This window comes from Bacteroidales bacterium (genome assembly GCA_031275285.1).
Classification (GTDB): domain Bacteria; phylum Bacteroidota; class Bacteroidia; order Bacteroidales; family UBA4181; genus JAIRLS01.
The window spans coordinates 1-44,772 of record JAISOY010000010.1 but is presented as its reverse complement, the minus strand read 5'-3'; the positions used below and the strand labels follow the sequence as shown (position 1 = coordinate 44,772).

At 39.8% G+C, this 44,772-nt stretch carries 38 protein-coding genes; 11 read left to right on the top strand and 27 right to left on the bottom strand.

Features of this window, described 5'->3' with window-relative positions; all coding sequences use genetic code 11:
• Together LBQ60_01125 and LBQ60_01120 are read right to left on the bottom strand one after the other, a co-directional pair.
• A partial coding sequence (locus LBQ60_01125; protein ID MDR2036504.1) for an exo-alpha-sialidase occupies positions 1-788 on the bottom strand: 788 nt, incomplete at its 3' end.
• Positions 785-3,046, bottom strand: a complete 2,262-nt coding sequence (locus tag LBQ60_01120; protein MDR2036503.1) for a sodium/solute symporter — start codon at positions 3,044-3,046, stop codon at positions 785-787. The genes LBQ60_01120 and LBQ60_01125, both read right to left, overlap by 4 nt.
• 496 nt (positions 3,047-3,542) lie before the next feature.
• On the opposite strand from LBQ60_01120, the gene LBQ60_01115 reads away from it, so the two are divergent.
• Entirely contained in the window at positions 3,543-8,972 is a 5,430-nt protein-coding gene (locus LBQ60_01115) for a YDG domain-containing protein (protein MDR2036502.1), read from the top strand.
• 42 nt (positions 8,973-9,014) lie between these two features.
• On the top strand, positions 9,015-10,373 hold the full coding sequence (locus LBQ60_01110) for an OmpA family protein (GenBank protein MDR2036501.1): 1,359 nt from the start codon (positions 9,015-9,017) through the stop codon (positions 10,371-10,373).
• A gap of 447 nt (positions 10,374-10,820) precedes the next feature.
• Here LBQ60_01110 and LBQ60_01105 read toward each other — a convergent pair whose 3' ends face one another.
• Positions 10,821-10,988, bottom strand: a complete 168-nt coding sequence (locus tag LBQ60_01105; GenBank protein MDR2036500.1) for a 4Fe-4S binding protein — start codon at positions 10,986-10,988, stop codon at positions 10,821-10,823.
• A gap of 270 nt (positions 10,989-11,258) precedes the next feature.
• Here LBQ60_01105 and LBQ60_01100 point away from each other — a divergent pair, with 270 nt between their 5' ends.
• The gene (locus LBQ60_01100; protein MDR2036499.1) at positions 11,259-13,859 is read left to right on the top strand and encodes a glycoside hydrolase family 3 C-terminal domain-containing protein; all 2,601 of its coding nucleotides are present in this window, start codon (positions 11,259-11,261) and stop codon (positions 13,857-13,859) included.
• Between the two features lie 30 nt (positions 13,860-13,889).
• The gene (locus LBQ60_01095; protein ID MDR2036498.1) at positions 13,890-14,855 is read left to right on the top strand and encodes an NAD(P)-dependent alcohol dehydrogenase; all 966 of its coding nucleotides are present in this window, start codon (positions 13,890-13,892) and stop codon (positions 14,853-14,855) included.
• 222 nt (positions 14,856-15,077) lie between these two features.
• Here the strand turns inward: LBQ60_01095 and LBQ60_01090 are convergent, their stop codons facing one another.
• The 11 genes from LBQ60_01090 to LBQ60_01040 all read right to left on the bottom strand — a co-directional run bounded on the left by LBQ60_01090 (position 15,078) and on the right by LBQ60_01040 (position 23,070).
• A complete protein-coding gene (locus LBQ60_01090) occupies positions 15,078-16,013 on the bottom strand; it encodes a hypothetical protein (protein MDR2036497.1) in 936 nt (311 codons plus the stop codon).
• A gap of 143 nt (positions 16,014-16,156) precedes the next feature.
• Complete coding sequence (locus LBQ60_01085; GenBank protein MDR2036496.1) at positions 16,157-16,396, bottom strand: hypothetical protein; 240 nt, start codon at positions 16,394-16,396, stop codon at positions 16,157-16,159.
• A 90-nt stretch (positions 16,397-16,486) separates the two neighbouring features.
• Entirely contained in the window at positions 16,487-17,047 is a 561-nt protein-coding gene (locus LBQ60_01080) for a hypothetical protein (GenBank protein ID MDR2036495.1), read from the bottom strand.
• A gap of 134 nt (positions 17,048-17,181) precedes the next feature.
• Positions 17,182-17,814 (bottom strand): hypothetical protein, encoded by a 633-nt coding sequence (locus LBQ60_01075; protein ID MDR2036494.1) that lies wholly within the window; start codon positions 17,812-17,814, stop codon positions 17,182-17,184.
• Between the two features lie 55 nt (positions 17,815-17,869).
• Entirely contained in the window at positions 17,870-18,286 is a 417-nt protein-coding gene (locus LBQ60_01070; protein MDR2036493.1) for a hypothetical protein, read from the bottom strand.
• Positions 18,287-18,502: 216 nt separating this feature from the next.
• Positions 18,503-19,021, bottom strand: a complete 519-nt coding sequence (locus tag LBQ60_01065; GenBank protein ID MDR2036492.1) for a hypothetical protein — start codon at positions 19,019-19,021, stop codon at positions 18,503-18,505.
• Position 19,022: 1 nt separating this feature from the next.
• Positions 19,023-19,958: a hypothetical protein gene (locus tag LBQ60_01060; protein MDR2036491.1), complete on the bottom strand. Its 936-nt coding sequence runs from the start codon at positions 19,956-19,958 to the stop codon at positions 19,023-19,025.
• 18 nt (positions 19,959-19,976) lie between these two features.
• Positions 19,977-20,591 carry a hypothetical protein gene (locus LBQ60_01055; GenBank protein MDR2036490.1) on the bottom strand — a complete coding sequence of 205 codons (615 nt, stop codon included), beginning with the start codon at positions 20,589-20,591 and terminating at the stop codon, positions 19,977-19,979.
• A gap of 250 nt (positions 20,592-20,841) precedes the next feature.
• A complete protein-coding gene (locus LBQ60_01050; protein MDR2036489.1) occupies positions 20,842-21,912 on the bottom strand; it encodes a heterodisulfide reductase subunit B in 1,071 nt (356 codons plus the stop codon).
• A 51-nt stretch (positions 21,913-21,963) separates the two neighbouring features.
• On the bottom strand, positions 21,964-22,656 hold the full coding sequence (locus LBQ60_01045) for a 4Fe-4S dicluster domain-containing protein (GenBank protein MDR2036488.1): 693 nt from the start codon (positions 22,654-22,656) through the stop codon (positions 21,964-21,966).
• A 162-nt stretch (positions 22,657-22,818) separates the two neighbouring features.
• Positions 22,819-23,070, bottom strand: coding sequence for a hypothetical protein (locus LBQ60_01040; GenBank protein ID MDR2036487.1), 252 nt, complete (start codon positions 23,068-23,070; stop codon positions 22,819-22,821).
• 238 nt (positions 23,071-23,308) lie between these two features.
• Between LBQ60_01040 and LBQ60_01035 the strand changes: the two genes are divergently transcribed.
• The gene (locus LBQ60_01035; protein MDR2036486.1) at positions 23,309-23,488 is read left to right on the top strand and encodes a hypothetical protein; all 180 of its coding nucleotides are present in this window, start codon (positions 23,309-23,311) and stop codon (positions 23,486-23,488) included.
• Here LBQ60_01035 and LBQ60_01030 read toward each other — a convergent pair.
• The 6 genes from LBQ60_01030 to LBQ60_01005 form a co-directional block, all read right to left on the bottom strand.
• Positions 23,478-24,446, bottom strand: a complete 969-nt coding sequence (locus LBQ60_01030; protein ID MDR2036485.1) for a DUF5712 family protein — start codon at positions 24,444-24,446, stop codon at positions 23,478-23,480. The genes LBQ60_01035 and LBQ60_01030 overlap by 11 nt on opposite strands.
• A gap of 15 nt (positions 24,447-24,461) precedes the next feature.
• Positions 24,462-25,049: a clindamycin resistance transfer factor BtgA gene (locus LBQ60_01025; protein MDR2036484.1), complete on the bottom strand. Its 588-nt coding sequence runs from the start codon at positions 25,047-25,049 to the stop codon at positions 24,462-24,464.
• Between the two features lie 305 nt (positions 25,050-25,354).
• Positions 25,355-25,702 (bottom strand): helix-turn-helix domain-containing protein, encoded by a 348-nt coding sequence (locus LBQ60_01020; GenBank protein MDR2036483.1) that lies wholly within the window; start codon positions 25,700-25,702, stop codon positions 25,355-25,357.
• A 134-nt stretch (positions 25,703-25,836) separates the two neighbouring features.
• Positions 25,837-26,214 (bottom strand): hypothetical protein, encoded by a 378-nt coding sequence (locus LBQ60_01015; protein MDR2036482.1) that lies wholly within the window; start codon positions 26,212-26,214, stop codon positions 25,837-25,839.
• A gap of 34 nt (positions 26,215-26,248) precedes the next feature.
• A complete protein-coding gene (locus tag LBQ60_01010; protein MDR2036481.1) occupies positions 26,249-26,494 on the bottom strand; it encodes a hypothetical protein in 246 nt (81 codons plus the stop codon).
• A gap of 138 nt (positions 26,495-26,632) precedes the next feature.
• Positions 26,633-27,172 carry a flavodoxin family protein gene (locus LBQ60_01005; protein MDR2036480.1) on the bottom strand — a complete coding sequence of 180 codons (540 nt, stop codon included), beginning with the start codon at positions 27,170-27,172 and terminating at the stop codon, positions 26,633-26,635.
• Between the two features lie 169 nt (positions 27,173-27,341).
• On the opposite strand from LBQ60_01005, the gene LBQ60_01000 reads away from it, so the two are divergent.
• Complete coding sequence (locus LBQ60_01000) at positions 27,342-28,205, top strand: AraC family transcriptional regulator (GenBank protein MDR2036479.1); 864 nt, start codon at positions 27,342-27,344, stop codon at positions 28,203-28,205.
• Between the two features lie 33 nt (positions 28,206-28,238).
• Here LBQ60_01000 and LBQ60_00995 read toward each other — a convergent pair whose 3' ends face one another.
• From LBQ60_00995 to LBQ60_00975, 5 genes are all read right to left on the bottom strand, one after another.
• Entirely contained in the window at positions 28,239-29,474 is a 1,236-nt protein-coding gene (locus LBQ60_00995) for a site-specific integrase (GenBank protein ID MDR2036478.1), read from the bottom strand.
• 258 nt (positions 29,475-29,732) lie between these two features.
• Complete coding sequence (locus LBQ60_00990) at positions 29,733-31,958, bottom strand: hypothetical protein (GenBank protein ID MDR2036477.1); 2,226 nt, start codon at positions 31,956-31,958, stop codon at positions 29,733-29,735.
• A gap of 57 nt (positions 31,959-32,015) precedes the next feature.
• Positions 32,016-34,865: a M60 family metallopeptidase gene (locus tag LBQ60_00985; GenBank protein MDR2036476.1), complete on the bottom strand. Its 2,850-nt coding sequence runs from the start codon at positions 34,863-34,865 to the stop codon at positions 32,016-32,018.
• 49 nt (positions 34,866-34,914) lie between these two features.
• A complete protein-coding gene (locus LBQ60_00980) occupies positions 34,915-36,468 on the bottom strand; it encodes a HEAT repeat domain-containing protein (protein ID MDR2036475.1) in 1,554 nt (517 codons plus the stop codon).
• 33 nt (positions 36,469-36,501) lie between these two features.
• Entirely contained in the window at positions 36,502-38,043 is a 1,542-nt protein-coding gene (locus tag LBQ60_00975) for a hypothetical protein (GenBank protein ID MDR2036474.1), read from the bottom strand.
• Between the two features lie 429 nt (positions 38,044-38,472).
• Between LBQ60_00975 and LBQ60_00970 the strand changes: the two genes are divergently transcribed.
• The 5 genes from LBQ60_00970 (at position 38,473) to LBQ60_00950 (ending at position 43,063) form a co-directional block, all read left to right on the top strand.
• The gene (locus LBQ60_00970; GenBank protein ID MDR2036473.1) at positions 38,473-39,861 is read left to right on the top strand and encodes an MATE family efflux transporter; all 1,389 of its coding nucleotides are present in this window, start codon (positions 38,473-38,475) and stop codon (positions 39,859-39,861) included.
• The gene (locus LBQ60_00965; GenBank protein ID MDR2036472.1) at positions 39,818-40,396 is read left to right on the top strand and encodes a Crp/Fnr family transcriptional regulator; all 579 of its coding nucleotides are present in this window, start codon (positions 39,818-39,820) and stop codon (positions 40,394-40,396) included. The genes LBQ60_00970 and LBQ60_00965 overlap by 44 nt, the downstream gene beginning before the upstream one ends.
• Positions 40,397-40,697: 301 nt before the next feature.
• Positions 40,698-41,312: a hypothetical protein gene (locus LBQ60_00960; GenBank protein ID MDR2036471.1), complete on the top strand. Its 615-nt coding sequence runs from the start codon at positions 40,698-40,700 to the stop codon at positions 41,310-41,312.
• Between the two features lie 71 nt (positions 41,313-41,383).
• Positions 41,384-42,058 (top strand): MarC family protein, encoded by a 675-nt coding sequence (locus tag LBQ60_00955; protein MDR2036470.1) that lies wholly within the window; start codon positions 41,384-41,386, stop codon positions 42,056-42,058.
• 288 nt (positions 42,059-42,346) lie between these two features.
• Entirely contained in the window at positions 42,347-43,063 is a 717-nt protein-coding gene (locus LBQ60_00950) for an SDR family oxidoreductase (protein ID MDR2036469.1), read from the top strand.
• On the opposite strand, the gene LBQ60_00945 is transcribed toward LBQ60_00950, so the two are convergent.
• Positions 43,054-43,629, bottom strand: a complete 576-nt coding sequence (locus LBQ60_00945) for a DUF6125 family protein (GenBank protein MDR2036468.1) — start codon at positions 43,627-43,629, stop codon at positions 43,054-43,056. The genes LBQ60_00950 and LBQ60_00945 overlap by 10 nt on opposite strands.
• A gap of 124 nt (positions 43,630-43,753) precedes the next feature.
• Positions 43,754-44,772, bottom strand: a 1,019-nt coding sequence (locus LBQ60_00940; GenBank protein MDR2036467.1) for an insulinase family protein, incomplete at its 5' end; no start/stop codon positions are given.

The window sequence follows — 44,772 nt, the reverse complement described above, 5'->3', positions numbered from 1 at the left end:
GTTCCAGCAATGAAAATATCTCCGGAATTTTGATCGACAAGAATACAGGCATCACTGATACCATTGAATTTTTCATCCAATCCACCCCATTCTCCGCGATCCAAGACAATCTGCATGGGTTGCCAAGTATTGCCTCCATCGAAGCTTCTGTTCAATCCAATGTCTATATTGCCCTGTAAATCACGCCCTGAATCACGCCGGACATCATAAATGGCCAATAATGTTCCTTTTCGGGAAGTAGCCAACCCGGGGATACGGGAAGTATGGACATTGTCTTCCATATGTTGACGTACAGCCACGCCAACGCGAAGTCCCGGATTTTTCCCTTCGGGAATGATGATTCGGTCTGCATTGGTTTTGACAGAAACACAAGTGGCATTTACCATTCCGGTTAGGTCAACGGATGGTTTCAGTTTCATAGAGACCCACATGACTATGGTATCAGTATCTATCGGAAGCTGGTCTTTAAAAGTTACTTCAGAAGAAGGTAGAACTGTTTGTCCGAATTGTTGTTTGGTTGCAAACGACCCTTTCTTTCCACCAACAAAAAGCGATATGGATTCTATCTGATCTTCTTGTGTCGTCCCGGATAAGGAAAGTTTGATTTCTTCGATTGTATAATTATCGGGTGCTGTTTTAATGAATTGCATTTTTAAAACAGGATTGTATTCTTTCATTGTCAAAACGGGGTATACCGGTTGTTCGGATTCAAAACGAACAGATACTGTTTTGGAACAGGAACTTAAAGAAATAACAATTAATAAAACAGATATTTTTATAGGTGTCATTTAGATGGATGATTTAAGGATTGACCATTCAATTTATTATTGATAATAAAACTGCACAACCAGCCGACAACAAAACTAGTTATCAAACCGATAAAACCGAATAGCAGAAACGATATTTGTGTATGGCTTCTGATCAAAAGCAGTAACAGGATGCTGGCAAATAAGCCGATCATAGCGGAGGTTCCGTTGATCCTTTTCGTACATATTCCCATCAGGAATAATCCACCCAATCCGCTGGTTAACAAGCCGAGAAAAACATTGAACTGGTCCCATAACGATTTAATATCCCAGGTTGCCAGTCCAAGGGCAAAAGTCGTACCTATAAGGCCGACCAATATACCTGAAATACGTGCGATACGCATCCGGGTTTTTTCTTCAAGATGTACACGTATTTGTTGAAAAAAATCTTCTGTGATCGCAGTAGATACGGAATTAATATTAGAAGAGAGTGTTGACATGGCAGCTGAGAATACGGCGGCAATCAATAATCCAGCCAGACCCACAGGTAATTCAGAAACCATGAAATGAGGAAAAATAGCATCCTGGTTCTGCATGGTCATATTCAGGTTTTGCGGGTGGCTTCTATAGAAAGTATATAATCCCGTTCCTATCAGAAAGAAAATGATGGACACCGGAATGCTGAGTATCCCGTTCAGCCAGATACTCCGGGAAGCAGCTTTTTTGTCTTTGGTCGTCATGTAGCGCTGAATAACGGATTGGTCACTGGTATAAGTAATCAGTTGATTGGCCAATCCGCCTAGTATAGTGACCCAAAATACGGGCTGTGTCCAGTTAAAGGAAAAATCAAAGGTGTGGAATTTTCCTGATTCCGAGGCCATTGTGATAAAACCTCCTAATCCGTCTTCTGTTCCGGAAATCATGTATAATAACGCTATCAGTGCGCCAAAAACCAGCACAAACCCTTGGATCACATCACCCCAGATAACCGCCTCAACGCCTCCCATAGTACAATATGCAATAGTAATAAGTCCCATGACCAGAATACAGAAATAGACATTCAGTCCGGTCACGGCATTTAATGCGATGGAAGGAAGAAACAGTACAATAGCAATGCGTGTGATCATGAAGAAACAGAACAATCCTGATGCAAAGAACCGGACCGGCCTGTTAAAGCGGTTTTCCAGATATTGATAAGCCGAAGCCACATTCAGTTTCCTGAAGAACGGGAGGTAAAATCTGATAACAATAGGCACAACAAGGATAATAGCTATATTGAAGATCAGCATCCGCCAATCCGTGGCATAGGCTTTAGCCGGGATCGACAGGAAAGTAATGGCACTCAATGCCGTTGCAAAAATACTGATGCCTGCCGCCCACCAGGGTATACGTTGTCCACCCTGGAAAAAATCATCTGTTCCTGTGGTTCTTTTCATAAAATAAAACCCCAGCAATAACATTCCGATCAAATACAGGAACAAGACAAGATAATTGATCATTCCGAAATTTGCCTGGGTAAACATACTCACCCGATCCGCTTCATTGGTACGTACTCCCGGTTTAATTTCACCATTGACCACTATAAACCCATCACTGGTTTTCACAACTGCCGCACCTGCTACTCCCTGCCAGGGTGCTTCGGCAGCTTTGATCCAGGTATTGGTGATGGTGTGGTATGTGATGATATCCCGGTTAAACCTGAAATAAGCCGGAGGTTGCATCCAATACTCCAGTCGATCAGATGTGAGTTGTTCCAGCAATTGTTTGTTTTGAGCATTATCGGCCTGATTGATTTGCCGCACAATATCCTGATCGTAGAAGAATATTTCTTTATTGACCCCACCCACAAACAGGATGTGTCCTGTGCCGGCAGGAATAGCGGATGTTCCTACCATTGTACGGGATTTACCTTCAATCATTATTTCTGACAGCTTCGTCCACGAGTTTTGTGATGGAATGTATTTATAGCCATCCGTCATGATCTGTGGTTTCATATTGTTCTCCGGGTCAGTATTAAATCCCCCGAATAGAAACAAGCAGGTTTCCTCTCCTCCGTTTTGGGCTGCTGCAACAGGTTGTAATCTGGGAGAGCCTGGAAAATTAGGAATGAATTTCCATTCTTTTTTTCCGGTATCGGACATGTCCAGGTATATACATTTTGTTCCCGGCTTACTATTGATCGATCCGCCTGCCAGATAGATCCGGTTACCCATCAGAGCCCCGGCCATATCAGCATTGGTGTATGGTAAAGGTGGCAAATCTTCGAAAACAACCATCTTTGACTGGGCATCCCATTTCATCAACTGATATCATGGAAAAATCTCACAACAATGAGAATTCCAGGAAAATAGACATTCCATTATTTTGAATTCTCAAACTAGTAAATATGGCTAATTCTGTTGCCAGACATACTTACAAAATATTATTTTACAAAAAAAATTACCTATTTTTGAAAGTAATTCATCTTTCGCTGATTTGAAGATCTGATGAAATATTTGTATTGTCGAATCTTTTTCCGTTAAATAGCTGACCTTCATGGTAAGGCATTGCTACGATCATTAGAGCAGACAATATCAACTAATAAGATATTTGATTCTTTTGATAAGATAACTGCATACTGGAAGCAAAAAAGTTCAATAATAACATTGAAAAATTAACACTTTCGAAATTGAATAATAAAAACCTAAACATCGGTTTTATTATTTGAAAGTTTAATTTTATCAATTGAAATGTAATATTTTATCTATATATTTTCTTGAATAAGATAATCAGTAACCGGATATAAAATATAAATCAATGAAACTGAAATTACCTCTATTTTTCGTAATATTACTGAACATAACAACAATAACGTATGGCCAGAATACTGCAAATGTATGGATAGGGAATCCTGGTGCCATGTGGGATATTTCCACTGCCAATTCCTGGAAAAATGTTCAGAATAATAATGTGATCCTGTTTAGAAACGGCGATATTGTGACATTCGACAGTGATAACAGCTCTGGGCGTAATATTACGGTTGGCCCGCTCGGTACAAGATCTGCAGGCATGTTTATACGGGGAAATGACGATTATAGATTTAACGGTGGAATTATTTATACCAACAATGCCAGTGGTACAACATTTACATCGGCAAGCCCTTCCGCAAACGGTAAGCTGAATATAGGAGCATACGGAACCGCTTCCGACTATGTTCTGATAGTTCCATTCAACGGGATGTTGGATTTAACAGGTTCTGTGAAGAGTTCTTTTTTAAACGGCATTGATTTTTACAGTGGCGGTTTAAAAATCAATAATTTAAATCAACTTGGAACCAATTTCGGGAAATTGAATTTTTTGAGTAAAAATGCTTTGATCCCGACGCTTTACATCGGGAACACCATCACCCTGAACGGTGCCGGGAGCATTATCCACCGGCTTAATGTCTCCGACAACTCAAAAGGAGCCATCAGCCTTGACAATAATGTATCATTAACATTCAGCGGAGGTTCCACACCGGGTACGGGAGCTGCCGTCAACATCGGTACGGGAGCCGCTTTGACGCTCACTTCGGGAACCGGTTCGTATTACAGCTTTTCCGGAAATACCGCAACTTCAACAGGAGGTGCAATGAATATCAGCGGCACTCTTACAGCACCGGGCAATTTGCAATATACCGGCAACAACTCGGTTTTGTCGGGTGGGGCACTTTATAATACCGGTACAACAGACCTGGGAACCGTTATATTTGTTTCAAATTCATCCGGGAACAGGGGTGGGGCGATCTATAACACGGGTACAATCAACATAGCGGCTGCATTATTTTCTGCAAACACCTCAAAGATGGAAGGCGGCGCCCTATATTCCGGTCAGTCGGTAACCATTAATCCCGGTAACTTTCTCGGGAACCTGGCTGCGGGCGATGGCGGGGCTGTATATATAACAGGAGGACAGACTCCGGCAATACTGACCCTTAATGCCAACGGGAGTACTGTTGCTTTCTCGGGTAACAAAAGCGGTGTAAGCTACAGAGGAAATATATTCGACCCTTCTACCGGTATTTCTAACTCAATATTCCTGAACAGAAATACTACGTTGGCGCTTAGCACCACCAACGCCAACATATATTTTGATGATCCCATCAGTAGCGGGAGCTCCGGAGGAAACGCACTTCAACTGACCGGTAACGGTTTTGTACAATTTGCGGGAAACAACCTGCTTAATCCCAATGGTACAAACAGCGGTAAAGTCACACTCAACAGCGGAACATTTCGCGTAGTCGACGGAGCAAACTTTATTACCGGAGGTACGGATAAATTCACGGTGAGTAGCCCTGCTGTAACAATCGCCGGCATGGGGACAATTACCTCGCAACAGGGATTTGATATTACCGGAACACTCAGCCCGGACAGCGACAGATTTCCATATACCAGCAGCTACGGAATATCGGTTGATCCGGCAAAAACAACAGGTATATTGTCATTTACAGGAAATGTAAACCTGAATGGAGTACTTTTGAAGCTGGATCTCGGTACAAATAATACTTCCGATAAAATCAATATTACGGGAACTGTTACTTCTAATACTTCCAATGTTAATAAAATTGATCTTGGTACATGGAATACGGGAATCTTTACCGTGATGACAGCTACGGGTGGGATTACCGCAGACGGATTTGCCGCGGACAATACAATTACACTCAACGGACAGCCGCTTTCCAGTCGTATGAATGTCACACAGGCTTTTAACGGGACTTCCCTTATACTTAATGCCATCAACCAGGGTAACCTCGACCAGATATGGAATAACGCAGCCGCAACAGGCATATGGAACAATACCGACCTGAACTGGAGCAATGCCCCCAATGATTTCGCTGCCAATGATTATGCCCTGTTCGACGGAACAGCGCCGGGTACGGTAAACGTTCAGGCCGGCGGAGTACAAACCTCCGGGATGGAGGTGAGCAGCGGAACATACTCCTTTACCGGCGGCGGCATTTCCGGTATCGTTCCGGTTGCTGCCGGGCAAACCACCACAGGACGGCTGGATATTACCGGAGGCAGCGCAACATTCGCCAACAGCGTAAACTTTGTAAACGGCATTACTGTGGCGGGCAGCGGCACGATGACACTTGCTGACGGCGGACTGCTAGCCGGTCAGATGAATGTGGCCAGCAACGGCAACTTCGTTTTCAACCAAAACAGCGATTACACATTGACCGGCGATATCACCGGAACCGGCACTGTATTGAAAACCGGAACCGGCATGTTGACCCTCTCCGGAGCCAAAACCGGAACCGGCACATTTACCCAGCAGGCAGGGACGGTCATGCTGGCCGGTTCGTGGGCAGGCTCCTACAACCAGTCAGCCGGAACCATTTTAACAGCCGCTGACGCAGCAACCATCGGCGGTGCTACAAGTTTTTCGGGAACCGTCAATTTGCCGGGAACCCTTAACACCGGTCCGTTGACCCTTAACGGGGCCACACTCAGTACAGTCCTCACGGGAACGGCAAACTCCGGTAAAATCATCTCGACCGGCAATGTAAATTACGGAAGCAACAGCACGGTAAACCTCGGAAACTGGATCGACGGCGGGACATACACGGTCATTTCAACAGCCGGGGGAATCGACCCCGCAAAATTCAACGTCACACTCAACGGGACTCCGGTCGTGGGCCGGCAAAAAGCAGATCTTTCCACAAGTACAGCAACACAACTGATCCTGGAAACGAAAAAACTCAGCCTGGACCTGCTATGGACCGGAACCACCGGAGGCGCCTGGGATATAACAACAACAAACAACTGGAAAGATGTGGCGACAAATCCGGAGATATACATCGATAATGACTATGTTTCGTTTGACAATACGGGACTAAATCAGGCTATTACCATAGCTAACACAGATGTTACAGTTTCAGGAATGAATATTTCCGGTGGGAACTACAGTTTTTCCGGCGGAAACATTACCGGGATCAACGCCCCCGACAAAGGCCAGACCCGTACCGGCAGCCTTGATATAACAGCAGGCAGTGCAGGCTTTGCCAACACCCTCGATTTTGTAAACGGGTTAAACATCGCTGCCGGGGCAACGATGACACTCTCCGGTAACGGCTCGGTTACAACAACAACCGCTATCGACAACAGCGGCACCCTTATTTTTAACCGGAGTGCGGACTATACACAAAACAACGTGATCAGCGGAGCAGGCATTGTTTCGAAAACCGGCACCGGCACCCTGACCCTGGCGGGAGCCAACACCGCAACGGGAGCGTTCCGGCAGACACAGGGAAACGTAATACTGAACAGCGACTGGAAAGGAAACTATACACAGGATGCAGGAACCGTATTAACCACTGCCGGTGGAACAACAATCGGCACAACAGGTAACGTTAGTTCCATGTTCGGCGGAATAGTCGACGCCAAAGGTGTTCTTACCGTGAATGCCCACATGGTAACTTTCGACGGGGCAACACTCGAAACAGACCTCGGTAACGACGGCATCACTTCCGATAAAATTATGGTCAACGGGAATATAGCATTCGGTGTACAAAAAATAAAAGTGAACCTTACCTCCTGGAAACCCGGGAAATATGTTATTATGGAAACCATCGGCGGAAGCATCGCCAACATTGCCGGCAAGTTCGACCCGGTTACCATTAACGGGGTTCCTTCCGGCCAACCAGCCATCCTTTCGCTGGAAGAAAACAATACAAAACTGATATTGACCACCAGTTTGCGTATCGATGACCCTTCCGTTACAATCGATCATATTGTCGACCGTACATATGCAGCCGCGGCAATTGAACCGCAGCCTGTGATCAGGAACGGGGCAACAGTCCTGGAACCAGGCATTGATTATACACTAAGATATAGTAACAACAGGAATGTAACCAATGCAGCCGTTGTAACCGTTACCGGCGTAAACAACTACAGCGGAACAAGAACGGCAGCTTTTAACATAATCCCGAAAGAATTAACCGTAGCGGGAGCTTCGGCAAACAATAAGCCTTACGACGGAAATACCGCTGCAACCATTTCGGGAGCCACTTTGCAGGGAGCTATACCCGGCGATGATGTGGCTCTGGACGAACTGACAGGTACTTTTACACAGTCAACCGCCGGGACGGATATCGCTGTAACTGCAAGCTTGTCCCTGAAAGGTGCGGACAAAGATAATTATACCCTGGTGCAGCCAACCGGGTTGACGGCAAATATTACAAAAGCCCCCCAGACCATTAGTTTCACACTGCCCGCAATCTTAAATATCGAAGACAACAGCGGCCAATTTACATTGTCGGCCACAGCCAGTTCAGGTAAGGTTGTAAAATATAGAAGCAGTGATAATAATATTGCAGAGATCAGTAGTGACGAAACAACTTTGTTATTGAAAAGCTATGGCATGGTAACTATTACCGCTTATGTGGATGATGATCCGAATTATGAACAAACAGAGGAAGCCCGGCAACTGCAGGTAACCAGCAACTCTACACGCGTACTGGGCATCGATGTTTCGAACAGCGTGTACGATCAACCCAATGAACTTTACCTCGTTAACTGCGGGGTTGATATGATAACCGTAAGCATTACAACCGAAAACAATGCCACAGTGATCCATGAAGGTACGGAAGGTTCTGTTTTCACCATAGATGTAACCCGGGCCGGCATATACCGGATAACATTCACTGTAAAATCGGAGGGCGGCACAAATACCCGGGATTATACCTTTGTAATAGAAAAACGGTTCGACTTTGACAGGATCGTCGTACAGAAATGGGGTAATGTATTGCTCGTAAACAACAATAAAGACAATAACGGCGGGTACGAATTTGTAGCTTACCAATGGTATAAGGATGATCAATTGATTGGTAACGGTCAGTATTATTCTGCCGGAGAAAAGATTACCGACTTATTGGACGATCAGGCAATGTACCATGTAATCGTTACCACTAAAGACGGCACGGTATTACGTACCTGTCCGTCTGCGATAGTTTTGGAAAGAGAAGGAATCAAGGCTTATCCGAATCCGGTAAGAAGAGGACAGTATATAACGGTTGAGATAAATGAGTTCGACGAATTACCTGAAAAAACTATCATCGGAATTTATAATAGTGTGGGCGCATTAATAGGAAATCAAAATATTACCGGTCCTCTTACAGAAGTACTCATGCCGAACGAGAGCGGTACATATTTTATCCGCCTGAAATCCGATATGACGGGAAAAACGTTGAAAATAGTTGTAGAATAAGATTTGTATTCAAGTTATCTGATTATACAAAAAGCAAACAAAATGAAAATAAAAATAAAAATTATACTGTCATCGCTGATATTTATATATTCCTTTACAACAAAAGGACAAAACGTACATCATGAATTCTCCATATATGGAACGGGCGGAATTTCTACTTTTTTACATAAGCCTTCCATCGGAAAATCTGCAGTTGGATTTGGCGGTAATACAGGCATAGGATATACTTTTTTCTTTTCTCCTGAATGGGGGATAACTACCGGTATGGAAGCCATGTTTGTGAACAGGAATTATAAATTATCGTCCCTATCCGACTTTTATTCGGTTTATGACGGTACGGAAGATTTTGAATTCCGGTATACACTTAAAAATTACAAGGAAAAACAATGGTCGGTATTTATCAATATTCCATTGATGGTACAATATCAAACAACCGGTAAAACAAAATTCTACGCAGCAGCGGGTGGAAAAATAGCTTTTCCTGTCAGTTCAAAATATACCGGAAAATATGAAGAAATAATTACTTCTGCTTATTATCCCCAATATAACGTCGAACTTTTCCAACCCTATTTTCGTGGGTTAGGTACTTTTGAAGATATAGAAGAAAAAGGCAGCGTAAAATTCAAGCCTGCTATTATGCTTTCTGCCGAAGCCGGAATAAAATGGAAATTGTCAGACAAATGGTCATTGTATACCGGAGTTAGTATCGACTTTGGATTAAACAATATCTTAAAAGAAACGCAAAACCATGCACTTATGGGGTATAATGCCGAGCAACCTTCCAACTATCACTACAACAGCATGCTTGTTTCGAAATACACACAAGATGGTAATTCAAAATCCTTTACCGATAAAATGGCGCCTATGATGATAGGAGTGAAAATAAAACTCGCTTTCGGGGCGGGAAAACCAGTGGAAGCGGAGAAAAATAAAGATAAAAGGCCGGAAATTTTATTTATTACACAAAAAGATAAGGATGATAAATCATTAGGAATGAAAGGAAATGAGGTAGAAGCACAATTAACCAATGATGAAAAAAAAGAACAGGAACTGGAAATAGCCCTGTTGACTATCCCCGTATCATCATATAAATTTAATCAAATAGTATTGGATGATGTGCAAAAAACCGAGTGGAACGCAAGGATCAAAATCTTAAAGAATTATCCACACCTGCATTTTATTGTTGAAGGACATACCTGTGATATGGGATCATTAAATGTAAATATAAACGAAGGTTTGTTGCGTGCCGAAACCGTTAGAGACTACCTGATTACAAATGGTATTGAATCATACCGGTTAAAGATTATATCAAAAGGAGATTCAGTACCAATAGTGCCGAATATTTCAGAAAGTAACAGACGCATTAACAGGCGAGTGGTCCTTGTACCGGATAAAAAATAATCGGGAATTGAAGGGAAATACTCATAAGTTATATTTTTTAGCTAAAATTATCACACAATTTGAATCATTGAAATTCTACAGTAAAGTCATTTTCTGGAGGAGAGGAGTTTAGAAAATGTTATAGATGGTTCTTTTTATCCGGAAATGATGTCGGAACAAGATGTGTCCGTTACTACAAAGACCTCACTTGACTTCCATCACATACGACATTCGACGATGGCAGTGGTCAATGGCGGATAATGTGCGTTCGGTTGAGTTTTAGAGTATATATTCCGATCGGAACACCAAAACACGAGTCTTTTATAAAGTCCACATGTTTTGTGTTACAATTGGAACGGAAGAGCAGTAAAAGTGCTTATCCGCATATCTTTTCCTGATGAAAGGACATACACGTAAATAAAAAACCCGCGTATTTAAGCGGGTTTTTTATTTTTTGACGAGTCAAAATTATTCAGGATGAATGGCCTCTACAGGACAGACATCAGCACAGGCACCACAATCAGTACAGGTTTCTGGATCGATTTTATAAATATCGCCTTCCGAGATAGCTTCTACAGGACATTCGCCGATACAAGTACCGCAAGCAGTGCAATCGTCACTAATTTTATAAGCCATAATACTTAAGTATGTTTAATGAATAAAGTGCAAATGTATGGTATTTTTTTTTATTGGATACGATTTTTATCCTGAACAGGCTTTTTTAGATTTAGTCTTGATAAAGCCAATGACCGGCTGAAAATTGTTTTATCATAATTTTCACATATATTTACTAGCTATTTATTAGTAAAATAAAACAATTAAAGTCATATTTAATAAATGTAATCCATTTGATCAATGTGACTTAAGAAAATAATAAATAGCATGAGTGTTTAACAACAATAAAACCTGAAAATGAAAAACAATATTGCGTTACTTTTCTTACTGATCGTGATTTTGGCCGGATTCGACGCCTGTTCTGAACATTACGAGTATCCGTTCCGGAATCCGAAATTATCTGTTGAAAAAAGAGTGGATGATCTGATAGGAAGGCTTACCCTGGAAGAAAAAGTTTCCCAGATGATGAACAGTACACCTGCCATAGATCGGCTGGGTATTCCGCCATACGACTGGTGGAATGAAGCCCTGCACGGTGTTGCACGGGCAGGACTGGCCACCGTGTTTCCACAAGCCATAGCACTAGCGGCTACATTTGATGAAGAATCTGTTTACCAGACTTTTGATGTTATTTCAGATGAAGCGCGGGCTAAATATCATCATTACCAGAAAAATAAAGAATACGATCGTTATAAGGGACTGACATTCTGGACACCCAATATAAATATTTTCAGGGATCCCCGTTGGGGAAGGGGGATGGAAACCTATGGTGAAGATCCTTACCTGACGGGCGTTATGGGGGTTGCTGCTGTAAAAGGTTTACAGGGAGATGATCCCAGGTATTTTAAAACACATGCCTGTGCCAAACATTATGCAGTACACAGTGGACCCGAATGGAACCGGCATGAATTTGACGTAACGGTGTCATCTCGTGACCTCAGGGAGACTTATCTTCCTGCATTCCATGAGTTGGTAAAAGCGAATGTCCAGGAGGTAATGTGCGCATACAACAGGTTGGATGGAGCTCCCTGTTGCGGCAGTAATTTTTTATTGAACGACATCCTGCGACAGGAATGGAAGTATGAAGGAATAGTGGTTTCGGACTGTGGCGCCATAGACGATTTCTGGAGAAGGAACCGGCATGAAACCCATGAAAATGCACTTACAGCATCGGTCGATGCTATAAGGACGGGTACGGACCTTGAATGCGGACAAAGTTACCGATCCGTACTGGAGGCCCTTAAATCGGGACAGATCTCGGAAGATGAGGTGGATGTTGCTTTACGAAGATTGTTTCGTGGCCGTTTTGAACTGGGTATGTTCGATAGCGATGACAGGGTGAAATGGAGCAAGATACCATACAGTGTTGTCGACTCGAAAGAACACAGGCAGAAAGCTCTGGAAATGGCCCGTAAGAGTATGGTATTACTGAAAAATTCACAAAAGACATTGCCGTTATCCAAAGAAATCAAAAAAATAGCTGTAGTAGGTCCCAATGCTAATGATTCCGTGATGCTATGGGCCAATTATAACGGATTTCCTTCATCTACGGTGACTATTCTGAAAGGGATCACCCAAAAATTACCGGGAAAGGAAGTCATCTATGAAAAGGGTTGCGAACTGACAGAAGAGTATGTAACGGAGGAGTTCTCCGATGCTGTCGGCCTCAATGGGAAAAAAGGTTTTGAAGCAAAGTATTACAACAATATCCATATGGAAGGGGATCCGATACAAAAGGAAATGACGCAAAGCATCCGGTATACGACTACCGGGAATACACAATTTGCCAATAATGTTCCCCTGAATAATTTTTCAGCAGTTTATACGGGAAATTTCAAGGCGCCTGTATCAGGAACCATTTCTTTTACTATATCCGGAGATGATGGTTACAGGTTGTATATCAATGATCAACTCGCTTTTGAAGATTGGGGAACCCATGCGATTACGACCAAAGCGATAGAAAAAGAGGTAAAAAAAGGGGAAAGTTACCAATTGAGAATTGAGTATTTCCAGGCTGGCGGTGACGGACATCTTGAATTTACAGTAGGAGAGAAGAAGCTGGTTGATTTTTCCCGGACCGTTCAAAAAGTAAAGGACGCAGATGCCATTGTTTTTGTGGGAGGTATATCTCCTATGCTGGAAGGGGAAGAAATGGGGGTAGACATAGAGGGATTCAGGAAAGGGGATCGCACTAATATCGAGCTTCCTGCCGTCCAGAAGAGAATGCTGGAAGAATTAAGGAAGATAGACAAGCCGTTGATCTTTATTCTTTGTTCTGGAAGCGCTATTGCATTGAATTGGGCCGACCAACATGCGGATGCTATTCTGAATGCATGGTATGGCGGACAGGCAGCCGGGACAGCTGTGGCCGACATTCTTTTCGGCGATTACAACCCTGCCGGTCGTTTGCCGGTAACATTTTATACTTCTGTTGACCAATTGGGTGATTTTGAGGATTATTCAATGCAGGGACGTACATACAGGTACATGGAACAGTCACCGGTTTATCCGTTTGGCCATGGTCTCAGCTATACCACTTTTGATTATCGTCAGGTAAGCTTATCAAAGGATATGGTAAAACTAGGGAAATCCGTTGACCTGAATATTGATCTGCATAATACCGGTGCTATGGACGGGGATGAAGTGGTACAGGTCTATGTCCGGAATAATGCGGATAAAGACGGGCCGGTGAAATCGTTACGGGCATTCAAAAGGGTTAGTGTTCCTGCCGGTTCTTCTGCTAAAGTGAAGATAAATCTGAAACCTGCAGCTTTCGAATCATATTATGAGGATACAGAAAGAATGGAAACGCGTTCCGGTAATTATACCATCTTTGTCGGAGGATCATCATCCGGCAAAGGCTTGATAGAATTGCCCTTTACTATTGAATAAAGGAATCGTTATTTTAAATAAATTTCTGATATGCAAAAAATGAAAGCTGTTGTATGCACAAAATATGGAAGTCCGGAGGTACTCAAAGTAACGGAATTTGAGAAACCTACTCCCAAAGAGGATGAAATACTTGTGAGATTGTATGCAACAGCTGTTACTTCGAGTGACACCTATCTTAGGAGGCTTAACGTTTTGCCATTTTATATGCGCATAATGGCAGGACTATTTGTCGGGTTTGGCAAACCGAGAAACCCCATACTCGGCATGATTATTTCCGGTGAAGTGGAAAAGACAGGAAGTAATGTTACTCGTTTTAAAAAAGGAGACAAAATTTTCGGAACTACTGTAATAAGCGGAACAAAAACTAATTTAGGAACATATGCGGAATATAAGTGTTTACCGGAACAAAGTTACGTTTCACATATTCCCTCAAACTTGGATTTTATTGGCGCAGCTGCCATAGCATATGGAGGAAGTATTGCATTGTGGTGTCTTGAAAAAACGGCTTTCCCTTGTCAATCAGCAGAAAGTGCCAATAATCTTAAAATTCTTATATATGGAGCTTCTGGATCTGTCGGAACATCATTGATTCAAATCGCCAAAGCCTGCGGTGCAGAAGTAACAGGAGTATGCAGTACGTCTAATTTTGAGTTGGTAAAATCGCTTGGTGCAACCTATACCATAGATTATAGCAAAGAAGATTTTACAGAAAGGGATGATAGATGGGACATTATAATTGATGCCGTTGGTTTTAAAAAATCCCAGCCTTACATTAAGAATTACCGTAGAATACTTGCCCCTCATGGAAAATTTCATTCGGTTGATCAGGGTAGTCCAAAGAATAGTATTGAGTACATGAATTCTGTCAGACAATTGGCAGAAAAGGATATTCTAAAACCTGTGATAGATAAGATTTATACAATTGATGAAATTATTGAAGCTCACGAATACGTAGATAAAGGTCATAAAAAAGGGAATGTAGTAATCAGGATATAGAACAGAAATAATTTCATAGATATTAATTATTTGATATGCAATGGATTTTATCCATCATAAACGGGAAGTAAATCCCGAATATGCTAAAAACTTTAACAAAGGGCTATCTCAGAAGATATAAAATTCTACGGAAAAAGTCTGACGGAATTGTTCTTTACGATTGAATGACGGAATTGTTATTTCTCCGGTATTATTTGAGTACTCAAACAATGAAATATATAATTAATTGAAGATCAATGTCTGATTTTGATATTCTTTCTGTTCTTTCAAGGACATAAGCCATTTCAGATACATTTGGTCGGGCATTTTTCGATAGCCAAGTTGATGAATACGGGCGTACATACCGTTGAGGCGTTCGAACATTTTTTTGTTTTCAGGTGAGTTTTTATCGGGTTGTTTACGGTAGGCTCTCATTAGGGTTTCGGCTTGCAACAACAAGGCATTTACGTAATCGGGGAAATGTTTTAATGCTGTTTCGCAACAAGACAATACAAAACCCGGATTGAAATCGTTACCGAATTTCCGTTGGAAACCTTCGGCCAAATCGACCAGACACATGGCAACCGATTCTTTCTGTGATAACGTATCCATATACACTCCGTTGCGAACGGCATCCAAATGAATATAACCCGATGCGATTAACCACGCATCGGTAGGAAAATAGCCGTTGGTGAGTTCCGTATTGTACCATCCCGATTGTTGGTTGCGAAGCTTAATATATAAATGATTCGGAGCAAATGATAACCATGCCCGTCCTCCCATTTCTTCAACGATCAGTTTGTAAAGAATGGGTAAGGAGTGACAATTACCTTTATGGGTTTCAAGTAGTTTGGTAACAAACGTATTGCTCCAATCTTTTTCTCCTGCAAAATCGTCAAAATTATAACTGAAAGGTAAGTGAAGAAAGATAGTTGTATCGTTAACATGAATAGGAATAGTATCGGTCATATATCTAAAAACCGACGCATAAACCATTGTTTTATTTTTGTCTTTTTCAGGATAGGTTAAATCGAATGATCCAATTAGATTTTTACAAATAAAAGCATCTAACGTTATTTTCTGACAAAAACCTTCAAAGTCAAGAATATTATCATAAAAAGCATTTTCAGTAATAAAAACGGCTCTTTTGAAATCAAGCGGCTGTTTTCCATCCAGCATATCAACATACTCATTATATGCCTTATAATAAGAGTTCTGGTCATTGCAGTAAGCTATTGATAATAAGATGAATGTAAAAAAAAAAGATTGTTTATCTTCATTATTCGACTATCTATTTATTAAAAATAAGTAGAAGTTCATAATTAGTTCACATATCTCATATTTCTGTTCTCCTGCTCATACAGGGGTGTTACACCAGGGAGGCCTGACCTTCCGGAAGCGGGTGCCAGTCCTGCAAAGTGAAGGGGCAAGCCGGAAGTTGTCTGAGCCGTCAGGCGAGTTCTTCCGGCGTCCTGTAGCATGCAGTGACTGGTCGCTGAGGAAGTAAGCCTTGATTTTTGCTTCTTTTTATCAAGAAAAAGAAGGGTAAAAAATGATTCCATATATGAATGATATAATTTTGAACAATTACTTATCATAATTATTTTTTAAAGACAACGATGTAATATCGATACAATATCTTACTGAAATTTTTAAAAGATTACATAAGAAGTGCAGTAGTCGGATGGTTCATTTTCTTCGTTAAAACCAAAACAGATTACCCATGTTTCATTATTTTTATTCTTCAGTAAAAGTTCTACATAATATTTCTCTTTATATCTTATTGCATTAAAGACATGCAAAGAATAAATAGCTTTTTTGAATGAAGTAGATTTTCTTTGTATAAAGATACAATTTTCAGGTAAAAGTATTCGTTTAACAGTTGTCAATTTTGATTTATTGACACTATCTATGCTATCCAATTCTAATTGGTTAGGAATACTGTCTTTCAGCAAATTTATATCCCTTATACAATGTGCAACCTGATATATTCTGCTAAATTTACCTTCTGTTTTCCCACTAAATTTTATTATATCATCGCTTATTTTCATATGCAAATCTAAGATGCAAAAATAATCTATGGCTTTTTGCTCAAGATATTCTGCATTTTGTCCAGAAACTACATGGCAGAAAGTAAACAGATGTATACTTAATACACATTGTTTAGTTAAATTTTTTCTTCTTCCACTCATCATTTTTTTGTAATTTGCCATTTTGGAAATTATTAGGTGTGTTTGCAGAGCCAAATTCGTCACCATTATTTTCTTGTGGTAAAGTTCAACCATGAATATTTTCGACTCTGCATCGATATCAAAAAACTTCTTACAGAGATGGATATTCAAAGTATTTAGTTAACAAAAACATCTACAACTTGGGGGAAATCTTTATCATTAACTCCAAATATATCTTCAACTTCTTTATTATTCATTTGGATTTTTTTTGTTGTACCTGCCTTTGTTATAATAAAATTCAGATTTGCTCCAATTTTTCCATTACATTCTATCTCTTTAAGATCATTATAAACAATAAATTTTTGGAGAACATCATTTTTATATATCAATTCTTTATATAAATTTCCTTCAGGTAGGTATACTTCCCATTTTCCTTCTTTCTTCCCATTTATATATTTTCCTTTTACCTTGATATAATAGTTTGATTTTATTATAAAACTATTCAAACCATTTTTAATAAAAAAACGCACAATATTTGGATCTATTTCATATAGTATAGTTGAATTGGTTGTTTCATAAACAACAGAACGTTCTGGATTGAAATATTCCCAATATAACCATTGACCTTCCTTAAGACTATCTTTTCGTATATTGTATGTCGAATTTTTATAAATGATACTGTCTTGTTCGTATTTATTTCCTTCAAGAAACGAACTGGAAATTAACTTAGCAAATACAAAAATAGTGTCAGATTGAGCCAAACAAATGGGTGAATAAAATAAAAATAAGAATAAATATTTTATGGCCATATATCTACATGTATAAATATAAATTCCTCATCACTTAAAACGCTGTATAAACGATTCACCAGGATATTTCTTCAGTATTTAATTTATATAATTTCAATACAGCTTCTAAATACTGAATACTATTTTTTTTAGTAATTTTTGTATTTGTTTTTAGATAATTAAGGATGGGCTCTAAAATGATATCAAGTGGTTGATACATGTCAACTATTAAATACTTTTCTTTATCAACTAACAGAATATGTATATAAGTATGACTTGAAAGAGTGCCAAATCTAAAAATACCATATTCTTGATTCTTAAATTCTTGATAAGACACAAGTTCATTGATGATTAATATGGTTTGCCCCACTTTTACATTTTCCGACATTTCTTTTTTTGATTTTAAGAAATCATACAATTTGATTGTAAGGCTGTCATATTGTGCAAAAAGGTAACTATTTCCAAATAATAAAAAAATCACAAAAAATTTCATCACGGTTTTAATAATTCAAGGTTTATTTAAATAGACTTTAATGGTTTTAAATATTTTTGAGACAGATCAAGTTTTAACATAAGGTGTTGTATGTCATTCTTACTTTTTAACATATCGGTTATATGTATTTTTCTAATTATCAATGCACAAGCTTTTGATTTTTTATTTTACAGGGTATCTACACTGCACTGGTATGAGATAGTATCGTACCAATCATTATTTTTTATCTTGAAAATTTTTATCTCTGAAAGAGAATTTACCTTCTTTATCATTAAAAATTATATAATACTCATGATCAAACATAATTTTAATTAAACTACTCATTTGATTTTCATCTAATGTTGACTTTGTTTGGAAGGTATTTTTTTTATTCTCAAATAAATAATTATTTTTTATAAATCTAAATCCTTTTTGATTATATTCTTCATTTATATTTGTTTGATGACAAACCCAATAGTGTTTCAAATTTTTTGTATATAATATTATTTTACCATTTAACAGTTTGATGAGGAATTCTTTAAATGAATATTTCTCACCATATTTTTCATTATAAATTCCATAATAAAGAATGGTGTTAGTCGTATAACCATATATTTTCTCTCCTTCTTCATTTTTCATAGGTACTACAACATATAAAGAAAAATCAATATCTCGGCATATTGTATTTATATAACCATCATTATTAGAACAACAAATAAATATTAAGAATAAGATTATATATTTTTTGTTTTTCATGCTATTTCTTTTTTACATCTTCTAATTGATTTGGATTTATTGGTCTGCCACCATATGTTGTAAGTAATTCCATTTTAAAGAAATTTCTAATTCTATTCTCAAAATTTACAGCCCTAATTTCTGTTGGACTTTTACTTGAAGGTGGTATTGATGTTTGTCCTTTGTTATTTCCTTGATCATAATCATATGAATGACTTAATTCATGCCCTAAATTAGTTTCAGGAGTATCTCCTCCTCCTTCTGAATTTGCATCTAAGGTTACAATAACATGTGATCCTGTTGGATTTCCCTTTTCGGCTTCATTATAGTCTAGAGATCTGGCTCTATTAGATCCATAAGGATCATTTTCGATATAATGAGTTTTATCGCTATTTTCAAGTGTAGATACAACTTTTTGAACAAAGTTATCTTTATTATCCTCAACCTTCATTAGATTATTCAAAGTTTCGCCTACATTTACTCCAAAAGCATCATTACCGTTATATTCAGCCCCATTCAAATTATACAATTTACTTTGTTTATATTCTAACGATTGAGAAATTTGTCCACTTTCATTTCTCCCAAGGATTATCACAATTTTTCTTCCATCCGGATCGATGTACTTAATAGGGTTATTAGCACAATACGCATACGGCGAAATATGATAATACTTTTCAGCCAACGGGTCAGGACTAATCCACCTGCTTACCGTATGTGCATCAAGCCACATTGCTGTAGTATCTATTTCAACATCACCAGTAATAGTCATACTGTCAGTATTGAAAAGTACCGAACCGATCTGAACAACTTTATCTCTGTCATGAAATTCAGGGAAACGTCCGTTGGTCAAGGTTACCACTTTAACATCATATCCATATTTAGCAAAAGGGTTTTCATCCTGAGCATACAAACTGCACAAGGGCAGTAAACAGATGAAAGATAAGATAAATTTTTTCATAGTATAGGGGTTATGTATTTATTGTATAATTTGTTGCAATTGTAATTTATTCCTTTTGTTTTCAGGTTTTTCCTTTTCTTCGTTAACACGGTTGAGCCAAGCCTGATAGACACCCTGTGGCATTTCCTCATATCCCAAATCATCCAATGCCTTGTACGATTGATGCATTGTCTGATACATCCTGTATGCCTGTGGGCATTCGGGTAGTTTATCTGGGGATAGAACTCCTGTTCGTTCAATCACATACATGGCCCGCGCCGTATGATAGTTTGCCTGTATCTGATAAGCTCTTATGTTATTGGGGTGGTATTTCAGCGATGTGTCAATGCAGCGTTGAACAAATGTGTCATAACCATATTTTCGGATATAATTTCTTGCCAGATCGATCATCACTTCGGCAATGACTTGTTGACGTGCCATCGGCTCAAGATAAACTTTATTGCGTAACGCTTCCGCCTTGATGAACCCGCTATTCAGGTAATTCTGATCGTTGATGATTGCCCCGCAGGTCAACTCAAGGTTATGCCAATATCCTTTATTGTCTTTAATTTTGATGAAAAAATGTTGTGGGGAAGTAGCCAAATATGCATCCGCCCCGAATTCTTCGGCCAGGATCAAAAAATATTCAGGCATACTATGACATTGTCCCGAATTTTCGTAAATCAGCTTTGTAACAAATTGTTTACTCAGGTCTTTTCTTCCTGAATCACGTATTTAAAATTTCTATTTTGCTTTCTTCTTCCAGCAAACATAAACTTTTTAAACGAGGATTGTTTCAGGTAGAAAAACAAAAACTTGACCTGAATATAAAAGTATGTTCCAAAAATAAAACGTCAGGACTGAAAAGAGTTTTATTACTTCCATCCGGACGCCTTTTGTCAGATCATATAGTTTTTAAACGTAATGGTTTTTCAGGAACCCCCAGATCTTTATTATCCGTTCCTTTATATTTGGTATCGGGATTATAGGGTATACCGATTTTATCCAGTAATGGTTCCGTCGATACCTGATGTACCTGTAAACCCAGGTCCCAGGGATCATATCCCAGGATCAGGCCGGCAACTTCTTCATAGGTAAATACCGGTATGCCGTAACCATCTTCACCATAAGTGGTCCCTTCCATTTCTGCAATGGTGTATTGCCATCTGTCCAGAAAATAAGGACAACCCGGACAATTCGTAATGATCATATCCGGTTTGAATGGCTTCATCGATTCAAACTTTTTATGGGTATTGGCTACAGAATAACCCCGGTTGGCTTTTACGAGGTAATGACGAAATCCAAACCCGCAACAATGCCTGCGTTCGGGATAATCCACTACTTCACCTCCCCAGGCTTCGATCATTCCGGCCAGGACATAAGGATACTCCGCACCACCGACGCCTTTATTCGGAAACATTTTGGCATAATGGCATCCGATATGCTCCACCACCCGCAACGGTTTTCCCGTATGACGGTTGATCAACCGGTACTTGCCTTTGTCGGCGATTTCATTACGGACCTTATAAATGATGTCACTGGCATGTGCCAGGTGTTTGGGGGTATTGAACTCCCTTCCTGTAGCTTCTTTCAGATTTTTCCTTACTTTTTGCAACACTTCCGGAAAATGTTTCCATGTTTCCAGTATCTCACTATACAAGCCGAATGAAGTGATACAGGAAGCCGCGTAATTTTCATATCCGGCTTCGGTCATTAAGGCAAACTGACGTGCTACAACGGTCATGGTAGTTTCCAAAGGAACCACATCCGAATGGTAACCGATACCGCTGCATGAGGTATGGTATTCGGTTTCGTATATGTTTTTCCCCAGTTCATCCCTCATTATTTTCAGGAAAGTAACTTCTGATCCGGGGAAAAAATTCTGCCTGATACAACTTCTCACATAGAAATAATTGTCATCAGGAATTTCCTTCTGGTAATCCTTCCAGATTTTCTGTTTGCCTTCTTGGATCATATATTATTTATCTGTATTGATTCAAACTTTAAAAAGTCTACACTCTTTTCATCAAGAGTGGTCTCCGCTATTTTCAGTATATACCTTTACGAAGTATTCATCATCGGGGTCTATACCCATTTCTTCCGCTTTTTTCCGTGAAGCTTCTTCTATTTTCCGGAATCGCTCCATTCCACCGGTCACTTCAAAAATACGTTTCAACTCATCCAGCGACTCATCAGGAATTTTACGGAGAATGCCCGGACCCTCCCCATCAAGGTTAGCGCCTAACCGGTCAAATATATCATCCAGGTTTTCCTGTTCCCATTTCCATATGGGGCCGGATTCGGGATGCATTTCGAAAGAGAGATTCCTGGGGTAAACACAATAACCATATTTTAATATCCAGTCTCCGACAGTCCTTTTCAATGCCAGTTGCTGTCTTCCTTTTTCCGATTCGACAAAATATCCCTCATCCTGTGATAAAGTGCGTAAGGCAAGTATGATCAGTCCCGGTGCGTTTTTACGTGGACAACGGGTAACACACGACATACATTCACCGCAATACCAAATGGTTTCGCTTTTTAATAATTCCTCGATCTTATCGTCATCTTTGGTCTGAACCGTATTGGCGATCTGTCGGGGATCATAATTATAAAATTCTGCTGCCGGGCAAATGGCTGTGCATGTTCCGCAATTGATACACGCACTTAATCCCTCCTGATAACGGACATCGGCACTTAGCCGGTCATATAATCGTCCCATAACGAACTTTTTATTTCTATTGTCATGCAAAAATACGGAATATCATGATCATATTTCCATTTTTGGTGTATTTTCTTTCTATTGGGAAATGTCTAAATGATTCTAACATGTTTTAATATAGGTGATTAATCTTCCTATACAAAGAGTTCAGAATTGAATCAATTATAATTTTACATTAAATATTGTTGGAGTTTCACAATTGTGCCCGATGAAAATACTTCCGTCATTTTCGGCCCTGATCTTTTTTGATATATGGTTGATTGAGTATTGGTAGTTTCTTCCTGGTTGCAGGCCTTTTATCCGGAATCCATATTGGTCCTGTGATGTAATTTTCCAGGAATATCTTTTGGCCTTCCATTCAACTACTTCCATATCGATTGGATTCTGAGATGCCGAGGATATGGTCAATGTCATGATTTCCTGATTGTCTGGATAAAATATAAGGTCTGTACCGGTTTTATGGGCGCCGAAACTATCCTTGCTTTTTATTTTAGAAAATTATCTTAGGAAGATAACCTTTTGAACAAAAGGCTGTAAGTGGAATTTTTCAGCCATTGAGGTAACGATTTGGCAACCGTGCCTATTTCTGCGTTTTGCGCTGTATTTCCTCAAATAACTCGGTACAAATTTAGCGTTTTATTTTGAATATTCATTGAAATGGACGAGTTATTTTTTTTACTCCGTTCGCCAGCTTCACGACGGTAGAAGTTATTCTCGTGCCGTTGGTTATTCCCGCGGGCTTCCGCCCTCCCAACGGCTGGGAAGCCATGAGCGGGAAATAACCGACATAGGCGCGGGAAATAACTTCGGAACCAACCGTACTACCGCCTGAACCCTTTCTTTGGCTTCTTCTTTATTTTCTTTTTCATCGGAATCTGTTCTTCTTCGTTGTTGGCATCAGGCGTAAGTAAACCTAATACAGAAGACAAACCTAAATCCGATTGATTGAAAGACTGTTTGTTTTCCTGACTTCCGTTTTGCTTATCTTCATTCAAATTTGAAAGGTTGTTTTCTTGCTTATCTTCAAGCAAATTTTCAGATAAGCCTGTCTGCATATCTGCATTCATGCCGACTTGACTACATTCATTCATTCTTCTTTCATCGGAAAGTTGCCGTTCCTGCATATTTAGTTGGTCGGAAATCGTTCCGTTCTTCATTGTGTTGTAGTATTCAAAGGATTCGGATAGAGGGCGGTTGTAGCTGAATAGCTTATCAAATCCTTTCTCCGCCTGCTGAAATAGTTTTTTTCTGTCAAACCCTCCTTTGATTGCTCCTTTCTTAGTGTTCTTGTGGTTGGTTAGTGGCGATAGCTTCTTTTTGTTGGATTGGTCTTTACGGCTGACAATCAAATGGCAGTGCATATTCAATTCATTGTTTGACCTGTCTCGACTGAAATGTATTTTGCCATAGAATTTTATATTTTCTGCCGATAATCCTTTGTTGAAGTTCTTGGCATATTCAGGGATAACGACTTCACGGATATACCGTTTCATAGCTTCGGCTTGTTCCTGTTCAGTATTACCCATTGCCCGAAGTTCCTTTTCTGACGGGCTTACATGAATAGCATAAAACTTGGCATCCGCCTTTAAAAGCTGACCGATATTGCTATCTATATCTTTAATGACTTGGGATTTGTAGATATTATCATCCGTCAAGTTGAAAAATCCCTCTGTATAGATTCCCTGTTCCATACGTTCTAAATCCTCATGCTCGCAGTACGAAGCTAATCTTCGGCTACTACCTGCATTGTTATATGTTCCTTTGGATGGTGGCGGAAAATCTATATTCATGGGCTGTTATTACTCCTATTTTTCGTTTATCAGGTCGATAATCTCAGCTTTTAGATTTTCTTTTCGCTTGCCGTCCATTACTCCACAGGTTGCCAAATCAGAATACAGGTTAATTAGCTTCAATAGCTTTGCATTGTCCTTTTTCTGCACCTGTTGTAACGAGCCGATATGCTTTCCCTGATTATTGATTACATCTGCATGCTTTTGGAATTGGTCGCTGATTTTATGTAATACTGTATGGTATTTTTCTTGGCTCTGTTCCAACTGTGAAAGAACAAGCGTTTCCAATGCTTTGACAATCGTATCGAATTTGGTTGCTATCGTGTGGCTCGTGCGTATCATCGGATTTAGCTGTTCTTCCTCGTAATGGCGAATGAAACGGATAATATCATCCTGCCGTTTGTTTATCTTGGCAAGTTCCGACTTTACCGATTCGGGAGCATCGGCTGGATTGATATGGGCTTTCTCCAAATACTGAAAAGCCAGCTTTACAACTTCACTCTTTTTCAGCGAATAGCGTTTACCGATTTTCGCTACTAAATTTGCAGTTTCCGTATCTATGGAAATCGTGGTAAATATGATTTTCTGACCTTTATTTTGCATGGATAATTACTTTTTAATCGAAATTTATACAGTTAAATAGCTGATAATTAACAATAGCCAAAAATGGCTAATTATCGGACTAATTACAGTTTGATTTATCAAACTGCTGAAGCCTAAGGTTTTGCCCCGCAGGGCAAGAGGGAAGAACAGGACTTGTCCAGTTCCCTCTTGCTTAATTCAGCCGAATAAATGCTGCACGAAAAGCAGCGTTGATTTGGATGAATGCGGAGCTATTAACAGGAGGCGTAAATTAAAAACAAGCCTCCGTCATTTGCACTATTCTGCGTTAAACTGAAAATGCAGAATCATTCATCGTTCTCGTCCTTATCTTCTTCTTTCGGGTGCTTCTTATCAAACGCCTGCCACGTCTGAAAATCCATGTGCGAGCGAACAAACTCCCGAACATCGTTCACTTTGTAGTAGATTTTATGACCTATCATAAAATAGGGTAGCTTTCCACTTGACCGATAGCGTTGGAGTGTTCGCTTTGATACTTTTAAGAGGAAAGCCAAATCTTGGTTATCAAGCAATTTTTCATCCTCATTGAAAACCTTATCGGTATTTATCAGCGATTTCAAATCCTGACCGATTTCGCTTAATTTCTTGGATAGCTTCTGCATCCACTTTTCAAAATTATCTTCATTCAAATACATAGCTTTTCTTTGTTTTTCAAATTAATACTCTTTGTTTTCAATGCATTGACGAAGCAAAGGACGGCAGAACGAAGCAAACTAAATAGGGGAATCCCTATGGACTCCCCTAAATCTTGTTTGCAACAATTTATTAATCAGCGAATTGAAAATTCATCTTTTTTCATCTTGTTTTTATCCCTATTCCGACTTTCGCGGATTAGTAGGTTTTTCAGGTGGTCGAGGGATTTTGTCAGGTTGAACGGTTTTCGATTGAATATTCTTGCTTTGGATTTGTAGGCATTTCCGAAAGTAAAGTTGAACGCAAATTCTAAGGCTTCGGCGATATGAATAAAGGAAGCGGGGTTCCCATTCTCGTCTAAGAATTGGTTGGATAGCTCAAAGGTGGTGGCAAGCTCTCCCATGCTATCAATTCCCAGCCGTTTGGGGTCGGGGATAAAATAGACGTTTGATTTGTGAGGGGCAACGCTGCTCTTGACAGGCTGATTTGTTTGCAGGAACAGAAGTTTCAGCAAATCAATTTCAGATTCGAGGAATAGGGTTGCTTTTTTAAGGTAGGCAAATTTTAGGGCATTTTCCCCCCTGCTCGTACCGATGAAGCGATTCTATGAATACCAACTCAATACGAGTGTCATTCAGCATCCGATAGGTTTCAGAGTAGTCTGTTTGGGACTGGCTGACTGTTTTCACCTGTTCCATAAAGCACCCATAGGCGTTTTGTATTTCTTCGTTTGTACTTGTTTGTGAGGGTTCAGACAATAGGCTGAACAGTCTCGTTTTTAATAAATCATTCATAAGCAATTATATTAGAGGTAGATAATATCAAACTCTGCATGGGATAATTGCTTGTTTCATACTGATTTTTTAGTGGCTTATTTTATATATGGTTCATTTATAGACAGTTTACTGCTAATTATGCTGCCCTCTATATTTCTATTTAATATTCAATCCCATATTATAGGCTTTTTCATAGGCTTGAGTATTCTTAACGTCACCTTTCTTATCAGTATCTCCCCCATAAACTCTGCCTTTCTCACGAATGTTGTCAAAACAAATAGCAAAGCCGTGAAAGGTCTGCATAGTAATATCCAAATTCTCTTTAAGGGTATCCCAAGCGGTAACCATGTAATAAAAATCCTTATCTTTCATCTTACCAATAAGAGGACTGCATCTGTCTAAGAAAACTTTCATCTGACCTGTCACGCTATAACAATAGACTGGGCTGGAAAAGCATATTACATCAGCTTCCAGTAATTTAGGAAGAATATCATTTAACATATCCTTCAGACTACATTTGCCAGTCTTCATACAATATCCACATCCTGTGCAATACCCAAGTTTCAAATCACGTATGAAAATCTGTTCTACCCGATTTCCCGAATTTTCCGCACCTTTGACAAACTGTTCAGAGAGAATATCTGAATTGCCGTTACGTCTCGGACTGCCTGAAATAACCAATACATTCTTCATCATACTCTTTATACTTAAATAAATTATGGTTTATAACACTTATTATTACTCACAAGTGATTTATCATTGCAAAATTACTTCATTATTAGCCGTGAAGCATTTTCAAAAGAGCTACTTGATTTTTCAAAAACGGAACTTTTGACTTGTAAATCAAGAAAAAAGTCGTAAATTTGTGCAAGAAAAGGAACCGATGGATTATTCTATTATTAATGACCGTTCATTTTGGTACGGCGAAATAAGAAAAGAGACGCTACCTCACTATCTATATAAGACAGTGGGCGGTTTTGTTTTATTATGCACGAATGGGAAAGCAACAATAACGATTGGTATACAAGAGCATGAAATAACAAAAAATGCAGAGTTGGTTATCTTGCCTGGAACTACATTCGGTTTTGTTAATACATCACTTGATTTTGCCGCAAAGGCATTTACTTTCTCGAAAGAGCTATATGATAATATCATTCTGAGGCTCGGTGCATCTTTTTCCAGATATTTACGGGATACCCAATTTTATGTTTATACCGAAGAAAGTGAGCTTTTAAAAAAAGTACAATGTTGGATGGATATGGCTAAAATTGTACAAGAAGAAAATAATGATTTTAAAGGGCTTATGGAACAGAACTTTCTTCAAAATTACATTTTGTATCTTTATGATAAGTGTAAACTTTACTTTGACCACTTAGTGGGCACTTATACTCGTAAGCATGAGATATTTCACCAATTCATATCCTTACTTGACACGCATATTAGCGAACATCGGGAGGTGCTCTTTTATGCCGATAAATTATGTATTACCCCAAGATATTTACGAAAAATCACTACGGAGAATGTTTTCTCTGAATCACCAAAAGTTATTATAGATAAACGTCTTATAGTAGAAATAAAAGTTTTGCTTCAATCGACTGAATTATCAATACAGGAGATTGCAGATAAGTTGAATTTCCCCGACCAATCTTACTTAAGCCGTTATTTCAAGATGAATAGCGGTATTACACCTACTGATTATCGGAATGGTATTAAGGTTGTGAAGTACTAATAATATAGAGCAGACCGAAAGGTCTGCTCTATATTATATTCTCTCCGTAATTTGCTTTTCCAGAGATTCTAATTTATGCGAAAGGATTTCCATGTCCTGCGAAATTTTCTCTTTCGTTATCTTGGCGTAAATTTGGGTCGTTTTAATATTCGTATGCCCTAACATTTTACTGACCGTTTCTATCGGAACTCCCTGTGATAGAGTAAGTGTAGTCGAGAATGTGTGCCTCGCTACGTGGTAGGTCAAACGGGTTTTAATCCCGCATTGTTTGGCTATCTTTTTCAGAATATTGTTGCACGAGCTGTTACTCGGAACAGGAAACAAACGATTATCCCTGCAATAGCCTTTGTACTTCTCTATTATCCGCTTCGGCACTTCCAATAACCTGATACTTGAATCGGTGTTCGTTTTCTGTCGGCGGGTAATTATCCATAAATGACCGTCAAACGAGGTTTTAAGATGGTCTTTCGTTAAGTTCTTTACATCCGAATAACTCAGCCCGGTAAAAATCGAGAACACAAATAAATCCCTTACTAATTCATATTGAGCATTTTTCATCTTGGCATTGACAAGCAAGTTTATTTCTTCCTTGTTCAGGAATCCCCTGTCTTTGGATTCGGGGCTTATCAGATAACCCGCAAAAGGATTGAAAGCTAACTGCCCCGAATTACGAGCAATAGAAACAATATGCTTTACGCCTATCATATATGACCATATCGTATTGGTAGAACATTCCCTTTCCGTTCTCAAATAGTGTTCAAACCCATTGATAAAAGCAAGATTCAGTTCTTTCAGAAAAATATCATCTCGCTTATATTCACGTTTGATATAGCTTTCTATGTGTTTATATAAAAGACAATATCTTGCATATGTGCCTTTTGCCCTGTTATATCCTACCTTTCGGGAAAATTCTTGATTGTGTTTTGCAAAGAGGGTCAGGAACGTATCTTGCTTTACCCCTAAACCTAAATAGGCGTTCTTTATCTTGTCGGCAGTAACAAAACCGTCCATTTGCATTACTTCCTGATAATGGCGGTTAATATCAACACGAATTTTGTCTAATGCGATATTGGTTTTTACCGCTAAGGTGCTTTTACCTGTCAGCCGTCCCGCTTTGGTATCCCAAAGGTTGGGCGGTACGGTCATCTTACAACTGAATTGGCTGATTGTTTTGTCAATCGTAATACGACCCATTAACGGAACAGTTCCGTCTGGCTTAATGTTATTCCGTTTCAAATAAAACAGAATTTTGAATGTGCTTCGTTGCATCATAACTCAAAGTTTTTACAGATTACAAAATTAGTTTACTCTGAGCTATAAGAGGTTATATAGCATAACGCAAAAGGAAGACGAACAGCGACTTATCGTCGATTTGCGTTTTATGGCGAGGTAATGGTGTGGTAATTGAACTTTGTCGTATCTTTGCCTATGGGTGGCTTTGAGTGCCACAAAAGAAAAACCAAACAAAGGACTTTATCCGCACATTTTCAATCGGTTGTCCTCGTTTGGCTGTTATTCGCTTTTTTGTTAGACTTTTATTTTAAAACCATCAGTACTCATCATGTAATCATTGACATTCAGTTTGAGATGATAATCCGTACCTCTAAGGGAATACGTGAACTCTGTCCCATTTAATTCTTTCAGCATATTTGGTTCCAATCCCATCCTGTTCCATCTCGGACGGATACCATAAATGTCCCTGTACAATGCTGTAATACTAGTACAGATCCCTGCCAATATATCAGATCCCAGTCCTTCCTGGGTGATCCTGGAATACCGTTGGGACGATAAACCGTCTTTTTTATATTGTTGTAGAATATTTCTGATGTATTTCAATGCAATTTCCTTTTTATAACCTACATAAGACCTGATTCCCAAATATCCCCAGGTGGGGAAGATATCTCCGTTTTCGTAGGTCGGAAATGGCCATTGCCAGCTTGCCACCTCTTCTTCCCTGTAAGAATCGAAACACAAAGGCCAATGAAACAGGTTTTCAGCAGATGTCCTTTTTTCAATTTCGTCGAGAATTATCTTTATCCTCTTTTCGTCGTCACATAATCCGAAAGCAATAACAGCGAAGTTAACGGGAGTAACAAAATTGTCTCCATGTACGGAACCATCTTTATCTCTCCAGTAGATGTATTGTTTTTTATCAGGCGCCCAGAACCCTCCCTGGCTAACCGGCTTATTAAAACTTTCTTTTAGCCTTGCTGCTACGGAAAAATAATAGTCCGACTTTGTTTTATCCCCTAAGATCGATTCACAATTGGCCCATAAGTTCAGGGCTTCGTACATCTGGGCATTGACAAAAGCATTTTCAAAACTGGCCCAGACTATATCAAGCCAGTCGCTTGCAATCTTTTGTGATGTATCATCATTCATCATCTCGAAGATACCATTCTTATTAGAATCCCGCTTTATCAGCCAATCCAATGCTTTTTCGCAACTCTCTTTGTGGGCGGATAACCAGTCAATATCTCCGCAAAGGTCGAATTGTTCTGCAGTATTGATGATATATCCTGTCTGGGAATCAATAGTATATCCCCACTGAGCCTCATAATATCCTGTTTTATAGTTAAAGGTTCCGGGCATTTGGTCCTCATCCATGTTATGCCAGCGGGACCGTACACGGCCTTCTTCAGTCATTGCATGATCCCTTTCCGCATCAAGGGTGGATGACATATTTTTGATATAATTTTCATCATTCAAAGCCATTCCGATCTGGGCAAAGAATGGTTCATGCAGGCATTTCCAGTTAGTGATCCAGCCATTGGCGCCAACAATCGTATTATCCACCACCCCATATCTTCCTGTTGTATTTAGCAGTTCACGTACTGCATCGGCATCTATTCCGGGGAGGATTCCTCTGGAATATTCGGTAAGGTAATTTATATATTGTATTTCTATATGAATGGAGATATTCTCTTTTTGAACATCAAAAGGGCAGAATACATCCGACTTTTGATGTACGAACCGGCTCAGGTTATACCTGGGTTCAAGTTCCATGTCCGTTACAAAATGGGTACATGTAAATTCATTCTTTTCGTTTTGCGAATATTTTGCAGCCAGGTATTTTCCTTCATCGGATTTAACTTCAATCCGCAATGCATCCCCTGAATCAGGATTCCAGAAGGTTACTCCCCCGGTGTGTACTCCATATGTGTCATTTACGGAAGAAAGATATTTACACCAAACCATTCCGCCATTATCCATTATTCCTCCTTTCCAGATAGAGCGATCGAAAGACCATTGAGGAAAGGCAGTTTCCTCGAGTTTTGCCAGGGTGCTGTACCTGCGGTCTATATGCCAGCGTATTTTATCTTCATTGAGGTCAAAGGTCCATGTTTCATTTACTTTCAATGCAGCATCTCCATAAGTTATTTCCCTTACAACTATTTTTCCAGAAGTTTCTTCTATTTTTACTTCGTTCTCTGTTTTATCGGATGTGTAACTACCTCCCTTTGTCCTGAATCCGGTATAAATACCCGAAGAGGATAAGGTGTTTTTATCCTTAATTGTGAGATGGGTTATTCTACATCCATCTGAATAATCGATTAAAATACCAAGCTTTTGATCAGGACCTTGGATTTTTATGGTCTTTGCAATATGATCATGGCTTACATATTTATCATTAAAAGCTCTGTTTTTTGCCTGAGAGGTATTGGGGAACAGGCTTAAAAGAAATATAATGCCTATTACTATTAAACTCTGCTCTGTATTTGTCTTGTTTTGAAACAAATAAGTTTTCTTCATGAAATTATTAAACCACATGTATTCATCGTTTGATTCGAATTCTCTTTTTATCGACTGTTAATGTATTTTTACGGTTTTTCCTATAGCGGGAACAGCATAGATAACCGGATTTTTAATTCCATCGGGCAGTTTAAATTCCGATGCCGGAGTAATGAATACCAGTTTATCACCATCGTACACTTCATATGCAACCGCATTTTTAGTGTCGGTAGCATAGTTGGCACCATTGACCGTTACCTTGCCCTTTTCGATAGCCGCATTATTTTTGTATGCCTCCACACATTCATCATGTATGTACCATATCCTGGCATCAGGCTTTGCATACCGGGAAGCATATTTTTTGAATTCTTCCACCTCTTTTTGGGTGATGGTAAAACTTCTGGTATAGTTGACCCTGTTCTGGATAGAACTATGATCGGTAGCTGTACCCGATGTTACAGCCAGCATCCCCCAACGTTCAAAAAACTCGCTGAGGTCGGTTTTGGATACATCACAGCAGATACGCATAAAATTCAACTGCTGTTGTGCGTCATTGGGGACATGGTCCAGATTTCTTATGGCTTCATGTACATCCGCATAAAAATCGGTGTTGCCTTTTACATTGGAGAAATACAGTTGCAACTGCCAGAAGGGGATCAGTTTGCAAAATACATCCCCATGGTCGGAATGCAACACTTTACCGGCCAGCATTTCGGTAAAACCTTTCTCGTACCGGTTGTTCCAGATCCCGTCAAAACTGGAATTCAGTTTTTCCTCCGACAGGCGCGATTTATTTCCAAACATGGATTGCACATACATCGAGTAAATATTGTTGGAAACCTCGGTAAGTCCCACCCATTTCAGACCCTGCGTCTGGTTGATATGTCCTACCTCGTGTGCCGGCCCCCATATATCGGTGGTACGCAATCTGTTGACATCGCAGATATGGGACATTGAACCGGCAGAATATCCGGTACGATTGGCGGTTGCAAACATCCAGTAAGGCGAAGTAGAGACATAAAACAACATGCGGTTACCATTTGCCCTTTTATATTTTTCCAGTCCTATAAAGCGTGATTCGAGATATACTATGGAGTCAAAAACTGCCAGTAAACGGGATATATCCGGAGTATACTTTTTGAAATCATTCACCGGGAATATCAGGTGCGCGTATTTACCCTGGACATCAATGTATTTATGCCTGGCATTATCCAGGATGTCTGTCCAGTCGGAATTAGTGTTTTCGGTTGCATGGTACATTCCGTTCACTTTTCCGCTGGCAATATGGATTTTTATGGGTGAAGCATTCTTATTTTCCGTATGGTACATTATGTACAGCAATCCTCCGCCCTGACAAATAATACTATTGGCGCCTTCCTTAAGCATATAATCAACAGGGGAATAGTCGTTGTTGAAATTGATGGAGCGTAAGGCTATATTTTGCCCCTTTGTATCGCCCACAAATACCACGATTTCCTCGCCCGGCATAGCTACTATTCCGGTCGCATTATCGAGCAGGCTATAAGTTCCTGTTTTATTTCTGGTAGCAACAACGGAAGGATTCGGATAGGGCTGATAGGTTTTCACCCTATTTTGCTTGTCGTAAGTGCTGTTATACAGGGATTGGGCAAGCGCTTTAAATTGCGGATTAGCGATAGCGTCGATATCCTTTACTTTTATCCCTTTTCTCAGATTGGAGCAGGTAAAATCCGAGAAGACGTCAGGAATTTTATTCGCCTCATTTTTACGGAAAAACTGCATTTCGGCACAACTGGCAAAGCCGGTTCCGTTATCTCCCAGGCCCGATTTTACGATCACCTTTACATATTTGGGCTTTTTTCCCTGGAGGTCAATGACGGACGGGGTTCCGCTTCCTTTAAAATCGTATTTGCCAACGAGTGTTTCTTTGCTGTTCTCGCTGATATACACTTCTATTTCCTTAAAATTACCGTTCGATCCGTCGGTACGCGGATAATAGATCATATAATCAATGACTTCCGGTTGATTGAAAGTATATTCCAGTGTAACAGGAAAAACCGTGTTGGACCAACTCGAATGGTAGATGGTCGACATATGACCGTCGATTGACCGGTCAGCACCTTCGCCTCGTTGTTCGTTCGATGCTTTGGCCGACGATACTTTGACAGGTATGTCTTTTTCCAGACCCCACGCACCGGGTTTCAGACCGGGGGCAGTAAGTGTCGTATCGCCTGTCAGTTTCGCAAATTCCTTTGTCGTTCGTATGTTGTTGAATTCTTTTTTGTCAATGAGTTGAGCATAGTCACAGCCTGATTCTATGGCTTTTTTAAGATAACCAAGGGCTTCGGTCTGATCGTTTAATGCCGAATACGACATCGATAACAGCATATGTAATTGACAAAGTTGGTTTTGGTTTTGATTTTTATCTTTTAAAGCATTGTAAATGCTAAGCGCTTCTTGGGCGTTTTCTATATTTCCTTTATAATCATTCTGTTCGAATGATTTGTTGATTTTCTGAGTGGCAATGTAGAATTTATATTCAGCACTGTTTTTTACTTTTTCAAATATTTCATGGGCCTGCTTTTGCCGGCTTAATTCGCCAAACTCATCATTGGTGACCATCGTATAAAGATTGTTGCACCCTCTTGCCCATATCTTTTCAAGATAAACCGTCGCTTTTTCATATTCTTTAAGGGTATTATAGGCCATACAGTAAACCATATCCGTCTGGCAATAGAATGATGTACTGTCCATTCTAGATTCCGACGGAAGTGAATGGAAAAAATCAACGATATCGTTAAGTATTTTTATGCTTTTTTCGTGATCTTTTCCGTAGGCCGCCATTAACTCGGTATTGAACTGATCAAATCTGTCAGTTATCTCTTGTGGAGTCTGTGGGTATACGTAGCTTGTGATGAACAAACAAATGATGATGGCTATTTTCTTCATATTAATCCTGATTTTAGGTAGGTAAGCTTTCTCTATTTACTATTTGATATTATGATTGTTGTAAAAATTCTTCTATCTTTTTTATTACAGGGTCGAAACCAAATGTTCCGGTAACAATTCCATGGTTAACAATTAATTGAAAATCACCATAAGGGGTTTTGTGGACCTGATTGGCTCCCATGCCGAATACGGCATAACCTACCAGCTCGTCGGCATCGTTTTCCTTCATGCCGATTTTGATGGCTTTCATGCCTTCGAGCAGTTTTTGAGCGCTACGGCGTTTGGCTTCTTTTTCCAAAGATCCGGCATTTTCTACTTTGTACCCTATTTTTTCCAGGGCGTTCAGGATACTTTTAACCAGCTTATCGCTGCCTTCTTTTTGTAGTAGTTGCGTCAGCCGGTCGCCGGTTTCGGGTATATTACCCAATGCAATTACAGCCCTGATGCGCAGGTATTCCTCTATACCCGGATCTTCGGCGATGGCCAGTAACTTTTCCTCAGCCTGTTTGTCAGCGCCTTTTTCAAGTGCGCGCAGGGCAAGACCCATTTCCGGGCCATCCAGCAGTTCCATTAACTGGGTTACTGCTTTGGTTCCCATCATACCCAGTCCATCGGCAATTCCATTTACGCCGGTATAGTCGGCGCCATGAATGGCCAGTGCTTTTATCATGGGTGTAATAGTTCTTTCATCACCAAGTTCTCCCAGTGCCTTTCCCGCGTATTCCCTTACTGCTTCTTTAGGGTCTTTCAATGCTTCTATAAGAGGCGCCACTGCACGTGTATCACCTGTGGTGCCAAGCATTTCAGCAGCATTAAACCGTACTACCCACATTTCATCTGTTTTCAGGGCATGTATGGCGGCATCAATTATTTCTTCTTCGGTAGCACCTTTGAGTTCCTTTAATGCATCGCGGCGCATTTCCCAACTGGGGGATGTTTTCAATGTCTGTAAAGCCTGTTTTCTTTTTTCATCAGTTGGCAATGATGCTCGTTTTGCCTGGTCGGCTTCAGGTTGTTTTTCTATAGGTATCTGGCTTTGGGGAACTATTTTTGGGGTAACAGGCCGGGGCTTCATTTCATTAGCAACTACAGGATGAAGGGTACCCAGTTGTTCCATTTGTTTTTTTAATTTTTCGAATGTATAATAGGCCAGTTTGGAACTTTGCGGTAATCTTTTGTTGAAGTGTGCGCCCAGTGCATCCGCGGCAAGATCGTTGTCCAGTTTGTCTTTACGGAACCTGGAATGATATGAAAATGCAAAGAGGATGTTGAAAAGAGAAAACGCATATACGATGATGCCCCACCACCATTGCTGTGCAGGTAAGGCATAGATAAGGACGGTACCGATAATAGCCGTTGCCACAGCAGTGATGATGTTGAATTTTATTTGTGGCTTGTAAACGCAGTTACGGCAAACAGGCAAACTGTATTCAAGAAAATAGGACCGTTGGTTGTTTCTATTGACCAATTCCAGTGTGTTTTTACCTGTGAGGTATTTTTCCCCGGGAACATCTCCTTCCGTTGATTTATCCAGAGCTTCTTTACCGACATATATCTGATAACTATTCGCTGTCTGACGGCCACAGATGATACAATGATTCATGATTTCCGGAGTTTATGGATGGTTTGTCGATCTCTATCGGGTGATCTCTGATAATTTAAATTGGCAGATGGTAACGGTTTCACCTTGTAAGACAACTTCCTTAGCCTTCTTGTTTAAGGAGGTACGTGTTGTGGAGACTACGTTTGTATCCGGATTGTTCAAAGTATTTTTTGCATTTAAAGAAAATGCTGACAAAACAGTCATTTCTAAAAGCTTGTCTACTTTACAGTTGGTGAAATTGAAAGTTGTTTTAAGACTCTGTGCATTAATATTCACTATATACAATGTCAACAGCATTTTTTCCCTGTCTAAGGCTGCAGAAACATCAATAGAATGAAGATCTACATCTATCACAGGAGAACTGGCTTCCGCCAGGATGCTCTCATTCAGAGAGTAGGCGCGGTATTCCTTCATAGGGAAGAAAACGGTTTGTCTTACAGAAGCGTTTTCATTCGTCATAATCGGAGCAAGGATATTTACCATCTGGGCCCAGTTCGCCATAGCTATGTGTGCGGCATTACGGTGAATGGTATTCAGAAAACAGGCAGTCGCTAGTCCGTGACGCCATTCATAAGTGTTCGTCGTTCCATACGGAGGATCCTGATATTCCCAGATGCCCCATTCGTCTAAAGCTATTTTTATAGGATGCTGGCGATGTGGAAAACGATACCATTTCTTCCAGTTTTCTACTTTATCCGGACAGGTTTCCTTGATGATATTTCCTAAATTGCTTATTCCCCTGCCCGTAGCTTGTATCTTTTTAAAGATGGAGTAAGGTTTTCCCTGATCGGTACCGACATAAGCATGATAAGAAATATAATCGATGGCTCCGTCTAATCCTTTCAGGATGATTTTGTTCCATTCATTGCTTCCGCTTTCTCCATTGGCAATTAGTTGTATTGTAGGGTCGGTCAGTTTCATGAGTTTTATAAAGTGCCATACATCTTCCACATATTTATGCGGATCCTGGTGTCTTCCGGCATCCGGCTCAGCCATTTCCTCATTACCCAAAGCCCAGTACTTTACGTTGAAAGGTTCTGCGTATCCGTGTGAACGCCTCAGGTTCGCATAGTATGTATTTTCAGTCCCATTACAGTATTCGACCCAATTTGCGGCTTCATCAGGAGTTCCGGTAGAGAGGTTGATCACCAATACGGGCTCGCAGCCTATTTCCCTGCAATATTCGATAAACTCACATGTACCAAAATGATAATTGTTGATTCCACCCCAGATCAGGTTTTTTTTAGCTTTTCGTTGTTCTTTCGGACCAATACCATCTTCCCAGTGAAATGTTTTGATTACTGTTCCTCCGGGGAAACGAAGCATCGTCGGGTTCAACTCTTTGACCTTTTCCAGCACATCCTTCCGAAAGCCTCTTTCGTCGGATAATGGGGAATGCTCATCATATATTCCGCCGTCGATACAACGTCCCATGTATTCAATGAACTGGCCGTAAACAAATGGGGATATCTCTCCTAAGCTGGTAGATGCATCAATAGTGATCTCGTTTTTTTGTGCATTTAAAAAATTGAAACTCATAAGAATAAATAGTGATGCAATCCATATTTTTTTCATGCCTGAATGTTTTGATTTTTGTCTGCGATCCAAGTATATGCTAAAAGTTTTGTGTCTAAAAATAGTGTTTTTCTTCTAATTACGAACTACGAATGATGAACAAAATAATAAAAAATGGAGAATGGAGAATGGAAGACTTTGCGCCAGCGATCTCACGAGCGAACTAAGTGGAGCGTTCTCATGAGCGTCAGCGAGTAATGAATTAAAAAATGAAAAGCAAAAAAGTTCATAAAGTTATAAAGTTAAAAACCGATGTATGGGATATCTATACTTTATAAACTTTCAGACATTCAAACTTTATAGACTTTCTGACTTTATAAACATTCCGACTTTTCTGCTTATAAACCGGGAATTTCATTTATTACCAATTGTTAAGTGATGATGAAATTATATGGACGACCTTTGCGGCTGTTTAAAAAATAAAGAGATATGCAAAGGGATAGTCTTGATTTTAAGAATATGGACGTAGGGAAGCTTTTCATGAAACAGTTTTTCCCAACATTACTTGGAATGGTATCGGCGGCATTGTTTACCGTTGTAGATGGTATTTTTGTAGGTCGCGGTATTGGCAGTGATGCAATGGCTGCAGTGAATATTGCAGCTCCGTTGGCTATGATATCTGCGGGGATCGGACTTATGTTCGGAATGGGAGGCGGTATACTCGCTTCCATCAATCTTTCACGTGGAAAATTTAAAGTAGCCAATATCAATGTTACCCAGTCAGTCGTTTCATTGATAGTGGTCAGCTTGATCCTAACCCTGCTGATCGTTCTTTTTCCTTATAAGGCGGTGACATTACTGGGATCAGATAGATACCTGATGGATTTATCCGTAGAATATCTGTTCTGGTTTGCACTCTGTATTCCGTTTATGGTATTGGTGGTCGCTCTTCCGTTTTTTGTACGGCAGACGAATCCGAATTTTTCCATGTGGGCAATGCTGATAGCGACCGCTATCAATATCGTACTTGATTATATCTTTATTTTTATTTTCGGATGGGGACTGTTCGGTGCTGCTATAGCGACCGGAATAGGAGAAGGAGTCGGTGCTTTGTTGTTGCTGGGATACCTTTTCCGGAAATCTGTAACCGTAAGATTTGCCAGGTTGAAGATGAGTATCAAAAGTATTCGCCTGACGTTAAGGAATAGCTGGTATATGGTAAAATTGGGGGTATCCTCCTGTCTGAGTGAGGTGACCATAGCAGTCATGGCTATTGCAGGGAATTATGTCTTCATGCGTTATCTGGGTGCCGATGGGGTTGCGGCGTATAGCATTGTTTGTTATCTGTTCCCGATTATCTTTATGGTATTCAATGCAATGGTACAGTCGGCACAGCCGATCATCAGTTTCAATTATGGGTGCGGACAAATGAAACGTTCCGAAAGTGCCATGAAATTATCTGTAATTTCTGCCGTATCTTTTGCACTATTCATCACCATTTTATTTATGGTTTTTTCAGAAAGCATAGTATCCCTGTTTGTTCCTGATTCCGGAAGTAACGCATGGAAGTATGCCGTCTCCGGTCTACCGATGTTCGCTGTCGGTTATGTCTTTTTCGGCGTCAATGTGATCACCATCGGATATTATACCAGTATCGAACGGGTCAAAAGAGCTGTTGCCCTTACGGTATTACGTGGAATATTGCCTGTCCTGTTTTTTTTCATGCTGCCTTTATGGTTCGGGGTTCCGGGTATCTGGCTTTCGGTAGCAGCAGGTGATGCGATGACAACAATAATTATCGTACTTTTACAGCTGAGAGATAAAACAGTCAGAGATGGAAGAATTGTTGAAAAATATCCGAAAGTGCTGCCCGCTTAGTGAAAGTGAAGAAACCCTGTTACGCCGCAGCGTACGTACCCTCCATTTTCCCAAAGGCAGCGTTGTCATCGGTGAAGGCAAGATAGACGACTCCATTTACTTCATACGTAAAGGTATCTGGAGGGCGCATATTGTCAATGACGGGGAGGTATATACGCTTTGGTTCGCCGTTCCGGGAGAGACCATTTTTTCCTCATGGGGATATATTAAAGGGTTGCCTTCACGGTTTACGATTTCTGCATCCAGTGACAGTGTGGTTCTTGAATTAAAAAAGAATACCGTTCAGCAGCTCACCGAAATGTCTCCGGCCATCCTGAAATGGCTTCAGGAACTTTATGTGGATGTATTGCTCAGTACTGATGACTTGCTTGTGGATATATCCAGCCCTAAGGCAGAGAAACGTTACCTTGCGTTTATGAAAAAAATGCCGGAAATATTCCGGAATGTGCCATTAAAAGAAGTTGCAGGATTTATTGGCGTTACCCCACAATCATTGAGCCGTATACGAGCAGGATTGGCCAGGAATAAAAATTAAGAATTAAGAATTAAGAATATAATTGTTGTTCATTAATATCATATTGACCAGTCTGTCTAAATATTAATGAATTTTTTATCACGCGGATACATCACTGATGTTGACAATAAAATAAATTTCTGCTACATTTTAATAATATAGGATGCACCTCGGCAAATTTTACGAACAAGTTCGACACTCTGCCCTCAGTTTTCACTATATTTGAATAATATAGGATGCGCCTTGGACAAAATTTCAAGCAAGCTTGAGTTTACCTCTCGGCTTTCACTATATTTGTAAAAAATGTTTTAGTTGCGATGGGATGGAGAGGTTGTTTTGTTTATATCTGTTGATTTTCTTTGTTTCGGGAAGAATTCCTGTTTCTGCACAGGACAAATTCACCCTGAATGATTATGAAACCAGGTTTCCCCGGTGGCGTGTAGCTGCAAACTACGGTCCCAGCCATATATCTTATGATTTTGGATCTTACAGGGAATGGGGATACCGTACCGGATTTGATATTGCTTATTTTGGAAAAGACGGCGATCTGTTCGGCTGGGGTATTAAATATGACCATTACCAGTCGTTTGTCCCGGATGAAGGGTACCGGTTATCTAATCCGTTTATAGGCGGAACGGTGCATGTCCGTCCGGATAAAGATGCCGGTTCGAACTACTGGTCTTTCCTGATGGGATTGGGTTACATGGGCTTTCAGGAGAAAAAAGTGTCGCAGTCTGTTTTTAAGCAAAGTGCGGTAGCCCTTTGTTTTGATTTGGGGTATGATATAAACATCACCAGGAATTTATATCTGGAAATAATGCTGTCATACATGCTGGGGATGGTGGTAACAGATTATTTTGAAGTGGAGGATGAAGAGGTGGTATTTCCTCCGATATCAAGAATAAATATCGGTATCGGGCTACATGTCCACCTGTAAATTATTTATCTACGGTATTTCTTCATGTTCATATTTGTATTATTTTTGTATTGGAAACAAATTAGTTAACTATGTCTATACACAGCATTGCCTACACATTCATAGCTTCATTTGTCGCATTATTTCCGGTCATGAATCCGATAGGAAACGGGTTCATTGTCAATGGTTTTTTACAGGATCTGGATGATGATCATCGGAAAATAGCCATTAGAAAAATTATAACTAACTGTCTGGTAATTGGCATTGGCAGCCTGGCTATCGGACATCTTGTCTTACTGCTATTCGGACTTGCTGTTCCTGTTGTGCAGGTGGGTGGGGGGATCGTTATCTGTAAAACCGGACTGGAGTGGCTTTCCGATTCAACCATGACCAATACGGATAAAAAGCAGGAAGCAATGGATAAGATCAACATGTTTGAAATAGAGAAAAAACTGTTTTATCCCATTTCATTTCCCGTGAGCATCGGTCCCGGAAGTATATCGGTCATTTTCACATTGATGGCTACCTCTTCAGTGAAAGGAAATTTGCTGGAATCCATCATTAATTATGCGATGATCGCCCTTGTTATTATTTTGTTGTGTGTGATCCTCTATGCGTTTTTATCACAGGGAAACAAAATTACCAAAAGGCTTGGACCGACAGGTAGTATGGTGATCAATAAGCTGGTCGCTTTTATTACTTTTTGTATTGGAATACAAATTATTGTTACCGGTATATCAAAGATTTTCCATCTGGATATTTTGTAAATAAAAGATACATTGGGAATTATATATCGTGTGCGAATGTATATGTAATAAAAACTATATGCATCTATTCTCAATGATCCTATTTTTAGATTTATATTCTTGATATTTAACGCTTTAATTTATAATTTTTGTAACTTTTGAAGATGATATTTTATTTAGAAGTAACATTATTATATGTAGCGTTTGAAATTTGAAAAAATACGAATAATTCGTTTGTTTTTTACGAATAAAAACGTTTATTTTCAGGGTAATATTTATTTTAACGATTCGATTTTAATCAAACTTTTTATGAAACTGGCAATTGTAACAGGTGGTGCACATGGTATAGGAAAATCCATTTCAATGAAGTTGTTGGATGATGGATATCAAGTGGTTCTATTGGATGTTTCTTCTGATTTTATTGAAAAATTGAAGGGTGAACTAAATAATAAAAGATTACATGCTATTGTGTGTGATGTCGGGAACCCTGAAGAAGTATATCAGGTCATACAGGATATAGGACAGCAATACGGCAAAATAGATTGTTTGGTGAACAATGCCGGAATAAGCCGGTTTAAGTCGATAGAAGAAATGACGGTAGAGGAATGGAACCGTATCATTTCGGTGAACTTAAGCAGTATCTTTTACATGGTCAAATATGTTAAACCTTATTTTTCTGACAGATCTGCCATAGTGAATATCTCATCTACAAGAGCATTGATGTCTGAACCTGATGGAGAAGCCTATGGCGCTTCCAAAGGAGGGATCTTTTCCCTGTCCCATGCTTTGGCAATCAGCCTCGGTCCGAAGACCCGAGTAAATTGTATCAGTCCGGGATGGATTGAAGTGAATGATGATGTGGTACTTAGTCCGGAAGATCATTCACAGCATCCTGCCGGTAGGGTGGGGAAGGCGAATGATATTGCAGAAATGGTAGCTTACTTGTTAAGTGAAAAGGCCGGATTTATTACCGGCCAGAATTTTGTGATCGATGGAGGGATGACCCGTAAAATGATCTATGTATAGTTTTGACCGGATGATTCATCCTTTATTGTAAAACGCCATGAACAGGCACAAGTATCGTCAGTAACATCAGGATAACAACTGACGGTTTCACATTCAATCCGTTCATCGATTATTTTGGCAAAATAATAGTGTTCGATGATCCCTACTGATTGACAGGGATGGTAGGGCATTCCCTTTTTTTTGCGTGCCGATTGTACCTGACAGTCAATGACCCGGTAGATGAGTGAATGATGATCACGGATACACTCCACTTTCGGATTGGCAAACGCGGAAAAACGGAACATCAGAGCCTGTTCCAATCCGTCCAGTCCCGGGGAATCCGGTAGATTTAAAAAATTTTTGAGCCGCCGGGCCTCTGTTTCCGTATAACGACGCCATGCCGAACGATCATGGTGCATGGCTTCATCCATTCCTTCTTTTTGCTCTACCGACTGAAACCAGACACCGTCCAATGCAAGGAAATTACGGGCATTGATCCTGACCAGCTCTTTTAGCTCTTCTTTAGATAAATCATCTAAAGTCTTTATCGGATGTTTATTTTTGTTTGAATGATTACTACTGCTCATATGGTTTTCCTTTTGCTACTTTATCGGAAGTATAGTCGTATGCCGTGTAATTCCGGGGTATAATAATGACCGGTCTTAAACAGGTTATTGAAAACTCATTTAAGACCGGTCAGATGATAGGGAATTATTCTTCTTCAGGCCGCATAACGACTTGTATCACATTTCCTTGTGTCAAAGCTTTTTTGGCCGCTTTGTGTACACTTTGTGTTGTAATACCGTTGACTACTTTTTCATAATCAGTATAACGGTCGATACCATTTTTATAATATTCAACCAGCAGGTTGAGATACCATCCGTTTTCCTTATGGTTGTCCTTAAAAGTCTTCAACCAGTATTTTTTTGCATTTTCAATGGTTTCAGGATCCGGTCCGTCTTTTAATAACTTATCGATCTCATCATAGATCACATGTATCATTTTGTCAGCCAGCTTAGGGTCCGTATCAAAACTCATATCCAGGGTATAATTGTAGTTGGGTGCAGCATAACTGTTCATACCCACTCCGACACCATAAGTGGCGCCATATTCCTTACGGATGGTTTCCAGGTAACGGTTTCTCAATATCTCCCTGATGGCCAGCATATTCATGATTTCATTCAGTTCATATTTTGTTGATCCGCTGTAACGAACCCGTGCTGATGCCTTGGGGGTTAACATGGGCTGGGTAAAATCGACAACTGTTTTTCCCTTGGGTACTTTAATTCCCAGATCTTTCCATTTTTCTTTGCTATTTAGTCCCGGAAGTGAAGCAATATATTGTTCAACAAACGGTTTTATTTCATTTTCGGTAAAACTTCCAACGATAAAGAATACAAAATCACCGGCATCGGCAAAACGTTCCTTATAGATTTTTTCTATGGTTTCAAGTTTTACCTTTTCCAGATCGGATTCGCTGAGCGGCTTTCTTCTGGGATGCCTGCCAATAGTGATCCACGATACGGAATCAGCAAAATGATTGGCCGGATTATTGGCACGTTGACGAATAGATTCTTTGGCACGTTGCATGGTGGTATTGAAAACTTCCTGGTCGAAGCGTGGCTGGACAAAACGAAGGTATAGTAACTGGAACATCGTTTCTATATCTTTTTTTGATGAGTTCGCGCTCACTCCTTCAAAAATATCCTGTATGTACAGATTTGCATAAG

Coding starts and splice junctions, on each gene's coding strand:
- LBQ60_01105 (MDR2036500.1), bottom strand. CDS start 10,988: ATGGCTTATAAAATTAGTGACGATTGCACTGCTTGCGGTACTTGTATC.
- LBQ60_00995 (MDR2036478.1), bottom strand. CDS start 29,474: ATGCAACGAAGCACATTCAAAATTCTGTTTTATTTGAAACGGAATAAC.
- LBQ60_01050 (MDR2036489.1), bottom strand. CDS start 21,912: ATGATCCAAGAAGGCAAACAGAAAATCTGGAAGGATTACCAGAAGGAA.
- LBQ60_01055 (MDR2036490.1), bottom strand. CDS start 20,591: ATGCCTGAATATTTTTTGATCCTGGCCGAAGAATTCGGGGCGGATGCA.
- LBQ60_00975 (MDR2036474.1), bottom strand. CDS start 38,043: ATGAAAAAAATATGGATTGCATCACTATTTATTCTTATGAGTTTCAAT.
- LBQ60_00955 (MDR2036470.1), top strand. CDS start 41,384: ATGTCTATACACAGCATTGCCTACACATTCATAGCTTCATTTGTCGCA.
- LBQ60_01005 (MDR2036480.1), bottom strand. CDS start 27,172: ATGATGAAGAATGTATTGGTTATTTCAGGCAGTCCGAGACGTAACGGC.
- LBQ60_01020 (MDR2036483.1), bottom strand. CDS start 25,702: ATGTATTTGAATGAAGATAATTTTGAAAAGTGGATGCAGAAGCTATCC.
- LBQ60_01090 (MDR2036497.1), bottom strand. CDS start 16,013: ATGCTGGATGGAAAACAGCCGCTTGATTTCAAAAGAGCCGTTTTTATT.
- LBQ60_01025 (MDR2036484.1), bottom strand. CDS start 25,049: ATGCAAAATAAAGGTCAGAAAATCATATTTACCACGATTTCCATAGAT.
- LBQ60_01115 (MDR2036502.1), top strand. CDS start 3,543: ATGAAACTGAAATTACCTCTATTTTTCGTAATATTACTGAACATAACA.
- LBQ60_00985 (MDR2036476.1), bottom strand. CDS start 34,865: ATGAAGAAAATAGCCATCATCATTTGTTTGTTCATCACAAGCTACGTA.
- LBQ60_01120 (MDR2036503.1), bottom strand. CDS start 3,046: ATGAAATGGGATGCCCAGTCAAAGATGGTTGTTTTCGAAGATTTGCCA.
- LBQ60_01080 (MDR2036495.1), bottom strand. CDS start 17,047: ATGGCAAATTACAAAAAAATGATGAGTGGAAGAAGAAAAAATTTAACT.
- LBQ60_00965 (MDR2036472.1), top strand. CDS start 39,818: ATGGAAGAATTGTTGAAAAATATCCGAAAGTGCTGCCCGCTTAGTGAA.
- LBQ60_01075 (MDR2036494.1), bottom strand. CDS start 17,814: ATGGCCATAAAATATTTATTCTTATTTTTATTTTATTCACCCATTTGT.
- LBQ60_01065 (MDR2036492.1), bottom strand. CDS start 19,021: ATGAAAAACAAAAAATATATAATCTTATTCTTAATATTTATTTGTTGT.
- LBQ60_01060 (MDR2036491.1), bottom strand. CDS start 19,958: ATGAAAAAATTTATCTTATCTTTCATCTGTTTACTGCCCTTGTGCAGT.
- LBQ60_01045 (MDR2036488.1), bottom strand. CDS start 22,656: ATGGGACGATTATATGACCGGCTAAGTGCCGATGTCCGTTATCAGGAG.
- LBQ60_00970 (MDR2036473.1), top strand. CDS start 38,473: ATGCAAAGGGATAGTCTTGATTTTAAGAATATGGACGTAGGGAAGCTT.
- LBQ60_00945 (MDR2036468.1), bottom strand. CDS start 43,629: ATGAGCAGTAGTAATCATTCAAACAAAAATAAACATCCGATAAAGACT.
- LBQ60_01095 (MDR2036498.1), top strand. CDS start 13,890: ATGCAAAAAATGAAAGCTGTTGTATGCACAAAATATGGAAGTCCGGAG.
- LBQ60_01030 (MDR2036485.1), bottom strand. CDS start 24,446: ATGAATATAGATTTTCCGCCACCATCCAAAGGAACATATAACAATGCA.
- LBQ60_01085 (MDR2036496.1), bottom strand. CDS start 16,396: ATGGAATCATTTTTTACCCTTCTTTTTCTTGATAAAAAGAAGCAAAAA.
- LBQ60_00980 (MDR2036475.1), bottom strand. CDS start 36,468: ATGAATCATTGTATCATCTGTGGCCGTCAGACAGCGAATAGTTATCAG.
- LBQ60_01010 (MDR2036481.1), bottom strand. CDS start 26,494: ATGAATGATTTATTAAAAACGAGACTGTTCAGCCTATTGTCTGAACCC.
- LBQ60_00990 (MDR2036477.1), bottom strand. CDS start 31,958: ATGAAGAAAACTTATTTGTTTCAAAACAAGACAAATACAGAGCAGAGT.
- LBQ60_01070 (MDR2036493.1), bottom strand. CDS start 18,286: ATGAAATTTTTTGTGATTTTTTTATTATTTGGAAATAGTTACCTTTTT.
- LBQ60_00960 (MDR2036471.1), top strand. CDS start 40,698: ATGGAGAGGTTGTTTTGTTTATATCTGTTGATTTTCTTTGTTTCGGGA.
- LBQ60_01040 (MDR2036487.1), bottom strand. CDS start 23,070: ATGACATTGACCATATCCTCGGCATCTCAGAATCCAATCGATATGGAA.
- LBQ60_00950 (MDR2036469.1), top strand. CDS start 42,347: ATGAAACTGGCAATTGTAACAGGTGGTGCACATGGTATAGGAAAATCC.
- LBQ60_01110 (MDR2036501.1), top strand. CDS start 9,015: ATGAAAATAAAAATAAAAATTATACTGTCATCGCTGATATTTATATAT.